This window comes from Polynucleobacter sp. 80A-SIGWE (genome assembly GCF_018882295.1).
Classification (GTDB): Bacteria; Pseudomonadota; Gammaproteobacteria; order Burkholderiales; family Burkholderiaceae; genus Polynucleobacter.
This window is the reverse complement of sequence record NZ_JACVOR010000002.1, coordinates 1-57671: the sequence shown is the minus strand read 5'-3', so window position 1 is coordinate 57671 and position 57671 is coordinate 1. Positions and strand designations below refer to the sequence as shown.

Annotated in this window: 41 protein-coding genes (1 of these 41 running past the window's edge); 23 read left to right on the top strand and 18 right to left on the bottom strand. The window is 46.5% G+C overall.

Going from position 1 to position 57671, the window contains the following annotated elements; all coding sequences use genetic code 11:
- The 3 genes from pcnB to panB all read left to right on the top strand — a co-directional run.
- Positions 1–83: the final stretch of a polynucleotide adenylyltransferase PcnB gene (gene pcnB, locus ICN25_RS05065; RefSeq protein WP_216179670.1), read on the top strand. Its footprint begins 1318 nt before the window's first position; 83 of the gene's 1401 nt are visible here — the last part of the coding sequence; its start codon lies beyond the left edge, outside the window; the stop codon is at positions 81–83.
- Between the two features lie 70 nt (positions 84–153).
- The gene (gene folK / locus ICN25_RS05060) at positions 154–681 is read left to right on the top strand and encodes a 2-amino-4-hydroxy-6-hydroxymethyldihydropteridine diphosphokinase (protein WP_216179667.1); all 528 of its coding nucleotides are present in this window, start codon (positions 154–156) and stop codon (positions 679–681) included.
- A gap of 17 nt (positions 682–698) precedes the next feature.
- Positions 699–1517 (top strand): 3-methyl-2-oxobutanoate hydroxymethyltransferase, encoded by an 819-nt coding sequence (panB, locus tag ICN25_RS05055; RefSeq protein WP_216179664.1) that lies wholly within the window; start codon positions 699–701, stop codon positions 1515–1517.
- Between the two features lie 14 nt (positions 1518–1531).
- Here panB and dnaJ read toward each other — a convergent pair whose 3' ends face one another.
- The 5 genes from dnaJ to hrcA all read right to left on the bottom strand — a co-directional run bounded on the left by dnaJ (position 1532) and on the right by hrcA (position 7674).
- Positions 1532–2662, bottom strand: a complete 1131-nt coding sequence (gene dnaJ / locus ICN25_RS05050; RefSeq protein WP_216179661.1) for a molecular chaperone DnaJ — start codon at positions 2660–2662, stop codon at positions 1532–1534.
- A gap of 99 nt (positions 2663–2761) precedes the next feature.
- A complete protein-coding gene (gene dnaK / locus ICN25_RS05045) occupies positions 2762–4696 on the bottom strand; it encodes a molecular chaperone DnaK (protein ID WP_015421906.1) in 1935 nt (644 codons plus the stop codon).
- A gap of 173 nt (positions 4697–4869) precedes the next feature.
- Positions 4870–5430 carry a nucleotide exchange factor GrpE gene (gene grpE / locus ICN25_RS05040; RefSeq protein ID WP_216179658.1) on the bottom strand — a complete coding sequence of 187 codons (561 nt, stop codon included), beginning with the start codon at positions 5428–5430 and terminating at the stop codon, positions 4870–4872.
- A gap of 82 nt (positions 5431–5512) precedes the next feature.
- Positions 5513–6607, bottom strand: coding sequence for a ferrochelatase (gene hemH, locus ICN25_RS05035; RefSeq protein WP_216179655.1), 1095 nt, complete (start codon positions 6605–6607; stop codon positions 5513–5515).
- Between the two features lie 44 nt (positions 6608–6651).
- Entirely contained in the window at positions 6652–7674 is a 1023-nt protein-coding gene (gene hrcA / locus ICN25_RS05030) for a heat-inducible transcriptional repressor HrcA (protein ID WP_216179653.1), read from the bottom strand.
- Positions 7675–7711: 37 nt separating this feature from the next.
- Between hrcA and ICN25_RS05025 the strand changes: the two genes are divergently transcribed.
- Entirely contained in the window at positions 7712–8617 is a 906-nt protein-coding gene (locus ICN25_RS05025; RefSeq protein ID WP_216179650.1) for an NAD kinase, read from the top strand.
- A gap of 26 nt (positions 8618–8643) precedes the next feature.
- A complete protein-coding gene (gene recN, locus ICN25_RS05020) occupies positions 8644–10314 on the top strand; it encodes a DNA repair protein RecN (protein WP_216179647.1) in 1671 nt (556 codons plus the stop codon).
- 4 nt (positions 10315–10318) lie between these two features.
- Here the strand turns inward: recN and glnE are convergent, their stop codons facing one another.
- A complete protein-coding gene (gene glnE / locus ICN25_RS05015; RefSeq protein WP_216179644.1) occupies positions 10319–13135 on the bottom strand; it encodes a bifunctional [glutamate--ammonia ligase]-adenylyl-L-tyrosine phosphorylase/[glutamate--ammonia-ligase] adenylyltransferase in 2817 nt (938 codons plus the stop codon).
- Positions 13136–13213: 78 nt separating this feature from the next.
- On the opposite strand from glnE, the gene ICN25_RS05010 reads away from it, so the two are divergent.
- From ICN25_RS05010 to ICN25_RS04995, 4 genes are read left to right on the top strand one after another with little or no spacing between them, the layout of a single operon-like run.
- On the top strand, positions 13214–17374 hold the full coding sequence (locus ICN25_RS05010; RefSeq protein ID WP_216179642.1) for a YhdP family protein: 4161 nt from the start codon (positions 13214–13216) through the stop codon (positions 17372–17374).
- Between the two features lie 10 nt (positions 17375–17384).
- Positions 17385–18212 (top strand): carbon-nitrogen hydrolase family protein, encoded by an 828-nt coding sequence (locus ICN25_RS05005; RefSeq protein WP_216179641.1) that lies wholly within the window; start codon positions 17385–17387, stop codon positions 18210–18212.
- A gap of 24 nt (positions 18213–18236) precedes the next feature.
- Entirely contained in the window at positions 18237–19727 is a 1491-nt protein-coding gene (gene tldD / locus ICN25_RS05000) for a metalloprotease TldD (protein WP_255536693.1), read from the top strand.
- 19 nt (positions 19728–19746) lie between these two features.
- Positions 19747–20871 carry a 3-deoxy-7-phosphoheptulonate synthase gene (locus ICN25_RS04995; RefSeq protein WP_216179640.1) on the top strand — a complete coding sequence of 375 codons (1125 nt, stop codon included), beginning with the start codon at positions 19747–19749 and terminating at the stop codon, positions 20869–20871.
- A gap of 51 nt (positions 20872–20922) precedes the next feature.
- Here ICN25_RS04995 and ICN25_RS04990 read toward each other — a convergent pair whose 3' ends face one another.
- Positions 20923–21492 (bottom strand): cob(I)yrinic acid a,c-diamide adenosyltransferase, encoded by a 570-nt coding sequence (locus ICN25_RS04990; RefSeq protein WP_216179639.1) that lies wholly within the window; start codon positions 21490–21492, stop codon positions 20923–20925.
- Positions 21493–21534: 42 nt separating this feature from the next.
- Here ICN25_RS04990 and ICN25_RS04985 point away from each other — a divergent pair, with 42 nt between their 5' ends.
- From ICN25_RS04985 to proC, 5 genes are read left to right on the top strand one after another with little or no spacing between them, the layout of a single operon-like run.
- Entirely contained in the window at positions 21535–23025 is a 1491-nt protein-coding gene (locus ICN25_RS04985) for an FAD-linked oxidase C-terminal domain-containing protein (RefSeq protein WP_216182057.1), read from the top strand.
- Complete coding sequence (gene glcE / locus ICN25_RS04980) at positions 23025–24173, top strand: glycolate oxidase subunit GlcE (protein ID WP_216179638.1); 1149 nt, start codon at positions 23025–23027, stop codon at positions 24171–24173. Before ICN25_RS04985 ends, glcE begins: the two co-directional genes overlap by 1 nt.
- Before the next feature lie 8 nt (positions 24174–24181).
- Positions 24182–25459 carry a glycolate oxidase subunit GlcF gene (gene glcF, locus ICN25_RS04975; RefSeq protein WP_216179637.1) on the top strand — a complete coding sequence of 426 codons (1278 nt, stop codon included), beginning with the start codon at positions 24182–24184 and terminating at the stop codon, positions 25457–25459.
- Entirely contained in the window at positions 25459–26184 is a 726-nt protein-coding gene (locus ICN25_RS04970) for a YggS family pyridoxal phosphate-dependent enzyme (RefSeq protein ID WP_216179635.1), read from the top strand. Before glcF ends, ICN25_RS04970 begins: the two co-directional genes overlap by 1 nt.
- The gene (gene proC, locus ICN25_RS04965) at positions 26181–27041 is read left to right on the top strand and encodes a pyrroline-5-carboxylate reductase (protein ID WP_216179633.1); all 861 of its coding nucleotides are present in this window, start codon (positions 26181–26183) and stop codon (positions 27039–27041) included. The genes ICN25_RS04970 and proC overlap by 4 nt, the downstream gene beginning before the upstream one ends.
- Here proC and ubiA read toward each other — a convergent pair.
- The gene (gene ubiA, locus ICN25_RS04960; protein ID WP_216179631.1) at positions 27038–27895 is read right to left on the bottom strand and encodes a 4-hydroxybenzoate octaprenyltransferase; all 858 of its coding nucleotides are present in this window, start codon (positions 27893–27895) and stop codon (positions 27038–27040) included. The two genes, proC and ubiA, sit on opposite strands and share 4 nt — an antisense overlap.
- A gap of 36 nt (positions 27896–27931) precedes the next feature.
- Positions 27932–30001, bottom strand: coding sequence for an ATP-dependent DNA helicase RecG (gene recG, locus ICN25_RS04955; RefSeq protein WP_216179629.1), 2070 nt, complete (start codon positions 29999–30001; stop codon positions 27932–27934).
- 30 nt (positions 30002–30031) lie between these two features.
- Between recG and queA the strand changes: the two genes are divergently transcribed.
- From queA to secF, 5 genes are all read left to right on the top strand, one after another.
- The gene (gene queA, locus ICN25_RS04950) at positions 30032–31072 is read left to right on the top strand and encodes a tRNA preQ1(34) S-adenosylmethionine ribosyltransferase-isomerase QueA (protein WP_216179627.1); all 1041 of its coding nucleotides are present in this window, start codon (positions 30032–30034) and stop codon (positions 31070–31072) included.
- Positions 31065–32222: a tRNA guanosine(34) transglycosylase Tgt gene (tgt, locus tag ICN25_RS04945; protein ID WP_216179626.1), complete on the top strand. Its 1158-nt coding sequence runs from the start codon at positions 31065–31067 to the stop codon at positions 32220–32222. The genes queA and tgt overlap by 8 nt, the downstream gene beginning before the upstream one ends.
- A gap of 122 nt (positions 32223–32344) precedes the next feature.
- The gene (gene yajC, locus ICN25_RS04940) at positions 32345–32671 is read left to right on the top strand and encodes a preprotein translocase subunit YajC (protein WP_215375725.1); all 327 of its coding nucleotides are present in this window, start codon (positions 32345–32347) and stop codon (positions 32669–32671) included.
- Positions 32672–32696: 25 nt separating this feature from the next.
- Positions 32697–34556 carry a protein translocase subunit SecD gene (secD, locus tag ICN25_RS04935; protein ID WP_216179625.1) on the top strand — a complete coding sequence of 620 codons (1860 nt, stop codon included), beginning with the start codon at positions 32697–32699 and terminating at the stop codon, positions 34554–34556.
- A gap of 3 nt (positions 34557–34559) precedes the next feature.
- Positions 34560–35534, top strand: a complete 975-nt coding sequence (gene secF / locus ICN25_RS04930; protein ID WP_216179624.1) for a protein translocase subunit SecF — start codon at positions 34560–34562, stop codon at positions 35532–35534.
- A gap of 11 nt (positions 35535–35545) precedes the next feature.
- Here secF and ICN25_RS04925 read toward each other — a convergent pair whose 3' ends face one another.
- Both ICN25_RS04925 and purB read right to left on the bottom strand, forming a co-directional pair.
- Positions 35546–36922 (bottom strand): 3-deoxy-D-manno-octulosonic acid transferase, encoded by a 1377-nt coding sequence (locus tag ICN25_RS04925; RefSeq protein WP_216179623.1) that lies wholly within the window; start codon positions 36920–36922, stop codon positions 35546–35548.
- A 2-nt stretch (positions 36923–36924) separates the two neighbouring features.
- Entirely contained in the window at positions 36925–38304 is a 1380-nt protein-coding gene (gene purB, locus ICN25_RS04920; RefSeq protein WP_216179622.1) for an adenylosuccinate lyase, read from the bottom strand.
- Positions 38305–38398: 94 nt separating this feature from the next.
- Here purB and ICN25_RS04915 point away from each other — a divergent pair, with 94 nt between their 5' ends.
- Complete coding sequence (locus ICN25_RS04915; RefSeq protein ID WP_216179621.1) at positions 38399–39013, top strand: glutathione S-transferase N-terminal domain-containing protein; 615 nt, start codon at positions 38399–38401, stop codon at positions 39011–39013.
- 4 nt (positions 39014–39017) lie between these two features.
- On the opposite strand, the gene mnmA is transcribed toward ICN25_RS04915, so the two are convergent.
- A complete protein-coding gene (gene mnmA / locus ICN25_RS04910; protein WP_216179619.1) occupies positions 39018–40133 on the bottom strand; it encodes a tRNA 2-thiouridine(34) synthase MnmA in 1116 nt (371 codons plus the stop codon).
- 176 nt (positions 40134–40309) lie between these two features.
- Here mnmA and ICN25_RS04905 point away from each other — a divergent pair, with 176 nt between their 5' ends.
- The 3 genes from ICN25_RS04905 to ICN25_RS04895 are packed head-to-tail and all read left to right on the top strand — an operon-like array spanning position 40310 to position 43203.
- Positions 40310–41440 (top strand): Re/Si-specific NAD(P)(+) transhydrogenase subunit alpha, encoded by a 1131-nt coding sequence (locus ICN25_RS04905; protein WP_216179618.1) that lies wholly within the window; start codon positions 40310–40312, stop codon positions 41438–41440.
- A gap of 24 nt (positions 41441–41464) precedes the next feature.
- A complete protein-coding gene (locus ICN25_RS04900; protein WP_114691891.1) occupies positions 41465–41803 on the top strand; it encodes a proton-translocating transhydrogenase family protein in 339 nt (112 codons plus the stop codon).
- A gap of 32 nt (positions 41804–41835) precedes the next feature.
- Positions 41836–43203 carry an NAD(P)(+) transhydrogenase (Re/Si-specific) subunit beta gene (locus ICN25_RS04895; protein ID WP_216179616.1) on the top strand — a complete coding sequence of 456 codons (1368 nt, stop codon included), beginning with the start codon at positions 41836–41838 and terminating at the stop codon, positions 43201–43203.
- Positions 43204–43439: 236 nt separating this feature from the next.
- Here ICN25_RS04895 and ICN25_RS04890 read toward each other — a convergent pair whose 3' ends face one another.
- The 6 genes from ICN25_RS04890 to ICN25_RS04865 all read right to left on the bottom strand — a co-directional run bounded on the left by ICN25_RS04890 (position 43440) and on the right by ICN25_RS04865 (position 57595).
- Positions 43440–44270 (bottom strand): hypothetical protein, encoded by an 831-nt coding sequence (locus tag ICN25_RS04890; protein ID WP_216179614.1) that lies wholly within the window; start codon positions 44268–44270, stop codon positions 43440–43442.
- An 18-nt stretch (positions 44271–44288) separates the two neighbouring features.
- Positions 44289–44987, bottom strand: a complete 699-nt coding sequence (locus ICN25_RS04885) for a glycosyltransferase (RefSeq protein WP_216179612.1) — start codon at positions 44985–44987, stop codon at positions 44289–44291.
- A gap of 12 nt (positions 44988–44999) precedes the next feature.
- Positions 45000–47093, bottom strand: coding sequence for a tetratricopeptide repeat protein (locus ICN25_RS04880; RefSeq protein ID WP_216179610.1), 2094 nt, complete (start codon positions 47091–47093; stop codon positions 45000–45002).
- A gap of 258 nt (positions 47094–47351) precedes the next feature.
- On the bottom strand, positions 47352–49004 hold the full coding sequence (groL, locus tag ICN25_RS04875) for a chaperonin GroEL (protein WP_015421938.1): 1653 nt from the start codon (positions 49002–49004) through the stop codon (positions 47352–47354).
- 26 nt (positions 49005–49030) lie between these two features.
- Positions 49031–49321 (bottom strand): co-chaperone GroES, encoded by a 291-nt coding sequence (locus tag ICN25_RS04870; protein WP_015421939.1) that lies wholly within the window; start codon positions 49319–49321, stop codon positions 49031–49033.
- Between the two features lie 333 nt (positions 49322–49654).
- Positions 49655–57595 carry a YDG domain-containing protein gene (locus tag ICN25_RS04865; protein ID WP_370624702.1) on the bottom strand — a complete coding sequence of 2647 codons (7941 nt, stop codon included), beginning with the start codon at positions 57593–57595 and terminating at the stop codon, positions 49655–49657.
- Between the last annotated feature and the right edge of the window lie 76 nt (positions 57596–57671).

Below are 57671 nucleotides of genomic sequence, written 5' to 3'. Positions count from 1 at the left end.
CTGGTAATAGCGCCTCCCCCACAAAAAGACGTCGCCGTAGAAAACCCAAAGCTGCTTCGCCCACTGAAGGTGCAGCAGACTAAGCAGACTTGAGAAAAATTCAGTAAAGTAGATTCGGTAGTTTCTTGTAGTTTTCTCTCGTTTGGAAAGAGCATGGCTCGAGCTTTTATTGGATTTGGCGGAAATATCGGTGACACACGTCAGCTTATTACTGACGCGATTGTGTGCCTTGCACAGCGCTGCGAACTCCAAATCCTAGCCAAAAGTTGCTTTTACCAAAGCGCGCCCTTCCAAGCCACTGGTGGCGACTACATCAACGCAGTAATTGAAATTGAAACGCAGTTAAGCCCTTACGGCTTATTGCACGTCTGCCAAGCGGTTGAACAAGAATTTGGCCGTGAGCGTCCTTACACCAATGCACCCCGCACGATTGATCTGGATATTCTGGCATTTGAGGGCGTATCCCAAACAGATAGCGAACTCACCATTCCCCACCCAAGAATCATTGAGAGATCTTTTGTCCTTCTGCCTTTACTGGAAATTGCCCCGGATTTCTTTCTACCCAACTGGGGTGAACTCAAGGCTTATTTACCCAATGTGGCTGATCAGCGCATAGAAAAACTACCTTGCCGCAACTGTAATTGCGGTGAAAAAGACGTTTATAGCCAATCAGCGCATTAATTCATTAAACTCACGCCATGGGTTACTTACAAGGCGAAAAGCCACTTACGATTTCTAAACTCCTCGCCATGCGCGCGGAGGGTGAAAAAATTACTATGCTGACGGCATACGATTCGACGATGTCAGCCTTATTAAATCGCTGCGGAGTAGATACTATTCTGATTGGGGATTCTCTAGGTAACGTGATTCAAGGTCACTCAAGTACTACCCCAGTAACCGTTGAGCAAATGGCGTATCACACCGAATGTGTGGCCCGCGCTAACTCTCACGCTTTCATCATTGCCGATCTTCCTTTTGCCAGTTATGGCGATCCCGTTCAAGCTCTAGACTCAGCAGCAGAACTCATGCGTGCTGGCGCTGATATGGTCAAGCTTGAAGGTGGTGGCGATTGGCAGGTTGATGTGATTCGTCACCTAGTAGAACGGAGTGTTCCAGTCTGTGCGCACCTAGGCTTGTTGCCACAATCAGTGCACATCCTAGGCGGCTACAAAGTACAAGGTAAATCAAAAGATTCGGCCACCATCATGCTCGAACAAGCGCTCGCCTGTCAGGAAGCCGGGGCGCAAATGGTGGTTCTAGAAGCAATCCCTTCTTCTTTAGGCGAACGCATCACTACTGAACTCCATATCCCCACAATAGGAATTGGTGCGGGCGCAGATTGCTCCGGTCAAGTATTGGTACTACAAGATATGCTGGGCATTAGCCCTGGGAAGCCACCAAAGTTTGTTAAAAACTTTTTAGAGGGTCATGCCTCTATTGAGGCAGCAGTCAAAGCCTATGTTCGAGAAGTGAAATCCGGAAAGTTCCCCGGACCCGAACACGGCTTTGCTGGATAAGTTTTAACTACTCGCTAGCTAAAAAAACTCTTCACACCATCAAACCAACCCTTTTGATGGGGGTTGTGTTTATCACCACCAGTCTTCAAGCTGTCATCAAACTTCTGGAGCATTTTCTTTTGCTCATCAGTCAGCTTCACTGGGGTCTCAACAGCAACGTGAACGAAGAGATCGCCAACCATAGTAGAGCGTAGACCTTTAATTCCCTTGTTGCGCAAACGGAATGTTTTACCAGTCTGCGTACCCTCAGGAATTGGAAACTCGACGCGCCCTGAAAGCGTTGGTACTTCAATATCGCCACCAATCGTTGCAGTTGCGAATGAGATTGGCATTTGCACATGCAAATCACTGCCATCGCGCTCAAATACTTTATGGGGCTTAACTCTCACTTCCACATAGAGATCGCCAGATGGGCCGCCATTAACGCCTGGCTCGCCGTTACCAACGGAGCGAACGCGCATGCCATCATCAATACCCGCAGGGATTTTGATTTCGAGTGTTTTTTGTTCTTTATGTTTACCGCTGCCATGGCAAGTCTTGCATGGCTTCGGAATGTACTCACCAGTGCCGCGACACTTGGGGCAAGTTTGCTGCATTGAGAAGAAGCCCTGTTGGACACGAACTTGACCATGACCATCACAAGTAGTACATCTCTCAGCTTTGCTGCCAGGCTCTGCGCCAGTACCGTGACATGGCTTGCAATCACTCCAGCTTGGTACTCGAATTTGCGTGGTGTAACCCTCAGCAGCTTGCTCGAGAGTGATCTCCATGTTGTAACGTAAATCAGCACCCTTATAAACCTGTGGTCCCGACTGACGTCCACCACCTTGGCCAAAAATATCACCGAAGATATCACCAAAGGCATCCGCAAAACCGCCACCACCAAAGCCACCACCGCCAAAGCCGCTGGATTGGTCCACGCCTGCATGACCGTATTGATCATAAGCAGCGCGCTTGTTTGGATCAGTGAGGGTTTCGTACGCCTCTTTAACTTCTTTGAATTGCGCTTCCGCTGTTTTGCTATCGGGATTGCGATCAGGGTGATGCTTCATCGCCATTTTCCGATAAGCCTTTTTTAGCTCCTCATCGCTGGCACCTTTCGCAACACCAAGCACTTCGTAATAATCGCGTTTACTTTTAGGCACAAAATTCCTCTCAACAACCTGAATGACACAAGTCGGCACGAGGCCGACTTGTTATTTAAGTACTTCTAAACTACGTTAAATGGCTTTCAATATAAGGGATTACTTCTTATCGTCCACTTCTTTGAAATCCGCATCCACTACGTCAGCATCCGGAGCAGCAGCTTGTGCGCCACCAGGAGCTGCGCCAGGAGCAGCGCCACCAGCTTTAGCTTGTTCAGCAGCCATGGCTTTTTCGCCTAACTTCTGACTAGCTTTACCCAAAGCTTCAGTCTTAGCTTCAATAGCAGCTTTATCGCTACCCTTGATTGCCTCATCCAATTCTTTCAGGGCAGCCTCGATTGCTTCTTTCTCAGAAGCCTCTAAAGCGGAACCATGCTCTTCCAGGGCTTTCTTGGTTGAGTGAGCCAAAGCATCAGCAGTGTTGCGCGCTGTTACTAGTTCCAATGCTTTTTTATCTTCATCGGCATTCGCTTCAGCATCTTTCACCATGCGTTGAATTTCTTCTTCAGTCAAACCAGAGTTTGCCTTAATGGTGATCTTGTTCTCTTTGCCAGTCGTTTTGTCTTTTGCAGTTACATGCAAAATACCGTTGGCATCAATATCAAAGGTCACTTCAATTTGTGGCATACCGCGTTGTGCTGGAGCAATACCTTCCAAATTAAACTCACCGAGCAATTTGTTAGCAGCAGCCATCTCACGCTCACCCTGGAAACACTTAATAGTTACCGCAGGCTGGTTGTCTTCCGCTGTGGAATAAACCTGTGAATGCTTAGTAGGGATAGTGGTGTTCTTCGGAATCATCTTGGTCATTACGCCGCCCAAGGTTTCGATACCCAATGACAATGGAGTTACGTCCAAGAGCAATACGTCCTTACGATCACCAGACAATACAGAGCCCTGAATCGCAGCACCAACAGCAACTGCTTCGTCTGGGTTCACGTCCTTACGTGGCTCTTTGCCGAAAATCTCTTTTACCTTGTCCTGAACTGCAGGCATACGGGTTTGACCACCAACCAAAATCACGTCATCGATGTCAGCCACATTTACGCCAGCGTCTTTAATTGCAGTTAAGCAAGGACCAGCCGTACGGTTGATCAACTCTTCTACCAAAGACTCCAACTTAGCGCGAGTGAGCTTCAAGTTCAAATGCTTAGGACCGCCTGCATCAGCAGTCACATATGGCAAATTGATTTCGGTTTGTTGCGCAGATGACAATTCGATCTTAGCTTTTTCAGCAGCGTCTTTTAAACGTTGCAATGCCAATACGTCTTTGCTCAAATCTACGCCTTGCTCTTTCTTGAACTCAGCAATGATCCAATCAATGATGCGTTGGTCAAAGTCTTCACCGCCCAAGAAGGTGTCGCCGTTAGTAGAGAGCACTTCGAACTGCTTCTCACCATCTACGTTAGCAATTTCAATGATGGATACGTCGAATGTACCGCCACCCAAGTCATATACAGCAATCTTGCGATCTACTTTGTCTTGCTTGTCGAGGCCAAATGCCAGCGCTGCTGCAGTTGGCTCATTGATGATGCGCTTGACATCTAAACCAGCAATACGGCCAGCATCTTTAGTTGCTTGACGTTGGCTGTCATTGAAGTAAGCAGGAACAGTAATCACTGCCTCAGTTACTTCTTCGCCGAGATAGTCTTCGGCTGTCTTTTTCATTTTGCGCAGAATTTCTGCTGACACTTGTTGTGGTGCCATTTTTTTATCACGTGCTTCAACCCAAGCATCACCGTTGTCCGCTTGAACAATTTTGTAAGGCATTAAACCGATGTCTTTTTGCACTTCAGCATCAGTAAATTTGCGACCCATCAAACGCTTCACTGCGTAGATAGTGTTTTTAGGGTTGGTGACTGATTGGCGTTTTGCAGGCGCACCAACCAATACTTCGCCGTCTTCAACGTAAGCAATGATGGATGGAGTTGTACGGCCGCCTTCGGCGTTCTCGACAACTTTAGGTGCATTGTTTTCAACAACTGAAACGCACGAGTTTGTGGTTCCTAAGTCAATTCCGATAATCTTTCCCATAATGGCTCCAAAAAATTAAGTTATGTGTAATTTCGTAAAACTGCGAATAAATCGATATTCAATAAATGGGGTCAAAAAGAAGGAATTCAAGGGCTAAAAATGCAAAAAAGGCAGATTTCTGCCTTTTTATCCTGCTTTTTGCTGAAAAACCCTAATTTAGGGGTTTAAATGACTTATTTGGGTGCACTCACCGTTACCAAGGCTGGGCGCAGAATGCGATCGGCGATGGAATAACCCCTCTGAAGCACTGAAACCACGGTATTGGCCTCTTGGTCGGACGGTACGGAAGCGATCGCCTGGTGATGATGAGGATCAAACTTGTCACCCACAGCAGGATTAATCTCAGTCATGCGACCCTTCTCAAAGGCGGAGAGCAACTGCTTAAGGGTGATCTCCAAACCTTCTTTAAAGGCCTTGGCATCAACCGCCTCGGCATTCAAGGCTGCGTACAAGCTATCCGTTACCGGCACGAGATGCTCGGCAAAGCTCTCAATCGCAAACTTATGCGCCTTAGAAACATCCTCGGCAGCACGACGACGAATATTCTCACCTTCAGCTTTGGCTCGGAGATAGTTATCCTGCATCTCGGTGAGCTTTTGATTTAACTCAGCAATCTCTTGCTCTGGAGTCTTTGCTTCAGCAGGTGCAGCAGCTGCATCAGCATTACCCTCGGCCCGAGGATCAGCGGCAATATTTTCCTGCTCAGGGGATGGGTTTTGGTTTTCTTGGGTCATGGGTACAAATTCACTTTTCTATCAGAATGGCTACTTCTCAACAATATGGGGCCGATTAAAGCAATTTCAAGTGCGGCCGAGTTTAAGCAATTTTTGCTTTAGCTAACTCAGCGAGGCGATTACGTTCTTGCAATACCGCATCTGACTCCACACCTAAGCCCCAGCCTGATAAATGCTGCTGGGCGATGTCGTACATCGCATCGATCCATTTTGGATTGCTATTGAGGCAAGGAATATAACGGTAATCTTTACCGCCATGCTCTAAGAAGATCTCGCGCGCTTCCATAGCAATTTCTTCTAGAGTCTCCAAGCAATCTGCCGGAAAGCCTGGGCAAAAAATATCTACTCGCTTGCAACCTTCTTTGCCCAGCTTTTCAATCGTTGGGGCTGTGTAGGGCTTGAGCCATTCGGCTTTACCAAAGCGTGATTGGAAGGTAACTAAATATTGCCCGGGCTCTAAGCCTAAAGACTCACCAAGTAGGCGGCCGGTTTTTAAGCACTCGCAATGATAGGGGTCACCCTTCATTAAATTACGTTTAGGCAGGCCATGAAATGACATCACCAGGTGATCGCCGGCAGCGAAATCTGGGCGCCCATCTTTATCCCATGCGCCGAGCACTTGATCACGTAACGCAGTGATGTAAGCTGGATTGTCGTGATAGTGTTTTACCAAGCGAAGTTCTGGTTGATTGCGCCATGTTCCAAGAACACGAAACACCTCATCAAAACTGGAAGCAGTCGTTGTTGCCGAATACTGTGGGTATAGCGGCAACAACAAAAGACGCTCCATGCCCTGTGCCTGCAGGGCTTCCAGGGCTTGCTGGGTTGAAGGCTCACCATAGCGCATGGCTAGATCCACCAACACTACTTCACCATGATTAGCGAATTTCTCACCCAACTCTTTTGCTTGCAGGCGTGAGTAATGCATTAATGGCGAACCTAGTTTTGGCAACCAAATAGAAGCATATTTCTTTGCAGAAGCGCCGCTACGAATCGGCAAAATAATGCCGTTCAAAATGCACCACCAAATAATGCGCGGGATTTCTACAACCCGTGGATCCGATAAAAATTCTTTGAGATAAGCTCTCACTGCTTTAGCAGTTGGTGCAGAAGGAGTTCCCAAGTTCAGCAATAACACTGCTGTCTTAGAAGGGCGTAAGTGAGGGTTTTGATTCAAGGGGGATCCGTCTTAATTAAAGAGCATTAGAAATGAGATTGCTATCAAGATCCCATTGGGGAACTCAATGCGCCTGATAGCAATTTAGAAGTAATGTCGACAATCGGGATTACCCGATCGTATGCCATGCGAGTAGGGCCAATCACACCGAGGGTTCCAACGATCTGACCATCCACGCTATAAGGCGCGCTGATGACAGCGAGATCTTCATAAGGCAGCAAATCACTTTCGCCGCCAATAAAGATCTGAATGCCATCCGCATGACTAGATACATCTAACAACTGCATGAGTACCGACTTTTGCTCAAGCATGTCGAACATCTTGCGCAACTTATCTAAATTAGTACTGAGGTCGCCGACATTGAGCAAACGACGCTCGCCCGATAGCAGCATGTCTCCTTGGCCCATGCCGTAATCGCTAACGCCACTGTGAAGCGCCAAAGCCATCAAGCCAGAAATATCACTGCGTAAGTTATCGAGATCTGAAGCTAGGTGTGCCCGCACCTCAGCAAAGCTCTTACCCGCAAACTGCATATTGATGTAATTGCCCGCCTCCACCAACTGGCTTGGCGTGTAGTCTTGTGTAGTGGGGAGGATGCGGTTTTGAACATCGCCCTCAGGAGTCACCATGATGAGGAGTATCTTGCCTTCACCAAGTCGCAAGAACTCGATATGTTTGAATACTTGTGCCCGCTTAGGCGTCATCACAACCCCAGCGAAATGGGTCAAATTAGACAGAATTTGCGCAGCGGAGTTCATGACCCTTTGCGGGGAATCTGGCAAAAGGCCTTTTTCCATCTCACGGGTAGCAATTTCTTCTAGGGGGCGGACGGTCACCATCGTATCCACAAAGAGACGATAGCCCCTTGGCGTTGGAATACGACCGGCAGAAGTATGGGGGCTGGTGACCAAGCCCATTTCCTCCAAATCCGCCATGACATTGCGAATCGTGGCCGCAGAAAGATCCAATCCCGAGAATCGAGATAGGGTGCGTGAGCCAATAGGCTGCCCCTCTTCGATATAGCGCTCGATGAGGGTTTTCAGTAAGGCACGGGAACGATCATCCATAGTGGAAGGGATTTTATGCGTATGGTTTAATCGTTATATGTTAAGCCCATCCCCAAATTCCAGCAAAAAGGCATTTAGCCGGGTTGCGCTCGTCGGTAAATATCAGGCTGACGGCATGCAAGAGCGTCTTAAGGACCTAGCCACCCTTCTGGCCGAACAAAGCTGTGAAGTCTATGTCGAGAGCGCTACTGCAAGCCATTTGGGGCTGACCGCCTATCCCATCAAAAAAGTCGAGGAGTTTTCAGGCGCCATCGATCTAGCAGTCGTTTTGGGTGGTGATGGCACGATGCTTGGTATTGGACGTCAATTGGCTGGCCGCAACGTACCCCTGGTTGGCATCAATATGGGTCGCTTAGGCTACATGACCGATATCCCCATTCAGAACGTTCAAACTGTATTGCCACAAATCATTGCTGGTGAATACGAAGCCGATACCAGAACACTGCTTGATGCGGTTGTAATGCGCAATGGCAAAGAGATTAATCAAGCTCTCGCTCTAAACGATGTTGTAGTCAATCGCTCTGGAATTTCCGGAATGGTCGAACTTGCAGTACGCGTCAACGGCTCATTTATGTATAACCAACGCTCAGATGGTTTGATTGTGTCGACACCTACCGGCTCAACTGCTTACGCCCTGTCAGCCGGCGGCCCCATCTTGCATCCGCGGGTAGCTGGAATTCTGTTAGCGCCAATTGCCCCACATTCTTTATCTAATCGCCCCATCGTATTGCCGCAAGATATTGTGGTGAGCATCGAGGTGGTTGATGGCAGAGAAGTGATTGTGAACTTTGATATGCAATCCCAAACCAACTTGCAATCGGGTGACACTATTGAAGTCAGTCAATCCAAAAAAACAATCACCCTACTTCACCCTCGCGGCCATAGTGACTACAAAACCTTGCGAGAAAAGTTACATTGGAATGAGTATCCATCGACATTCTGATGTCGAATTTTTCGGTACGCTAAGGCATGCTTCAAACACTATCGCTTCGCGACTTTGTCATTGTTGACCAGCTAGAGCTAGATCTTTCCTCAGGCTTCACGGTACTCACCGGTGAAACGGGTGCGGGCAAATCCATTCTCCTAGATGCACTCAGTCTCGTATTGGGCGAGCGTGCGGATAGCAGCCAAATTCGTGAAGGCTGTAACCGCGCAGAAATTAGCGCCCTCTTTCGAATTGATCCACAGCAAATTGACCACTTCAATCAATGGCTTGATGGACAAGGCTTTCCGCTTGAAGATGAAGGGCAAAGTCTGCTCCTCAAAAGAACTGTAGAAGTAAATGGTCGTAGCCGTGCCTTCATTAACGGTAGCGTAGCAACCTTGGCACAACTGCGAGAAGCAGGTGATCAATTGGTAGATATTCATGGGCAACACGCACATCAACTATTACTCAAAGGTGGTGCGCAACGTGAACTATTGGATCGCCATGCGAATCACATGGATCTGGTCGCCGAGGTCTCTCAATTATTTAAAACCCTAAATGAATCACGTCGCAGACTAGAGCAGGCAGAAAATGCTGGTCAAGATATTGAGCGCGAGCGCGAGCGTTTGGAGTGGCAATTAGAGGAGCTCAGCGAACTCTCTCCGCAAGAAGGTGAATGGACCACCATTCAAAGTGAGCATGCTCGCCTAGCCAACGGTGCAAAAATTATTAGTGGCTGCCAAGAAGCGATTGATGCTCTAAGCGAGGCGGATAACTCAGTAGAGTCAACCCTCTCTAAAGTCAGCGGCAACATGAGCGCATTAGCAGAGCATGACTCTGCACTTAGCGATATCAGTCAAGCCTTAGAGTCAGCACAAATTCAGATAGATGAAGCGGTACATAGTCTCAATCGTTATTTACAAAAACTCGATTTAGATCCTGCACGTCTAAGCGAAGTAGAGGAGCGCATGCAAGCTCTCCATGGCGCTGCCAGAAAATATCGCACCGAAGCAGATGACTTGCCAAAACTACTTTTGGACACTACCGAACGCTTAGATGCATTGACCGCCTCTCAAAATATCGAAGCTTTACGTGAGAAAGTGAAGCAAGAAGAGTTGGCCTATCTCAAACAAGCAAAGCAACTCTCGCAAAAACGCAATAAAGCTGCACTCGACTTGGGCAAACAAGTTACTGCCGCAATGCAAGACCTATCGATGGCAGGCGGACAGCTAGAAATTTCCTTGCAACCCCTATCTGAAGGTGGCGCCCAAGGTCTTGAGCAAATTGAGTTTCTGGTTGCAGGTCATGCTGGCAGCACCCCACGCTCATTAGCAAAAGTGGCCTCCGGCGGTGAATTGGCTCGTATCAGCCTGGCCATTAGCGTGATTACCAGTAAAGCTTCATTTACGCCAACCCTGATATTTGATGAAGTCGATGCTGGGATTGGCGGAGCTGTTGCAGAGACGGTTGGAAAATTATTGCGTCAACTTGGCGAATCACATCAAATTCTCTGTGTGACCCACTTGCCACAAGTAGCCGCACAAGGCAATCATCATTTGAAGGTAAGTAAATCTCAGGCGGACGATAAAACCCTTTCTCAAGTCACGCCACTTGGAAGGTCTGAGCGAGTAGAAGAAGTTGCCCGCATGTTGGGCGGAGCAACGATTACCGACACTACGCGTCGACACGCTCGAGAACTGTTAGAGCAAAACTAGGTTTTCAAGCGTCCGATGGGGCAAGAAATACTTCTTGCCACAAGGCCAGCACTACTTCTCTTGCTTGAACTAACTCAGGCTCAAGCCCCAAATCTACCCGCGTCTTTTCAGCGCCATCTAAGCGCAAGCGATGTTGACGCGCTCGTAGCAGACGATAGGCATTGCCCACCTCCTGCGCTGTTGAGACCTGAATCAAGCCCACCTCTCCCGCAATCCGCAACAAGGCAATATTGCCCAAATTACCAATAAGTTGCGGATAGGTATTTGAAAATGCCAAGACTAAAAATTGCACGATAAATTCAATATCCACCATGCCCCCGGCATCATGCTTTAAATCAAAATCAGAAGTGGGGTTTGGATGTCCAGCATGAACCTTACGACGCATTTCTAAAATTTCATGGCGCAACTGATCAATATCACGCTTCTGACTTAAGACCTCAAAACGCACATGATCAAAGAACTCTCCAACAGCCTTACTTCCCGCAGAGAACCTTGCACGCGTTAGAGCTTGATGCTCCCAAACCCACGCAGTGTTATCGCCCTCACGTAACTGATATTTCTTAAACGCATCGGCATTCGTTACCAAGAATCCCGCAGAACCATTTGGACGAAGGCGTGTATCGATTTCAAACAAGCTGCCAGCCGATGTGTAAGCAGTTAACCAATTGATCATTCTCTTGGCGAGTAAGGCGTAAATTTCTTGAGCAGCAAAATCTGACTCTTCAGATTGATATAAAAAAACCAAGTCCAAGTCCGAGGCATATCCCAACTCTTTACCGCCTAACTTTCCATAGGAGATCACCGCAAATGGCACAGTTGCATCAAGCGGTAATTCAAACTTCTTGGCAACGCTTGGCCACACACGCTCAAAAGTGGTCTGCAATATTAAGTCAGCCAAAGCAGACAAATGATCGCTGACCTTTTCCACAGAAAGCTCGTGATCAACACCAATTCCTAAATCCGCCAACAAGGTAATGAAGGTTTCAGTGTGATGGGTGATGCGCAAAATATCCATAGCCTGCTCAGAGCCATCACCTCCTGCCATTACATCATCTAGACGCATATCTAGTGTCGCTTTTACTTCTTGCCAATATTGCTCCGGATGCTCAATCAGTGCCTTCTCAGTTCGTGAGTTGAGCAAGTAATCCAGGAGATGGGGGTGCCTGGTTAAATACTCCGCACCCCATTGAGAGGCTCTGAGCAAAGCCAACACATTGGATAGCGCCTGCGGATACTCTGAAAGAATCGACAAATAAGCACTCCGTCGTGCAACCGCCTCCAGCAAATCAAAGAAGCGAAGTAAAGTCTGATCCGCACTAATTCCAACAGGCTGATCTGCTTGCAAACTATCCGCAGCTTTACGAATCAGGTTATTAAAAATGATTCTGCTTTTTTCTGGCAACTGTCTCTGCTTGGAACTATCAGACCAAGCTAACCAACGCACCGCAGACTCAGGGAACCTCACGCTATCGGGCGCCCATCCAGCCGGCAAGCTTGTATTGTCAAGACGTGCAGCATCATCAAGTACAAAGGCTTTTTCAAAGTACTGAGCTACTGCGGCCTGGTGCTTGTCGAGTGCAGATAAGAAAGAGGACCGCTCTTGAGTTTGATCAGGGCCAGCCATACTAGTCGCCAAGCGAGTGCGAGCGCCCTCATCTTCAGGTAAATAGTGCGTCTGCTGATCTTCCCAGGCCTGAATCCGATGCTCTAAGCGACGCAAGTACACATAAGCTGACTTCAGATCATCCACTTCATTGGCCGGCAAGATTCCTTGCTGCTTTATCAAGTCCAATACTTCTAGCGTAGGTCGAATGCGAAAACGAGGATCTGTGCCACCACGCATCAACTGAAACATTTGCGCCAAGAACTCAATTTCACGGATACCACCACGGCCTAACTTGATATCCCTGGATCGACCATGATGATTGGATGAACGCTTCTCAGCTTCATGCTGTATCTGGGCATGCAATTCACGGATAGATGCAATCACGCCGTAATCCAAATGACGGCGATAGACAAAGGGACGAATCAGTTGATCAAGTTCACGCTCACAATAAGCAAAGGCAGGCGAGTCAGGCAAAGGTGAAATCAACCTACCCTTAATCCAAGCGTAGCGTTCCCACTCTCTACCTTGCACCAATAAATATTCTTCAAGCATGTCAAGACTACAAACCAAAGGACCCGAATCTCCATTTGGCCTCAGGCGCATGTCCACCCGAAATACAAAGCCGTTTGCATCATGCTCTGCCATGAGCTTAATCAAACGTTTACCCATTCGAGTAAACCACTCGTGATAAGACAAGCTTTTGGGTCCTCCCTGAGTGTCACCTTCGTGTTCGTATAAAAAGATGAGATCGATATCAGAAGAGAGATTAAGTTCTAGCCCACCTAACTTACCCATACCCACCACCATCAAGGGCATTTCTGAGTTAGTGACCGAGCTCCATGGAATGCCAAAACGACGCTGCAGATCTTCGCGAATATAAGCAATTGAGAGCGCTAGAGCCTCCTCAGCAAAATGACTCAATGCGTGAGTCACTTCCCTGAGATCGGCCATACCGTTGAGGTCTCGGAAGGCAATCCAGAGCATGAGGCGCTGCCTCGCTAACCTCAGATCCGCCATAAATTGAGCCTCATCCTGCTCCGGAAGGGCTAAAGCATCCTGACAAGGGCTCAATAAACCCCGAATACCCGGAATATCGACCTTAGATGCGGCCTGAGACTGGAGCCAATCCACCCATTCGGGGCGAGAATTAAGCCAGCGTTGAGCATAGCTGGAGTGCTGCTTTAAAAATTCAATTTGGGCGGCAAAATCGGTCATTTCTCCATCTTAATCCGACTCTAGACTCAAACTACAGAAGCTTGGAGATCACCCAAGGGCTGACGGATAATAGAGCCCATGCTTCGAAATATTATCCGGACTCGCCTGCAGAGCGTGCTTCAAAAACGTCCTCCAGGTTCTGGCGGTCGTTGGCGCAAGCGCGCCCTCATCCTTGCTGGTCTCACTGTAGCTTTTTTTGTTTTCGGCCATATTGGAGTGCGTTTTGTTTTGTGGCCTCAGATCGAAAAATCAAAACCTACACTGGAGCGCTTAATGAGCGCTCGCTTAGGCGCCCAGGTCACGATGGATGCAGTGCAAGTTTCTTGGACTGGAATTCGTCCGAAATTTGCGATTCAAGGATTGCGCTTTAACGGCGGGACTACCTCTACCCCACCCTTACTTATTCAAAATATCAACGGACAACTGAGTTGGCTCTCTTTTTATCATCTAGCCCCTTACTTTCACGAAATCACATTTGATCAGGTTCAGTTGTACGCACAACGAGATGCCAAGGGCGTGGTCTCTATTGCCGGAATTCCAATTCTTAGTAATGCTGATAATTTTGCAACCGGGAACTGGTTGCTTGCTCAAAATGACATTCAAATAAATAATGCGAAAATTTTTTGGGAAGACCAGCAAAGTCGAAAGCTCAAGACTTCCATTGAAATTCAAAATGCTCATCTCAGTAATGGCATTCGCAGTCATGAAGGTCAACTAGTTGCACAAACACCTTGGAGTCCAAACCCGATCAAACTCCAGGCTGACTTTGTGCATCACCTAGCTGGACAAGCAGGTGATTGGAGGGACTGGGTCGGAAGTTTTTCATGGGATCTTGCCGAGCTTAATCTCAGCCAGATTTCCACAGACCTCAGTCTTCCGCTATATGACTTGGCTGGCAAACTCAACTCCAAAGGAAGTTTGAAGCTTGATGGCGGGAAGGCCAATGGCGGTCAAATGTCCTTAACGGCTGATCAGCTTAGAGTGCAATTAAACAAAGGTGAGGATCCCCTTGAGTTTGGCAGACTAGAGACTGATCTAGTACAAGACACAGATGGCGGCCTCAACTCCATCACAACAAAAACGTTGTCATGGCGCAATATCGATAGCCCTGCTACCGCTCCACTTGATAAATTAAGTCCAATTACTTTCCGTTGGCGCCCACCAAAAAATGGCGGGGAAATCAAAGAGTTCGGCTTCTCATCGCCCAAAATACAAGTCGAAGATATTGCACTCTTCGCACTCAATCTTCCGCTCCCGAAAAAGATTCATCAGTGGATCAAAATTTCTGAGGCAGATGGTGAGTTACAGAATTTGGACATGAATTGGTCTGAGAGCCAATCCGCCCTATCAGCCTTACCAATACCCGGCAATTGGTTTACCTCCAACAAACTTGATTTCACCGTCAGCGCAAAGCTCAATGACATTAGCTTCACTGGGGTAAATAAATCAATGCCTTCTGCCTCAAACTTATCTGGCAACTTAGTCAGTAATCAGAAGCAAGGTAACTTTACGCTTGACTCCGGCAATCTTGAGTTGGAGATGAATGATTTTTTATCAGCCTCTGAAATTCAACTTGATCGCGCAAAAGGTGAAATTAGTTGGTCTAAGCAAAAAGGTGGCTGGCTCATCAATGCAAAGAAGATGCAGCTCAGCAACCCTGAAATTACAACCAATTTTGATCTAAGCTACCTCATTGGCGGACCTAAGCAGCCCGATCAAATGACGCTGGACATGGAGTTTGTTAAAGCTAACATCGCGACAGCCCATCGCTATCTGCCGGTCAATATTGATAAAGATACTAGGCAGTTTCTTAGTAAAGCATTTGAGGCAGGAGACATTCAGAATGGCTCCCTCCACATTAAAGGGGACCCCAATCAGGTCCCTTTCCCCGCAGGAACAGTTGGTGAACTTACCCTTCATCTCCCCATTTCAAAAGTAATCTACAAACCAGCGCCCTTGCTGCCAAAAAGCCAGGGGGTTTGGCAAGCCTTTACTAATGTCAGCGGTAATATCGACATTAAGCAAGCAAGCCTGAATGTTGGAATTGATAAAGCCAACTACAAAAAAGTGACTCTTACGAATGTCCAATCACAAATTCCTAATCTCAGCGCTAAAAATCTAACTGCATTGATCAATGGCTCGGTTGAAGGTGATGGCTCCGAAATACTGGAATATCTATTCACATCCCCGGTAGGTTTGCAGCAAGCCAATCTTGCCAAGAACCTCACTTTAAAAGGCCCGGTCAGCCTAGGTCTTGATTTAAAGATTCCTTTATCTGGAAGCGATGATGTTAGTTTCGATGCAAAAATTACCCTCCCAGGAAACCAAGCGCAATGGGGAGAAGTTCCGCCGCTAGAAAATTTGAAGGGCAAGATAAGGATCACTGAAGCCAATCCGGAATTTGACAATGTCACCGCAAATTTTTTAGGTGGTGCATTTAAGATTTCAAGCGCGCCCTCTACAGCTGGAAACTCCAGCTTTAGCATTGGCGGCGATATCAATGCTAGCTTTATAAAAGATTACGTCTCTGGAAATTTAAAGTCTAGCGCCCATCCAGCACTGCTGTCTGCAATGAGCGGATCCGCAAAATATGATGGCTTGATCAACTTTAATAAAGCCGGAAGTCAAACTAATCTGAAATTTGATTTGCGTAATTGGGCGAGCTCTGCACCTGTACCTGCCAAGAAATTGGCTGGCACCCCCATGTTCGGTGAGTTCAATTTAAAAATTTATCCGGTAAGCAAAAATAATCCAGTGCGTGCAGACTGGTCTGGAAAATTAGGAGATCAGTATTTCATTCAAGGCAATCTAAATTCTGCCAACGAAGTAAAAAATTCATTAGGAGTTGGATCCTTAGCGCCATTGCCACAACAAGGGACTGCGCTCCACTTGGCAAGTAATGAACTGGACCTGGATCAATGGATAGAGTTTTTGGGGGCAGGAAAACATAAAGGTGATGCCAAAAAATCAGCCACTCCAGACGAAGATATTCAAATCTCTGCGCAAGTTAAAAAATTAATTGCACTGGATCGTGATTGGATTGACGTCAACTTACAGTCACAGAAAAAAAATGCGGTCTGGCAGGTACGTCTAAATTCACCTCAAATTGCTGGCCAAGCACAATGGCACCCTAGCAGTGGCGATCACCCCAGCGGATTGATTGCCGGAAGACTTGCGCGCCTGAAGCTGCCAGATCAACGCACACCCGCAGACTCGCCACCTAAAGAGAATGTCACACAAAAATCAGCAAATCTTAAGACTCCTATTAGTCCAAATGCTATCCCCAGCCTAGATTTAACGATCGATGACTTGAGTTGGACCAAGGCAAAACTAGGTGCAGTAAAGATTAAATCCAAAACCAGTCAGGACCTCCTGAAAGTCGAGTCTATTCAAATTAATAATCCACAGGGCAACTCAACACTCAAGGGTCAATGGAGTGCGCGCACTCAAAACGCTGCCGAGCAGAGCTCTATCACCGTTGATATGAATATCAAAGATGCAGGCCAAATCATTACCCACTGGAGTAGTGAGAAGCCTGTGGAAGGCGGGGAAGGAACACTCAACGCCTCACTCTCATGGTCCGGGCCACTCTTTTCACCAGCTTATGATTCATTGGCCGGCGATGTGAGCATTAACCTGACAAAAGGTCGACTACTTGAAGTCAATACTGATGGGGCAAAGTTACTAGACGTTCTAAGTCTGCAAAGTTTATTTAGATTTGCCACTTTCGACTTAAAGGGTAGTCTAGGCAATCTGGCAACCAAAGGCACGCCCTTTAACTCGATCAATAGCAACTTTGAGATCACACAGGGAATCGCTCAAACCAAGCAATTCACAATGATTCTGGATCAGGCACGTGTAGCTATGACTGGTCAAATTAATATTCCAGAACATACGCAAGATCTTCGCGTCACCATCTTCCCCACCATTGATGCCACCGCCGGCTCACTAGCAGCATTCGTGATCAACCCTATCATTGGCCTGGGAGCGGTAGTGGGTCAGTACCTTATTACCAATCAAATTAATCGCACTTTGCAAACGGATTACTTGATTCAGGGATCTTGGGATAATCCAGAGGTAATTCCGCTCGACCAAAAGGGGCAACCGCTTGATGCGAAAACGCTAGAGACGATTCGCACTAAAAATCTTTTGAAAGAGCAAACGAAACCTAGCTTACCCAATTCTGCGCCCGTAAGCCCACCAATAAACCAAAGTCTTTCTACCCAAATGCCAGGCTAAGCACATCAACATGCCAAGAAACTCTTCTGAACTCAGCATAGCCTCGATACAAATGGTATCAACCCCTAGCCTCAGTGAGAATCTCGAAGTTGCGGCCCGTTTAACTAAAGCAGCTGCAGACAGCGGAGCACAACTTGCCGTTCTCCCGGAATATTTTTGTTTGATGGGTTTGAAAGATACTGATAAGGTAAATGCGAGAGAGGCTGCAGGATCAGGCCCAATTCAAGAACGCCTGGCAGCAATAGCGCAAGACAATAAGATCTTTCTAGTTGCTGGCACCATACCTCTAGAGGCTAAAGAGTCGAACAAAGTTCTCAACACCTCCCTAGTATTTAATCCTCTAGGCAAGCAAATCGCTCGCTACGACAAAATTCATTTGTTTGGTTTTCAGACTGAAACGGAGCGTTACGAAGAATCTGAAACTATTACTGCAGGTAATCAACCAGGTCAATTTGCAATCAAACTGAATGAGGTTGACTGGCAATTTGGCTTAAGCATTTGTTATGACCTACGTTTTCCAGAGCTGTATCGCTCGTTTGGGCAAGTGGATTGCCACATCATTCCAGCTGCATTTACTTACACTACCGGCAAAGATCATTGGGAAATTCTGCTGCGCGCCCGCGCTATTGAAAACCAATGCTATGTCCTGGCTTCAGCCCAAGGCGGCATTCATCTTAATCATCGCCGCACCTGGGGTGAAAGTATGCTGATTGACCCTTGGGGAGAGATATTGAGCAAGCTTCCTGAGGGCGAGGGTTTTATTCAAGGCACACTCAGCAAAGATAAATTAAAAGAGGTACGCTCTAAGCTACCCGCACTAAAACACCGCAAGCTTTAATACAGAAAGTTCAGCTAAATCAAGATGAGAGCACCAGAAGCACTATTTCCGAGTGATTGGACTAAGCCCAAGAAACAGGCCGACCTTCTTAAGCTGGCCAAATCTATTTTGCTTGAGCCAACCGGTCTTTCTGAGCAAGATTTGCATCACACATTCGGGAATATGTTTACGCACCAGCTCGACGATGCCGATCTCTACTTCCAACATACCCGCAGTGAGAGCTGGAGCCTAGAAGAAGGTATTGTGAAATCCGGTAGCTTTAGTATTGATCAGGGTGTTGGGGTGCGTGCGATCTATGGTGATAAAACCGCCTTTGCTTACTCTGATGAAATTAATTTAGAAGCTCTCAACAAGGCAGCTAAATCTACCCGCGTGATTGGGCCTCAAGGCGGTACACGTGCTGTTGCGAGCAAAATATTTACACCCGTATCTAATGAACTCTACTCAGATTTAAATCCCTTAGACTCGTTGGCACCACAAGAAAAGATTGCCTTACTTGAAGGTATTGAGCGTCGCGCAAAAGCCCGTGATCCGCGCATCATTCAAGTTATGGCTAGCTTGGCTGGTGAGTTTGATGTGGTGCTCGTAGTTCGAGCTGATGGCTTATTGGCAGCCGATGTACGTCCGCTAGTGCGGGTATCAGTACATGTGATCGCCGAACAAAATGGTCGGCGCGAGTCTGGATCTTCAGGTGGTGGCGCTCGCCATGATTACCATTACTTCAATACGGAACTCATTAATCAATATGTTGATGAGGCTGTGGATGGCGCACTGATTAACTTAGACTCTCGCCCCGCTCCTGCCGGACCAATGACCGTAGTCATGGGTCCCGGTTGGCCTGGAGTGCTATTACATGAAGCAGTAGGTCACGGCCTTGAAGGCGACTTTAATCGCAAGGGCTCGTCTGCTTTTGCTGGCTGTATCGGACAGCGTGTTGCCGCTAAGGGTGTCACCGTAGTAGATGATGGAACCCTCTCTGGTCGTCGTGGTTCACTCAATATTGATGATGAAGGCACCCCTACCCAGTGCACCACTCTTATTGAAGATGGAATTTTGAAGGGCTACATTCAAGACAGTCTGAATGCAAGACTGATGAATATGCCTCTGACCGGCAATGGACGGCGTGAGAGTTTTGCCTCCCTACCAATGCCGCGCATGACCAATACCTACATGTTGGCTGGCAAAGATGATCCCCAGGAAATCGTAGCCAGCATCAAACGCGGCCTCTATGCGGTGAACTTTGGGGGTGGTCAGGTCGACATTACTAGCGGTAAATTCGTGTTTTCAGCCTCGGAAGCCTATTGGGTAGAAAACGGCAAAATTCAATACCCAGTAAAAGGTGCCACCATTATTGGAAGTGGTCCCGAGTCCCTAAAACAGGTCTCCATGATCGGAAATGACCTGAAATTAGACGGCGGCATTGGGGTTTGCGGCAAAGAAGGTCAGAGCGTCCCCGTGGGCGTTGGGCAGCCAACTTTACGTATCGACAGCCTGACTGTCGGAGGAACCGCTTAATACGGCTTAAAATAGCCGTATGAGCCAACAAAATACTAATCCCGCAAACTGGTACGCTGCCGTTGATAAAACGTCAGACACGGATGATCAACGCATTCACAACATTACTGTTCTGCCACCGCCAGAGCATTTGATTCGGTTCTTCCCAATCTCGGGAACACCTACTGAAGCACTCATTAGCAAGACACGCAAAAAGATTCGCGACATCATTCATGGAAAAGATGATCGCCTTCTTGTCATCATTGGACCTTGCTCGATTCATGATCCACGTGCGGCACTAGAGTATTGCCAACGACTGCTTGCTGAACGCGATCGTTTTGCTGGTGAACTCGAAATTGTGATGCGCGTCTATTTTGAAAAGCCACGGACTACTGTTGGTTGGAAGGGTTTGATTAACGACCCGTACTTAGATGAAAGCTATCGCATTGAAGAAGGTTTGCGAATTGCTCGTCAAGTGTTGATGGAAATTAATCGCCTTGGCATGCCTGCAGGCAGCGAATTCTTGGATGTTATTTCTCCGCAATATATTGCTGACCTCATTTCTTGGGGCGCCATCGGAGCACGTACAACTGAAAGCCAAGTTCACCGTGAACTTGCTTCAGGTCTGTCTGCACCAATCGGATTTAAGAATGGCACTGACGGCAATATCAAGATTGCTACCGATGCAATTCAAGCGGCTAGCCGTCCTCATCATTTCTTATCAGTACATAAGAACGGTCAAGTTTCTATTGTAGAAACAAAAGGCAATAAAGACTGTCACGTTATTTTGCGCGGCGGCAAAGAGCCAAACTACGAAGCTCAATACGTGCAAGCAGCCTGCTCTGAGCTAGAAGCAGCAAAGCTTCCAGCCAGTTTGATGGTTGACTTGTCGCATGCAAACTCCAGCAAAAAACATGAGCGTCAAATTGTGGTGGCAGACAATATTGCCGAGCAAATTGAATCTGGCTCAAATCAAATTTTCGGTGTGATGATTGAGAGTCACCTTAATGATGGTGCTCAGAAGTTCTCACCTGGAAAAGATGATCCAAGCAAGTTGGAGTACGGCAAAAGCATTACTGATGCCTGCATTAACTGGGAAGACTCAGTTAATGTGTTGCAACGCTTAGCTTTGGCCGTAAAGAATCGCAGAAAATCTAAGAAATAAAAAGTTGTGAAATAAAGCGAGGTTGCTTTATTGAATTAAAAAGAGACTAATTTATTTAGTCTCTTTTTTTTCGTGCTTCCAAAGAACGTCTTGACCACCTGCGGCACGATTGAGTACGCGTGCTAATACAAACAAGAGATCGGATAAGCGATTGACATATTGACGAGGTGAGTCGTACAAAGGCTCTTCCCAACCCAAACGCACAATCGAGCGTTCGGCACGCCGGCAAACTGTTCGACATACGTGAGCCTGAGCAGCAGCACGCGTTCCACCCGGGAGAATAAATTCAGTTAAAGGGGGCAAAGTGGCATTGTATTTTTCAAGCCAAATATCCAACTGAGCCACATGCTCTGGTTTGAGCAAGGTGTAATTAGGGATACAAAGCTCGCCACCCAAATCAAATAAATCATGCTGCACTTGCAAAAATAAAGCTTTTAACTCTTCAGCCAAACTCTCAGGGATCGATTCCGTCATCAAAACACCGATTTCAGAGTTCAATTCATCTACATCACCCATAGCGCAGATGCGCAGATGATCCTTTTCCACTCGGCTACCATCGCCAAGCCCGGTCATGCCTGCATCACCAGTTCTGGTGGCTATTTTTGAAAGTCGATTTCCCATAAAACTAATTATAGGTAAATGGCTAAAATGATTCCTATGAATATGGTGACCCCACCCCCCGAGCTTGCGGCTATTACCGCCCTTCAATCCAAACTGGTATCGGCCCTGCGCCCTATCCTCCCAGAGCATGCTTTGCTATGGGAGCCTGAGGACACGATTCCCTATGAATGTGACGGCTTAGCAGCCTATCGACGCATGCCACTGGCAGTTGCCCTTCCGGAGACTGAGGAACAGGTTGCCAAGATTCTGAAGATTTGCTTTGAAATGCAAGTGCCCATCGTCCCACGCGGATCTGGCACGGGCCTATCTGGTGGTGCCATGCCCATTTCCCAGGGTTTAGTACTCTCACTAGCTAAGCTCAAAAAGATCGTCAGCATTGATCCCTTCACCAGAACTGCGGTGGTGCAACCAGGCGTACGGAATTTGGCCATCTCCGAAGCAGTTGCCCATCTTGGCCTCTATTACGCGCCAGATCCATCATCACAGATTGCCTGCTCTATTGGCGGCAATGTGAATGAAAACTCTGGTGGTGTGCACTGTCTTAAATATGGACTCACGCTTCACAACGTATTAAAAGTCCGCGGCATTTTGATGAACGGCGAGATTGTGGAATTTGGCAGTCTTGCTCCAGACTCCCCGGGGCTTGATTTATTAGCAATCGTGATGGGTAGCGAGGGCATGCTTGCAGTTGTCACTGAAGTTACGGTGAAATTAATTGCTAAGCCGAAATTAGCACGCGTCATCATGGCAAGCTTTGACGATATTGAAAAAGGTGCAGATGCAGTTGCTGCCATCATTGCTGCCGGCATTATTCCGGCGGGCCTAGAGATGATGGATAAAGCTACTACTCGTGCAGTAGAAGAATTTGTTCATGCAGGATATGACCTTGAAGCCGAGACCATTCTCCTATGCGAGTCAGATGGCACGCCTGAAGAGGTTGCTGAAGAAATTGAGCGCATGACTAAAGTGCTCGAACAAGCAGGTGCTAGCGGTATTCAGATTTCTCAGAATGAAGCCGAGCGCCTGAAGTTTTGGAGCGGTCGTAAGAATGCATTCCCTGCAGCCGGACGCTTAGCGCCTGATTACTACTGCATGGACGGCACGATCCCACGCAGAAATATCGGCACCCTATTAAGACGCATTCAGGGCATGGAGAAGAAATATGGCCTTGCTTGCTTGAACGTATTTCATGCGGGCGATGGCAATATGCATCCACTCATTTTATTTAACGGTGCCGATCAAGAAGAATGGCACCGTGCGGAAGAGTTTGGTACTGAAATTTTAGAAGCCTGCGTTGAGCTCGATGGCACGATTACTGGTGAACATGGTGTTGGCATTGAGAAGATCAATTCGATGTGTGTTCAATTCGGCGAAGGTGAACGTGAATCTTTCTGGGGGGTTAAAGCAGCATTTGACCCAGAAAAACTCCTTAATCCCGATAAAGCCATTCCGACTTTAAATCGCTGCGCTGAATACGGTCGCATGCGCATTAGTGGCGGCAACTTACCGCATCCCGAGTTGGAGCGCTTCTAATGTCTACAGCCAACAATATGCACATTGATTTATTTCGCGAACAGATTCTGGCGGCAGCCAAAAATAAATCGCCTTTATCAATTGAAGGTGGTGGGACGAAGTCTTGGTATGGCAATGCCAATTCCTATGCCAAGTTAGATACCCGTCCGTACTCTGGCATCTTGGAGTACCAGCCTGAAGAGTTGGTGATTACGGCTTGTGCAGGCACACCTTTAAAAGAAATTGAAGCAGCTCTGGCTGAGAAGAATCAAGTTCTGGCTTTTGAACCACCGCATTTTGGCGATACCGCTACTTTTGGTGGCGCCATTGCCGCAGGCTTAGCAGGGCCTGGACGAATTAGCGTTGGTAACTTACGTGACTTTGTTCTGGGTGCGCGCATCCTGGATGGCAAAGGCCAAGATTTATCTTTTGGTGGCAAGGTTATGAAGAACGTAGCTGGATATGACGTTTCACGCTTGCTGCCTGGATCCATGGGAACCTTGTCACTACTACTCGAAGCCTCCGTGAAGGTGCTGCCACGACCAGCCGCCACAACATCCCTACGCTGCAATATTACTCAGGCACGCGCACTGCAACTCTTAAATGAATGGGCAGGACAACCACTGCCGCTATCAGCTAGTTGCTGGATTGGAAGTTCCAAGGGTGGTGATGGTGAACTCACCATTCGTTTAGCTGGCGCAGTTGCCGCAGTCAAAGCAGCGATACCTTTGATGGGTGCAGCAGTCAATGCAACAGAATTGGATCCTAAAGTTGCTACAGAATTTTGGGCAGCTTTGCGCGAACAGCAGCTCCCTGTTTTCTCAAAACTTAGTAGTAATGAGACCCTGTATCGCCTCGCGCTTCCCGCTGCCTGCGGACCGCTGACCCTTGAAAATACGAGTGGTGACATCGCTTTGGAATGGAATGGTCAACAACGTTGGTTGGCAGCGCCTGGTGATGATGCTACCTTTGCATCCATTAAAGCTTTAGCTAATTCCAACGGTGGACATGCGACACGCTTTAAGCAAGGAAGCAGCGTTGACCCAAGCAAGCAACGCTTTACCCTTCTGAGTGAGCAAGCGCACTCAACTGCTTTAGAGGCAGTGCAAGCACGCCTAAGAGCCGCCTTTGATCCAGCAGGCGTATTTGCTACTTCACGCCTTCCTTAAGTCTTTATATGCAAACTCAACTCGCCCCCCAATTCGCCAATACTCCTGAAGGTATAGAGGCCGCCAGAATTCTTGGAAAATGCGTTCACTGTGGCTTCTGTACTGCCACTTGCCCCACCTATCAAATTCTGGGCGATGAACTCGATGGACCACGTGGTCGCATCTACTTAATCAAGCAGATTGCAGAAGGCCAAGCCCCGACTGAAAAAACGCGCATGCATTTAGATCGCTGCCTAACTTGCCGCAATTGTGAAAGCACTTGCCCAAGCGGTGTGCAATACGGCAACTTAGTTGATATCGGTCGCAAATGGGCAGAAGAAAATACACCTGAGCGTCCCATTGGTCAGCGCCTGACCCGCTGGGCACTTAAAGAAGGTTTGACTAGTCCCAAGTTATTTAATTCAGCAATGACCATTGGGCGCTTAGTTCGCCCACTCATGCCCGCTGGTATCCAACGTAAGATTCCAGAAGCTAAAAATAAAGCGTTGGCTAGCAATACCGATCCCTACGCCAGGCCACAAGCAAGTCACTCTCGCAAGATGCTATTGCTCGAGGGATGTGTCCAACCAGGCATGCTGCCAAATATCAACTCTGCGACAGCTCGTGTCTTAGACGCACTCAAGATTGAATTAATTAGTGCGCCCAATGCTACTTGCTGTGGCGCATTACGCTACCACCTCAATGATCAAGCCGGCGGTCTGGATAACGCCAAACAAAATATCGATGCTTGGTGGCCAAAAGTCGAGCAAGGCGTAGAAGCCATCGTTATGACTGCATCTGGTTGTGGCGTGATGGTCAAAGATTATGGGCATCTCTTTGCTAATGATCCGCAATATGCAAGTAAAGCAAAGAAGATCTCTGATCTCACTAAAGATATTTCAGAAATCTTGCCAGCACTTGAAGGTGAGCTTATTTCTCTAGTAGGAGCAGATCCTAAACCTGGCGTGGTGTATCACCCGCCTTGCACACTGCAACATGGACAACAAATTCGGGGCAAAGTTGAAAGTCTTTTGACCGGTATTGGTATTGGTGTTCGCCTCTGTGCTGATAGCCATCTTTGCTGTGGCTCCGCGGGAACCTATTCGGTTACCCAACCAGAGCTATCGGAGCAACTACGCAAGAACAAACTTGCGCACCTCAATGCCGCTTGTGAGGAATCAGGTGCTGAGGTAATTGTTTCTGGAAACATTGGTTGCATCACCCATCTTCAGCAGCAAGATACTCCAGTCCTACATTGGATCGAGATCGTTGACCAGCTCGTCAGCCAAGCAGGCCGAACTAAATAATGAGTCAAGTTACCACCAACCTAATGTTGGTAAAGCAGCGTCTTGAATTAGCAGCACTGGCAGCCAAGCGCGAACCCGAAGATATTCAGCTGCTTGCGGTAAGCAAAACCTTTCCCGCCCTGGCAGTTGAAGAGGCGATGCATGCCGGGCAAACTGCTTTTGGTGAGAACTACGTGCAGGAAGGTGTTGAGAAAATTCAGCAACTCGCTAAATTGCGTCCTTGGCTCGAGTGGCACTTCATTGGCCCACTGCAAAGCAATAAGACTCGCGATGTCGCAGAACATTTTGATTGGGTTCACAGTATCGATAGGCTCAAAATTGCTGAACGTCTATCTAGCCAGCGCGGAGAGTTTCCAGACTTGGGTGACTTGCAAGTGTGCGTTCAAATCAATGTGAGCGCAGAAGAATCCAAAAGCGGTTTAGCCCTTGAGGAAGTAGAGGCGCTTTGCGATGCAGTTGCCAAACTCCCCAATCTCGTGCTTCGCGGCCTCATGGCTATCCCTGCGCCCAGCGAAGATATAAACCAGCAACGCCAAGCCTTTGCTGCAGTCAGGGAGTGCTTTGCCGGGATTAAAGTAAAACATAGCCATGATCTTGGTTATGATTTCTTTGACACTCTTTCGATGGGGATGTCTGATGATATGGAAGCTGCAATTGCTGAAGGCAGCACCATGGTACGTATAGGAAGCGCCATTTTTGGGAAGCGCGATAAGATAAAAGCATGAGCACACAACAAACAAACCAAAATGCCCACATCACCTTTATTGGTGGTGGCAATATGGGTCGCGCATTAATTAGTGGATTACTCGCCAATGGCTTTGAAGCCAACCAACTCTCTGTGGTTGAAGCCAATGCAAGCACTGGCCTGCAATTACATCAAGATTTTGGCGTGCAGATCATTGGTTCACTAGATCAGATCGCTTTTGACTTCTCCAAAAACAATGTCGTAGTCATGGCCATCAAGCCTCAGGATTTCAATGTAGTTGCCAAATCTTTGAGCGCAAAGCTCAAGCATGCAACAGCACCAGGTCCATTGATCCTCAGTATTGCCGCAGGCATCCGCCTCAAAGATATGAGTCGCTGGCTTGACCACGAGCGTTGCGTTCGCGCTATGCCGAACACCCCTGCCCTCATTGGCAAAGGCATTACCGGTTTATTTGCAGATGCCGCAGTCAACGCATCCGATCGCACCCTAGCTGAAACCATTTGCAATGCAGTTGGACAAGCAGTCTGGGTTAACGAAGAAAAACTAATGGATGCCGTTACCGCTGTATCTGGAAGCGGCCCTGCCTATGTTTTTGCTTTCTTGGAAGCTATGCAATCGAGCGGCGAGAAGCTTGGGCTTGATGCGGCTACTGCTCGCAAACTTGCTTATGCAACTTTGGAAGGCGCTACACAACTCGCCCATAACTCCGATGAGCATGCAGGTGTATTGCGCGAGCGAGTCACTTCCAAGGGTGGCACTACAGCTGCCGCACTAGATATGCTTAAGCAACTCGATTGGCATGGCGCACTGGAAAAAGCGATTGATGCTGCCAGTCAACGTGGCAAAGCCATGGGCGATGAGCTAGGAAAGAGCTAAAAGCGAGTCAGACCCAATAGGATTCCTAGAAATAGGAATCCGCCAAGCCAGTTGTTGTGGCGAAATGCTTTAAAGCATTCTTCGCGCTTGCGAGTAGAAACTAGTTTCAAATGGTAAATAGCGCAAGCAAGCGCCAAGGCCCAACCCACCCAAAAGTAATTACTGAGGTTTGCCAACTGCGCAACCCAAATCTGACTCAGAAATAGCACGCCGTAACTCAGGGCAATTGCGATCACATCAAAGCGGCCAAATGTAATGGCTGAGGTTCTCAAACCTAAGCGCAAATCATCATCACGATCAACCATGGCATAGGCGGTGTCATAGGCGATAGCCCAAAAGATATTGCCGACAAACAAAACCCATGCCTCCAGCGGAATAAAGTCTAATACCGCCGCATAGGCCATCGGAATCCCAAAGCCAAAGGCAATGCCCAGAACTGCCTGCGGAATAGCAAAAAAACGTTTGGTAAAGGGATAGAGAATCGCAACCGCCAAGGCAAAGAAAGAAAGTTCCTTGGTTAGCGCATTCAGGGGTTGAATCAGTAGAAAGGCTACTAGAGCAAGACTGCCAGCCACCATCAACGCTTCTTTTCCAGAAATCTTGCCACTGGTAATGGGACGATCTTTAGTTCTCAAGACATGGCGATCAAAATCTTGATCTGCATAATCATTGATAGCGCAGCCCGCACTACGCATTAAGAAAGTTCCCAAGATAAAAATAATTAGGAGATGCCATTGGGGGAAGCCGCCGCTCGCTAGCCAAAGCGCCCACAACGTTGGCCACAATAGAAGCAAGGTTCCGATCGGCTTATCCAAACGGATCAAATAAGCGTAAGCAACAATACGATCGCGCATCAGAGAAAATCTCTTTTCATATTCATAGCTAAATTATCAAGCCTTTAAGAATTCTGTGCGGGAGCCTAACCAGCGCTCGAGATGTCGCTCCACTAAATCACCATGCTCTGCCAGCAAGCGCTCTGCGGCAGTCTGCGCCAACTCAATTAACCAGGCATCGCGTCGAAGATCTACAAACCGGAGCATCGCATCGCCTGACTGCTTTGCCCCCAGTAACTCACCGGGACCCCGAAGCGATAAGTCGCGCTCCGCAATCACAAATCCGTCTGAAGTTTCTCGTAAAGTCTGTAAGCGTTCTTTAGCCGCCAAAGATAAGGGCTCTGCATACATCAAGATACAGACTGAATCTGCTGAACCGCGCCCCACGCGTCCCCGCAACTGATGAATCTGTGCATAACCAAAACGTTCCGCATGCTCGATCACCATCAGCGCTGCATTGGGCACATCAACCCCGACCTCAATCACGGTAGTTGCAACTAAGAGCTGGATTTCATTGGCTTTGAAAGCCGCCATCACCGCAGCCTTCTCTTCACTCTTCAAGCGGCCATGCACTAAACCCACTTTGAAATTCGGTAACGCTTGTGTGAGCTGCTCAAAACTTTCAACAGCGGTTTGCAATTGCAATACTTCCGACTCTTCAATCAAAGGACAAACCCAATAGGCTTGCAATCCCTTGGCAAGCCAGTCGTGTAGACCACTAATCACCTCATCCCTGCGCGCTGCCTTTACCACTTTGGTGGCAATTGGTTTGCGCCCTGGAGGCAATTCATCGATGACAGAAACATCTAGGTCGGCGTAGTAGGTCATCGCCAAGGTCCGCGGAATTGGAGTGGCCGACATCATTAATTGGTGGCAATAAAACAATTCCGAACCAACCCGTTGCTGAATTTCTAAACGCTGTCTCACGCCAAAACGATGCTGCTCATCAATCACAGCTAAACCCAATTTAGCAAAACTCACCTTATCCTGAATAAGGGCATGAGTACCAATAATGAGTTGAGCTTCACCACTCTCAATCATTTCTTGTGCCAGTCTTTTTTCCTTAGCTTTCAAACTGCCAGAGAGCCACGCAATCTTTACTCCCAAAGGCTCAAACCATTCCTGCATTTTGAGATAGTGCTGCTCAGCAAGAATTTCTGTGGGCGCCATGATGGCGGCTTGATAGCCATGATCCATCGCACGCGCAGCAGCCAATGCTGCAATCACTGTTTTTCCGCTACCCACATCACCCTGTAATAAACGGTTCATTGGAAAGGTGTTGGATAAATCAAGCCCAATCTCAGACCAGACGCGGGCTTGAGCACCAGTCAGCTTGAACGGCAGGACTTTGAGTAAGCTGTCTTCAATACTGGTAGCTTTTTGGATTGCTTTCTCAAAACTAGGGGCACGTCTTTCCCTTCGAATGGCATGGGCTCGCTTTAAAGAAATCTGCTGGGCGAGCAATTCTTCAAACTGCACCCGGCGCCATGCGGGATGAGTCCGCTCCAGAAGTGATTGGGTATTAGCATCAGCGGGTGGCTGGTGCAGATAGGTAATTGCGTCTTGCAGCGGCGGCCAATCATTTGTTGGCAAAATTTCCGCCATGAGCTTGGTCGGCAAAAATTCTGCCAAACTTTCTTTCAAACTAGCGTCACGTAAAGCCTGTAATACCGCCTTGCGAATAATGGTTTGTGAGATACCAGCACTAGCTGGGTAGACCGGGGTTAAGCTTGCCGGCAATGGAGAGTCTGGCGTAACCGCACGGACTGTGGGGTGAACCATCTCAGGACCCTGGTAACCCTCGCGAACCTCGCCTCGTACCCGCACATGAGCGCCCACCGCCATTTGCTTTTGCTGACTCGGGTAGAAATTGAGGAATCGGAGCTGCAATGAAGCAGTGTCATCCTCAATCGTGACTAAGAGCTGCCTTCTTGGGCGGAACATGACCTGATTGCGAATCACGACACCCTGAGTCTGAATCGAATGAAATCTTCCAAGCCCCAAAGCTTCCTCGATAGTGAAGAGCTCAGTCTCGTCCTCGTAACGGGATGGCAGGTGCAAAGCAAGTGCCATAGGGCTGTTTAAACCCATCTTTTCGAGTGCAGTTGGTGGTCGCTTAGTCGTCATCGTTAAAATCCAATACCTGATGGTAATGCTATGCAACTTTCCGACTTCAATTACGACCTCCCGCCCGAACTAATTGCCCAGCATCCCCTGGCTAATAGAACGGATAGTCGCCTCCTAGAACTGAGAGCGAATGGGGGTAATGCCGCCCAATTGATCGATCGGCAGTTCCCCGACATTCTTAACCTTATCAAGCCTGGGGATTTACTTGTCTTTAATGACACCAAAGTCATTCCCGCCCGACTGCATGGCAAAAAAGAGACTGGGGGCAATGTTGAACTCCTGATCGAACGCATTAGCGGCGATAAACAGGCCTGGGTACAAATTAGAGCCTCGAAGGTTCCTAAGACCGGCAGCATTGTTCACATACACAATAAGGCTGGGGAAACCTTCCCAGTAGAAATGATTGGCTATGACGGCCGATTCTATGAAGTGCGCTTCCCTGAGAATGTATTTGATTTGCTTGAGCGCTTTGGTGAATTACCACTACCACCGTATATCGAGCATCAGCCAGATCAAGAAGACGCTAATCGCTATCAAACCGTCGTTGCCAAAAATCCTGGTGCTGTCGCGGCTCCTACGGCAGGATTGCACTTTGACGAAGCTATTCTCAAGAAGCTCAATGAACTCGGAGTTCAGCAGGCCACCGTTACCCTTCATGTGGGCGCAGGCACTTTTACGCCGGTTCGCGAAGAAGACCTCAGCAAACACAAAATGCATTACGAGTGGTTTTCGGTTCCAGCAGAAACTATTGAGGCAATTGAGACTACTCACAAAGCAGGTGGCAGAGTCATTGCGGTCGGGACAACCAGCCTGCGCGCCCTAGAGAGTCAGGCTCAAAGCCAACAAACTAGCGGCGAAACGAATTTATTTATTACGCCTGGCTACACATTTAAAACTGTGGATTGCTTGCTTACAAACTTTCATCTGCCAAAATCAACCCTATTAATGTTGGTGAGCGCCTTTGCTGGCGTAGACAATATCCGCAATGCCTATCAACATGCCATTCAAAATGAATATCGCTTTTTTAGCTACGGCGATGCGATGTTCTTAACTAGACAAGCTCATGACTAAACCCGTTCACTTCAATATCTTGGCGCGTGACTCTGCGAGCCCCGCACGCCTCGGCCAGCTTGACCTTCCTCACGGCAGTGTTCAAACACCGATCTTTATGCCAGTGGGAACTTATGGCACCGTGAAAGCAATGACACCACGGGATTTACATGAAGCTAAGGCTCAAATTATTTTGGGTAATACCTTTCATCTGTGGCTACGACCTGGTTTAGATGTCATTAAAAAGCATGGCGGCTTACATCGCTTTATGGGCTGGGATAAGCCCATCCTTACTGACTCCGGTGGCTTTCAGGTCTTTAGCTTGGGAGCGTTGAGAAAAATTTCCGAAGAAGGTGTGACCTTTGCCTCCCCAATCAATGGCGATAAATTATTTATGTCGCCAGAAGTGTCGATGGAAATACAGGCAGTACTCAATAGTGATATCGCCATGCAGTTTGATGAGTGCACGCCCTACGAAGTTAAAGGACAGGCAACTTCAGAAAAAACTGCGCGTGCTTCACTAGAAATGTCGCTACGCTGGGGTGATCGCTCCTTAAAACGCTTTCGGGAGCTCGAGACAGGCAACGGCCTTTTTGGCATCGTACAAGGTGGCATGTTTGAGAATTTGCGGGAACTCTCCTTGGATGCCGTCAGCCAACAGGGTTTTGATGGCATTGCTATTGGTGGCCTCTCCGTTGGAGAACCCAAGCCCGAATTTGAGCGCATTCTGAATTTCACGGCCCCCAAGCTGCCAGAGCACATGCCCCATTACTTGATGGGGGTTGGGACACCTGAAGATCTGATGCTAGGCGTCAGCCTGGGTATTGATATGTTTGACTGCGTGATGCCGACTCGCAATGCCCGCAATGGCTGGCTATTTACCCGCTTTGGCGACCTGAAGCTGCGTAATTCAGGGTACAAGGACGATGATCGCCCTGTTGATCCTACCTGCGCCTGCTACACCTGTAAAAACTTCACCAGATCCTACTTAAATCACCTCCAAAAGGCGAATGAGATCCTCGGATCGCAGCTCAATACCATCCACAATCTCTCCTACTACCTCCAGCTGATGGAAGAGGTCAGAGAATCCCTAGCTAAAGACCGTTTTAGCGCCTATCGCGAGGAATTTCATCGGAATCGCCAACGGGGCGTAGAGCCCGGGCAGGATTAATACCCCTAGGGCAGTAAATCAGCCCTCAAAGCCCCATACAGTTTAGAATTGCGGGTTTACGGCTTAGCTTTAAAAGCCTAAAACTGAAGCAGTTTCCAATTGGTAATTAATGGAGGTTTTGTATGTGGATTAGTAACGCTTTTGCCCAGGCTCCAGCCGCGGGTGCAGATTCTGGTGGCTTGATGAGCTTCCTTCCCCTTATTTTGATGTTTGCAGTTCTGTACTTCATCATGATTCGCCCACAAATGAAGCGTCAAAAAGAAACTAAAGCAATGCTTGAGTCTTTATCTGTTGGCGACGAAGTTGTGACTGTTGGCGGCATCATCGGCAAAGTAACTGCATTGAAAGATCAAGTTGTTACTGTTGAAATTTCTGCTGGCACTGAAGTGCAGATGCAAAAAGGCGCCATCACAACAGTATTGCCAAAAGGCTCACTGAAGTCCGCTTAATACGTTTGTTTAAAAGTATCTCAATATGAATCGCTACCCTCTCTGGAAATACATAGTCATCCTATTTGCTTTATTAATCGGAGGACTATATTCATTACCCAATTTCTACGGAGAGGCTCCAGCGGTTCAAGTCTCGTCCGCCAAGCCAACCATCAAGGTTGATTTGGCGACACAGTCTCGAGTCGAAAAGATTCTGGCTGATGACAACATCAGCAATACCGGCATCTTCTTTGAATCCGCAGGCAATGTAGGTTCAATCAAAATTCGTTTTAACAATACCGATATCCAATTGCGTGCGCGCGACTTATTGCAACAGAAATTGAATATCGATCAGAACGAACCCAATTTCACGGTTGCATTAAATCTGCTCTCTAATACTCCGAGCTGGTTGAATGCGCTAAATGCTTTACCAATGCCACTTGGTCTTGACTTGCGTGGCGGCGTTTACTTCTTGCTGCAAGTAGACATGAAGGGCGCAGTTCAAAAGAAGGTAACTTCTTTAGCAACTGATATTCGCAGCCAATTGCGCGACAAATCGATTCGCCAGCAAGGTATTGAGCGTGGTTCAGATTCCATTACTTTGACTTTCGGCAGCATTGAAGACGCAGAAAAGGCGCGCTCTGTTTTGATGACTAGCCAGCCTGAGCTCATTTGGCAAATTAAGCCAACCGGCCTGTCTCCTAAGTTGGTCGGCGAATTTAAACCTACTGCCTTGAAAGAAATTCAAGACAACGCCGTAAAACAAAATATTGTGACGCTCAATAAGCGCGTGAATGAATTGGCTGTTAAAGAGCCGGTCATTCAGCAGCAAGGCGCAGAACGTATTGTTGTTCAGTTACCAGGCGTGCAAGATACTGCTCGAGCAAAAGACATTATCGGTCGTACTGCAACTCTTGAATCTAGACTAGCTGACCCAATCGTTTCCACGATTGCAATTGGTGAGACTCCACCTCCAGGCATGGATGTTTTCCGCTTTGGGGAAACTCGCCAAGGTGTATTCAAAAAATCCGTCATCTTCAGTGGTGATCGCATTACCGATGCGAGCGCTGGCTTTGATCAAAACCAACGCCCTGCCGTCAATATCTCCTTAGATGCTGCTGGTGGTCGCGTGATGCAAGAAGTAACTCGTGAAAACATTGGCAAGCCAATGGGCATGATCTTGTTTGAAAAAGGCAAGGGTGAGGTTCTCACGATTGCTACGATTCAAGGCGAGTTCGGCTCTAAATTCCAGATCACCGGTCAGCCAACTACCGAGAGTGCAAATGACTTAGCCCTCTTGTTACGCGCAGGTTCATTAGCAGCACCAATGGAAATCATTGAAGAGCGCACGATTGGACCAAGTCTTGGTGCAGAAAATATTGAAAAGGGTTTCAAATCCCTGATCATTGGTTTTGCAGCAATCTCTGTCTTCATGATTGCCTACTACCTCTTGTTTGGCACCTTCTCAGTGGTAGCCCTAGCAGTGAACTTGCTACTCTTGATTTCCGTGTTGTCGATGTTACAAGCCACCTTAACTCTGCCAGGTATCGCTGCGATGGCCTTGGCACTCGGCATGGCGATTGACTCCAACGTCTTGATTAACGAACGTATTCGTGAGGAGCTGCGCAATGGCGCTGCCCCGCAAACAGCCATTGCAGTTGGCTTTGATAAAGCTTGGGCAACCATCTTGGATTCAAACGTCACCACCTTAATTGCTGGTCTTGCATTACTCGCATTCGGCTCCGGCCCAATCAAAGGCTTCGCGGTGGTGCATTGCCTTGGTATTTTGACTTCAATGTTTTCAGCAGTCTTTTTCTCACGTGGCCTGGTTAACCTCTGGTACGGCAGAGGTAAAAAAGTTCAGAAACTCGCTATCGGCCAAGTTTGGCGTCCACAGGAGAAATAAGCCATGGAATTTTTCCGGATCAAAAAAGATATTCCCTTTATGCGCCATGCATTGGCGCTCAATGCGGTTTCTCTAATCACCTTCTTAGCTGCTGTTTTCTTCCTCTGGCATAACGGACTGCATCTATCGATTGAATTCACAGGTGGTACGGTGATGGAGGTTTCTTATCCCCAGACAGCCCCCTTAGACTCCATTAGGTCAAATGTAGAAAAATTGGGTTACGCCGATACCCAAATTCAGAATTTTGGTAGCTCACGTGATGTGATGATTCGCCTGCCACTGCAAAAAGATGCTGAAGGAAAAATGATTTCCTCTGCAGATCAAAGTGCAGCAGTGATGAAGGCCCTTGAACCAGCAACTTCTGGCGTGAAGTTGCAACGTGTCGAGTTCGTAGGCCCACAGGTTGGGCGTGAGCTGGCAATCGATGGATTGATGGCGCTGCTATTTGTAATCATTGGCATCGTGGTTTACCTCTCTTTCCGTTTTGAGTGGAAATTTGCTGTCGCCGGCATCATCGCGAACTTGCATGACATTGTGATCATTCTTGGCTTCTTCGCCTTCTTCCAGTGGGAGTTCTCACTCTCTGTGTTGGCGGCGGTGCTGGCAGTATTGGGTTACTCAGTAAACGAGTCCGTGGTGATCTTTGACCGTATTCGCGAAAACTTCCGCAAGTACCGCAAGATGAATACCCGTGAGATTATTGACAATGCGATTACCAGCACAATCAGCCGTACCGTGATTACTCACGGTAGTACTGAGATGATGGTTTTGGCTATGTTGATTTTTGGTGGCCCTACCCTCTTCTACTTTGCCTTAGCGCTCACCATTGGTATCTTGTTCGGTATTTACTCTTCAGTGTTCGTGGCAGCGGCTCTAGCGATGTGGCTTGGAGTAACCCGCGAGGATTTAGTTAAAGGCGAACGCAAGCCTGAAGACACAAGCCGCAATGATGACCCAAACTTTGGGGCACAGGTTTAAGCTTTAATTAATTAGTTAAGTGTGAAATTCTGATGCTCAAGGGCGGCTAATATTCTCTTAGTCGCACCTTGATGCTCAATCGAGTAGGCCGTTGCAGCACTCGACATCTTTGCCAGCTCAGCAGTATTCAATAGCAATTCTTTTAAAGCTTCCTTAAGGGCAATTGGCTCACTCAATAGCAGTTTGCCCTTGATACGCTTTGCAGCACCCATCTCTATTGCATCTAATGCGGCCTGCTGGAAGTTATAAGTATGTTCACCGAGCAATACGGGGCAGCCAGCAGCACAAGCTTCAATCAGATTCTGGCCGCCAAAGGGGAGCAGGCTTCCACCCATCACCACTAAATTAGCAGCGCTGTAATACATGGGCATCTCACCCATCGAGTCACCGAGAATGACATCTATCTCTGCATCACTCTTTGGCGTTTCCATCCATTCTGTGCGGCGTCGAAACTTCAAACCAGCATCATGAATTTGATTGGCTACTTCCGAGAAACGCTCAGGGTGACGAGGCACCAAGCAAAGCACTGGGGCAATATCAAATGAATTACTAAGAAGCAAATCCTTCCAAGCCTTCAGAATGATTTCCTCTTCACCATCGCGAGTGCTGGCAGCGCAGACCATCAGACGCTGATTTGCATGCATCTCTTGCTTCCAAGATTTACCTTGTTGAACTAGGCTTGGATCAAGCGGTACATCAAACTTGAGGTTGCCAACAATCTCCACTTTTTTGACACCAAGACTGCGATAGCGGTCAGCATCGAATTGTGTTTGAGCCAAGATACCTGCAAACGCCTGAAATAAAGATCTACCGGCTTTACCAAATCGATTCACTCGACGAGCACTGCGTTCAGATAAACGCGCGTTTACTAACAATAAGGGTAGGCCAATTTCCGCGCAATAGAACACCACAGTTGGCCAAGCTTCAGTCTCCATGAACAAACCGAATTTGGGCTTGAATGCGCGAATGAAATTGGCTACAGACCAACAAAGGTCATAAGGCAAATAGACTTGGCGTAGCTGACCTGCGGCAATCTCTTTTGCAAATAAAGCGGCGCCAGTGCGACGGCCATTGAGAGTCATGTGGGTTAGCAGAACGGCTTCACCATGCTCTAGATAAGCCTCTATCAGAGGCTGAGCGGCTCTAGTCTCACCAACGGATACCGCATGAATCCATACTGAGCCTTGAGTAATATTTTTCCCATAAGCAAAGCCTAGGCGTTCAGCGAAATGACTTAAATATTCAGATGAGTGGCGCGTGCGCCAAGCCAGGCGAATAAATGCGAATGGCAAGAGTAGATGCCAAAGCAATTGATAAACAGCAAACCAGAACTTGGGGCGTGCACCGTATTGCGAATCCTGCGGTGCGCGCCCAAGGCTTGGAGTCAAACTCACTTTTTTAGACGTTCGGTCAATTCGACCGCCTTACCTAAATAAGAAGATGGAGTCATCTCAAGCAAAAGAGTTTTTGCATCATCCGGGATTTTTAAACCACGAATAAAGGTTTGTAAATCAGCCTGGTTAATACCTTTGCCACGAGTCAACTCTTTAAGTTGCTCATACGGGTTCTCAATGCCATAACGGCGCATAACGGTTTGCACTGGCTCTGCCAATACCTCCCAGCACTCATCTAAGTCAGCAGCAATCGCCGCATGGTTTACCTCCAACTTACCTAAACCACGCAAGGCACTGTCATAAGCTAAAACGCTGTGGCCAAAAGCTGGGCCAAGATTACGCAATACAGTTGAATCAGTCAGATCACGCTGCCAACGAGAAATAGGCAACTTCTCAGCTAGGTGACGTAACAAGGCGTTAGCTACGCCCAAGTTACCTTCAGAGTTTTCAAAGTCGATTGGGTTCACCTTATGCGGCATGGTTGAAGATCCAATCTCACCCGCTTTAGTGCGCTGCTTAAAGTAACCAATAGAAATATAAGCCCAGAAATCACGGTCCATATCCAACAAGATAGTGTTGGCACGAGCAATCGCATCGAACAACTCAGCCATACCATCATGCGGCTCAATCTGAATCGTATAGGGATTGAATGTAAGGCCCAAGCGCTTCTCAACTACATTTTTTGAAAAGTTTTCCCAATCAAAATTTGGGTATGCAGATAAATGCGCGTTGTAATTACCAACTGCACCATTCATTTTTCCTAGGAGCGGAACTGCGGCAATCGTCGCAATCGCACGCTCTAAACGCTTAGCAATATTTGCCAACTCTTTACCCAATGTACTTGGAGAAGCGGGCTGACCATGAGTGCGTGATAACAAAGGTACCTTAGCATTCTCAATCGCCAAATCCGTCAATACAGAAAGTACTTTTCTGAGTTGCGGTAACAACACTTCATCACGCGCCCCACGCAACATCAAACCATGCGAGGTATTGTTGATATCTTCAGAGGTACAAGCGAAGTGAATAAATTCACTGGCCTTCAATAGGTCTGGACGGCCAGCTACTTTTTCTTTTAAGAAATATTCGACTGCTTTGACGTCATGGTTAGTAACTGCTTCGATGTCCTTAATGCGTTGAGCATCCGCATCCGAGAAGTTTTCTGGCAGGGACAATAAAAACGCTTCATCGGCTGCACTGATTTTTGGAACATCTGGCAAACCTGCGGAAGCCAAGGCCAAGAGCCAATGGATCTCCACAAACACGCGTTGACGCATAAATGCAGCCTCGGATAACCAAGGGCGCAAGGCATCTAGTTTTCCTGCATAACGGCCATCTAAAGGGGAAAGTGCGTTGAGGGTAGAAATCGGCTGACTCACGAATATTGCCTTTACATTGAATGTGTCAATAAACCCTGATTTTAATCGTTCTTGAGGGCAACCCAATTTGGCTGGGATGGCTATACTTAGCCACATGAAACTCATTGGATCCCTCACTAGCCCCTACGTACGCAAGGTACGCATTGTTTTCTTGGAAAAAAAGGTTGATGTAGACCTAGAACTCGAGAATGTTTGGGCCGCAGACACCAAAATTGCCCATAACAATCCTTTGGGCAAGATTCCTTGCTTGATTTTGGATGATGGCGAGGCTATTTATGACTCTCGGGTGATTGCTGAGTATGCCGACACCCTCAGCCCCGTCAGCAAGCTTATTCCAACAGGTAGTCGCGAACGCGCTACGGTTAAAACCTGGGAAGCCCTGGCAGATGGGGTCGAAGATGCAGGTATTTTGGCTCGCTTAGAGGTGACTTTGCGCCCTCCAGAGCAGCAAAGTCCGGACTGGCTTATGCGCCAAATGGGCAAAATTGACGCAGCTTTAGCCCAAATGTCCCGTGAATTAGGCGAAAACGCCTGGTGCCATGGCAACCAGATGACTTTGGCTGATATTGCCGTGGGTTGTGCGTTAGGTTATATGCTGTTCCGCTTCCCCGATGTCACTTGGCAAGCTCAATACCCCAACCTGGATGCCTTGTATCAAAAGTTAATGCAAAGGCCTTCTTTTGCTGAAACAGCACCCCCAGCGGCCTAAATCCTTAGGCGGAAATAATGCCGCCGCCTAAGCAAATGTCACCGTCGTACAAAACGGCAGACTGGCCAGGGGTGACCGCCCACTGAGCCTGCGGAAAAGCCAGTTCAAAACTGAGGGGCCCTTCCAATCCTGCGGCAAGCGTACATGCAGAGTCTGCTTGGCGATAACGGGTTTTTGCTGAATATTGTCCTGGCGTAGGAGCTGCGCCCGCAACCCAACTAGCATCAATCGCAGATAGCTGATTAGCTAATAGCCATGGGTGCTCATGGCCTTGAGCAACATAAAGAGTGTTGTTAACAACATCTTTGCGTGCCACATACCAGGCATCCCCATTACCATCTTGACTACCGCCCAGGCCAATGCCTTTGCGCTGTCCCAGGGTAAAGAAGGCAAGCCCCATATGCTCTCCAACGGTTTTACCTTCAGGAGTTTTGATGGGACCTGGAGTACGTGGCAAGTAGCGGTTTAAGAATTCTCGGAAAGGGCGCTCACCAATAAAGCAAATTCCTGTGGAATCTTTTTTACGCGCATTGTGTAAACCAATTTGCTCAGCGATCTTACGAACTTCCGTTTTAGGAATCTCACCCAAAGGAAAAAGAACATTTGCCAATTGGCTTTGGCTTAAGCGGTGCAAGAAATAACTTTGATCTTTGCTAGCGTCCAATGCCTTTAACAATTGCACTTGACCGCCTTCATGTCGAACCCGCGCATAGTGGCCAGTGGCGATGGCATCCGCGCCCAAACTCATGGCGTGATCTAAAAAGGCTTTGAACTTAATTTCCGCATTGCACAAGACGTCTGGGTTAGGTGTCCTACCAGCAGCATATTCCCGCAAGAACTCGGCAAAAACACGCTCGCGGTACTCAGCAGCAAAATTGACTGCCTCGACATCAATACCAATCATGTCAGCCACGGAAACGACATCTAGCCAATCCTGGCGTGCGGAGCAATATTCATCGCTATCGTCATCTTCCCAATTTTTCATGAAAAGGCCAATTACTTCATAGCCTTGCTGCTTAAGCAGCAAGGCTGCTACCGACGAATCTACCCCTCCAGACATGCCAACGACGACTTTGGATGGTTTTGAGGCTGGTATTGCGGAAGAATTGAGCGGGATCATCAAAAAATGCGAGAATTCAATATAAGCTTAAAACCCCATTGTAGAAGCCTTAACTCAAGTTAGCCTCAACAGCTGAAATGAGATGAGATAAAACATAAGGGTATCCATATATATGTGTATTCGCGTATATATACCTAAAATAGATTTTTTGAAACATTAGCATTTGGAGACATGCCATGCGCATAGGCGTACCGCTGGAAATCAGACCCGGGGAAACTCGCGTTGCCGCCACACCAGAAACAGTTAAAAAGCTGATTGGCCAAGGCCACACAGTCGTTATTCAAAAGGATGCAGGTGTTAAAGCCAGCCAACCAGATTCTGCATATGAAGCAGTAGGCGCAACTATTGGAAGCGCAGCTGACGCCTTTGGGGCGGAGATCGTTCTCAAGGTGCGTGCACCTGAAGCTGCAGAGCTCAAGCAAATTAAATCTGGCAGCGTACTCATTGGCATGCTCGATCCATTTGATAACGACAATATTGCGGCCATGGCTGCACAAGGCGTGACTGCATTCTCATTAGAGGCTGCCCCACGCACTACTCGCGCACAAAGTATGGACGTCTTGTCTTCACAAGCGAATATCGCCGGATACAAAGCAGTGATGGTTGGTGCAAATGAGTATCAACGCTTCATGCCAATGCTCATGACTGCTGCAGGAACTGTTAAAGCAGCGCGTGTACTGATCTTGGGTGCCGGTGTTGCCGGTCTGCAAGCTATCGCGACTGCGAAGCGTTTAGGCGCCGTCATCGAAGCATCTGATGTACGCCCTGCTGCCAAAGAACAAATTGAATCTCTCGGCGCCAAGTTTGTTGACGTGCCTTATGAAACAGATGAAGAACGTGAAATCGCTCAAGGTGTTGGTGGCTATGCCCGTCCAATGCCAGAAGCTTGGATGAAGCGTCAAGCAGCCTTGGTTGCAGAGCGCGCTCAACAAGCTGACATCGTGATTACCACCGCTTTAATTCCAGGTCGCAAACCGCCAGTCTTATTGCACAGCGATACCGTTGCCAATATGAAACCAGGCTCTATCGTGATCGACTTAGCGGCTGGTCGTGGCGATAACGGTTCGGGTAACTGTCCTTTGACAGAAGCAGACAAGATTGTTGATAAGAATGGTGTGAAGATTATTGGTTACACCAATCTTGCAAGCATGGTGGCCGCAGATGCCTCCGCCCTGTACGCACGCAACTTGCTCGACTTCATGAAACTCATCGTTGATGCAGAAGCGAAGTTAGTTATCCCCGCTGATGATGACATCGTAACCGCCTGCCTCATGTGTCGTGATGGCCAAGCCGTCCGTAAAAACTAATAAAGAATTTTCAAAGGAAATATCATGGATCTCGCTGCGTTTCAAAGCATCCTCACAGTCCAAAACATCACCGTGTTTGTATTAGCTATTTTTGTTGGCTACCACGTAGTTTGGAACGTCACACCTGCACTTCACACTCCACTCATGGCTGTTACTAATGCTATTTCTGGAATCATTATTGTTGGTGCCCTACTTCAAACTGAAGTAATTGGTGGCGATGAGATCACTCTCACCAGCATCATTGGTGCTGTGGCAGTCTTCTTGGCATCAATCAATATTTTTGGTGGCTTTATGGTCACCCGTCGCATGCTTGAAATGTTCAAGAAAAAAGCTCCAAAGGCTGATGCGACTGGAACTAAATAAAACTAGAACAAGATCTTATAGAGACCACAATAATGTCAAACATAACCGCGATTTCCTATCTCATTTCATCGGTGCTTTTCATCCTCGCCTTGCGTGGATTGTCATCACCAACAACATCACGCCAAGGCAATACCTTCGGCATGATCGGCATGTTGCTTGCCGTAATCACTACCTTCATGATTCCCGACTTTAAGCCAGTCTTCTCTTTGATTATTGGTGCAATTGTTGGCGGCGCCATCATAGGAACACTCGCAGCTAAGCGTGTACAGATGACGAAGATGCCTGAGCTCGTAGCACTCATGCACTCCTTTGTTGGTTTGTCAGCTGTATTGATTGCGATTGCAGCGGTATATAACCCAGCCCATGACCATACTGGCGCACAAAAGATTGAGCTCTTTATTGGCGCGTTTATTGGTGCCATTACCTTTACCGCCTCTGTCATTGCATTCGGAAAACTATCCGGCAAAGTTAGTGGTAAGCCAGTGACTTTTGCTGGTCAGCATTTGCTCAATCTCATCCTCGCGATCGGCATGGTTTCTGGTGGCGTCATGTATTTCATGACAGGTAGCCACGAAGCATTCTTGGCAATGTGTGCGATTGCTTTGGTATTGGGCGTGACTTTGATCATCCCAATCGGTGGCGCAGATATGCCAGTCGTTGTATCCATGCTCAATAGCTACTCTGGCTGGGCGGCTGCAGGCATTGGTTTTACATTGAACAACCCAGTATTGATTATTGCTGGCGCTTGCGTAGGCTCTTCTGGCGCAATTCTGTCTTACATCATGTGTAAGGCGATGAACCGCTCCATCTTGGCAGTATTGCTTGGTGGCTTTGGTGCTGAAGCCTCTGCTGGTGGTGCTGATGATGGCGGTCCAAAGAACTACAAAACTGGCTCCCCAGAAGATGCCGCTTTCCTCATGGAGAATGCGGACACTGTTGTGATTGTTCCTGGCTACGGCTTGGCAGTTGCCCGTGCTCAACACGCCCTGAAAGAATTAACAGAGAAGCTCACCCATCATGGCGTTACCGTGAAGTATGCGATTCACCCAGTTGCAGGCCGTATGCCTGGTCACATGAACGTACTCTTGGCTGAAGCTGAAGTTCCATACGATCAAGTATTTGAAATGGAAGACATCAATAGCGATTTCGGTCAGGCTGATGTGGTGCTAGTACTTGGCGCAAACGACGTGGTGAACCCTGCTGCTCGCACGCCCGGTAGCCCAATCTTTGGTATGCCAATCCTGGAAGCCTTCAAAGCTAAAACAATTATTGTGAACAAGCGCTCCATGGCTGCAGGTTATGCTGGTCTTGATAACGAACTCTTCTACATGGATAAAACCATGATGGTCTTCGGTGATGCGAAGAAAGTAGTTGAAGACATGGTGAAATCAGTGTCCTAAAGATCAATCTAACCAGCTACAAATAAATAACCGCCTTCGGGCGGTTTTTTATTACACTAAGTAGGAGGGTAATTAAAGATAGTGGGTAGAACCTCTTCATTGATTTACTGTAATAAATAAAAAATGTCTAAACTTGTGAAGCAGGAGTTATATCCTCAACGATCAGGTGACTGCGGAATTTAAAGTACCGCATCAGGTATCTATGAATGCTTTTAAAGAACTCGCAGACGCTGCATTTAAAGGATTGCTTTTGTGAATTCAGATTGCGGAAAGCGAGATATGGTCTGAAAAGCTAAACGCCTCAACTCTTGCAGCTTTATTGGATTTTGAATAAGTTCAGAGCATTCATCAGCCAGCCGATCATATGGCACACCATTCACCCCATCAAGATACATCTCATCAATAGATGTAGTCGGATTAACCTCAGAAACAACTGCAACAGAATTATTCATCAAATAAAAAACACGCACCACTTCAAATATTTCAGAATCATGGAAGTGGTGATTTAAAACTAGCTTGGACCTTGCAATCAGAGCATCCCTTTCATCACCATAAACACCCCAAAGAGTTCTAACAACCAATCCGCGAGACTTAAGTTGCTCAATAATTACAGCCCTTCTCGGATTAATCCACCCATAAAATAGAACATCTATATCCCTAGATCCAGAATTGGGAATTTTTATTAATTCTTTTTGAAAGCCCAGCTTAAGTAAGCCAACATTTCGAATGCCCAACTCATTTAACTTGAGAATATTTCTTTCGCTATAGTCCCAGACACGAAAATGCTTTACCCATTCGAAAATGGTGGAATTCCACTTAATATCAGTATTGTAAATTTGCTCCGTATTTAAAATAATAGTTTCCTTGGGAATTTTTGGAATATATTCCAACTCCAGGAGATGGCACCCTATTAAAATATTTACAGCATTTTTTTCCATCTGACGGTATTGCAGGGTCGCCTCAAACCCCAAATCGATCAAGGAGAATTTAATTGCCTCAGCTAGCTCTGTATACGCCTGCGTATGAACATAATCTTTCGGCTGAATAATGCAAATGTTATATCTCATGATATTTATTAATTAAAGCTATTCTTTCCACTTATCTATATACGTAGCATAGGACTCGAACCAGGACTTATCCAAACCACCATAACTAGCATGGACGATAGATAAAGGAATAGTCCCCATTTTTACATTTAGCATCTCAGCGCTTCTGCAAAAATCTAAATCATAAAAGTGAAAATTAAATCTGCTATCAAACCGCAATTTAGATTTTTCAATAGTTTTACTTGAGATAGCAAGAAAAACGCCGTCCATCAGCTTGCACTCAAGTCCAGGCGCGCCAAATACATCAAGTCTTAGCGGGGGGTATGAATTGCCTTGACCTATAGCTCCGCTTAAATATTTCTTATCATCCAGATTGCCCTCAGTATTTGTCATTATCCAGCCAGGCTGGCGCGGCAACCTTCTAGTATTTCCAACAACCCCCAGCAATTCAAAACGCTTTAGCCCCTCTCGGACTCTGTCCACCCAAAAATAATCGCATAATAAAACATCATCATGGATGAAGACTAGGATTGCAGGCTTAAGAAGAGCCTCTTCAATAGCCTTATTATAAAGTTCGCCCAACCCCTTTGAATTGCTGGCATAGAGTCGAACCTCAACTTTTGAGGTCTCAATAAATGCCCTAATTGATCTTCCGGTATGCGTCTTAGATAAAAAATCGTTTTGATCTAATTTGGTGGCACAAACAACACGCACTGGTAATTCATCGTTAGTGATCATCTGCTTGATTTATTAATTAATATAAATGTTTTTTGATTGCATTTTATTTATAGCCAAATCCACAATCTTTTCATATGCACTTTCAATATGATGAGTTGTTAGAGTGGAATTAAAAAGGGTTGTAGTTAGCCTATTGCTTTCGAGCTTGCATTTAATATCCTTAAGTTTATCTCGATTAACAGCCAACTCCACTGCTAGATTCTCATAGTCATTGAGAGAGCTTGTAACTAACTCTGGCAATTCAATTGCGATTAATAAGCTGCTAGCAACTCTTGCTGAAAATGAATCGCCTTGATAGGTTAGGATGGGAAGACCTACCCATAATGCATCACTAGCAGTGGTATGAGAATTGCAGGGATATGTGTCCAAAAATAAATCGCCTAATTTCATTCTAGATAAATGTTCGGCAGTTGGGATTTTGTCAGCAAAAAAGAGTCTATTGGGATTGATTCCCCGGAGTTCAATTTCATTTCTTAGATTATTTTTAGCAACATCGTCATCTACTAACAACCATAAAATACTATCGTCAACTCTATTGAGAATTCTTGCCCATACATCAAACATGGCCGGCAAAATCTTGTAGTGCTGGTTAAATCCGCAATATATAAATGCATCCTCAGGCAATCCCAATTCTTTTCGAGAATATTCTCTTGTTGAAATTAGACGCTGTGGATCATTAATTTGATAGCTATTTGGTAAATAAATAATTTTTTCTGAATAGAATTTCTGCAGAGCTTCAGGTATCAAAATAGGGTCGGCAATGATGTAATCAACATTAGAGGTCCCCAGTGTTCCGGGATAGCCTAAATAGTTGACCTGTAATGGAGCAGCTTTCTGCATAAAAATTCCGGGGCGGCCATCATATGTATAGCCCTTTAAATCGACCGCAATATCTAAGTCCATCTCTCGAGCCATCTTAGCCACTTCCTCATCCGATTCATTGCCAATGTAGTAATACCCATCAAATTGAGTGGCCACTCTTTCGAACATACTGTCTTTTATTTCTTTCCCGTATGAAAAAGCAAATATCTCAAATCGGGTCTTATCATGCTTCTCAAAAAAATCCGCCATCAGATGCAAAGTAGCATGATTATAAAAATCTGCTGAAAAATATCCGATGCGGATTTTTCCCCTACTTTTAAGTGATATTTTTTCTTTTTTAAGAGGACTAGTTAACTGGAAATTTTCAGCCCAAATTTGAGCGGCTCTCAGTTGCAAATCTGGGCTATCAATGGCAGATAGGACCGTAAATGGATAAGCAATCTTGAAACCCTGAGTTATTTTTAAAGAAATTTCTGAAATCAACTCAGGCAATACCGTCCATGAACAGGTTACCAGTGACAGATTTAATATTTTGCCCAAAAGAAATTCTTCGCTGGGATACATTTTATGGGCTTTTTGGTAACAACTAAGAGCATCTGCATGCCTCATCAAGGAAAGATAAATTAACCCTAACTCTAAGTAGCCATTAATACCTTCTGGGTTTAAATGCAAACACTGGATATAAGATTTGATTGCAGATTCAGAATCCTTAAGAGAAGCTTCAACTCTTCCACGACCCAACCAACCCAGATGGGATGCTTCATCAAGTTGAATGGCGCTTTTAAAGTACTCCAATGCTCGCTCATAAATCTCTAGCTGGCGATAACATTCGCCCAAATTCAAAAGCGCATCTATTGATGCTGGATTTAAAGTCAGCGCCTTTTCAAACATTTTTATCGCTTCATTTTCACGCCCTAGAAGCACCAAACTATTGCCGTAATTAACCCAAGCCTCAGGATTATTGCCGGCCAGCTCTACTGATTTTTGATGATATTTAATTGCCTCTAGGTTTCGCCCATAAGAGGATAAAGCTTTTGCTAAGTTGTAATACAAAGAAGGCTCTTGTGGGCTAATAACCAAAGCTTTCTTAAAACAATCTGCCGCCTCTGGATGTCTCTCTTGTATAGCCCTTATCAATCCCATAATATGCAGCGCAGGTAAGTTATTTTTCTGCGCTTGCAATACTTTCATAAGAAGCTTCTCAGAAGCGTCATAATTCTTGGCCTCAAAATCGCTAACTGCATGGCGAATCATAGATTCTAAAAAATTTTGCATTTGCTGCATTCAGAAAAAATATTATTGAAATGGCGATTAATAGTTCGATGGATAATTCTACCTTCGACCCGTATTTTTTCTCGAAAAATACAAGATTTTTTGTGATGCGACGCTATCGAATAAGTCTAATATGAATAATTTATCCATAATCACAATATTTAAACGGGTATAAAGGCTACTCATCCTCTTTAATTAAAAAAAACGCCTAGTCTTTTGAACTAGGCGTTTTAGTTTCTACAGCTTGGGAGCTGAGGAAATTTACAGCCATTACATCATGCCGCCCATTCCACCCATGCCACCCATACCGCCCATATCAGGCATGCCGCCACCAGCAGAATCATCCTTTGGCGCTTCGCAAATTGCGCAATCGGTAGTCAACAACAAGGCTGCAACAGAAGCTGCATTAACCAATGCAGTTTTTGTTACCTTGGTTGGGTCGATCACACCTTGAGCTACGAGGTCGCCGTACTCACCAGTTGCTGCGTTGTAACCGTTGTTGCCCTTGCTGGCCAATACTGCATTAACAACTACGCTGGCTTCATCACCTGCGTTAGAAACGATGATACGGATTGGCTCTTCCATTGCGCGCAATACGATGTTGATACCTGCGTCTTGGTCAGCGTTATCACCTTTCAAGCCCTTGATACCTTGCATCGCGCGTAACAATGCTACGCCACCGCCAGGAACAATACCTTCTTCAACCGCTGCACGAGTTGCGTGCAATGCATCATCAACGCGGTCTTTCTTTTCTTTCATTTCAACTTCCGTAGCAGCACCAACACGAATCACTGCAACACCGCCTGCCAATTTGGCAACGCGCTCTTGCAATTTCTCTTTGTCGTAGTCGCTAGTAGCTTCTTCGATCTGAACACGGATGTTCTTCACGCGCGCTTCGATTGCTTTAGCATCGCCAGCACCGTCAATGATGATGGTGTTTTCTTTGCCAACTTCGATACGCTTCGCTTGACCTAAGTGCTCAAGAGTTGTTTTTTCAAGCGTGAGACCGATTTCTTCAGCGATTACTGTACCGCCAGTCAAAATCGCGATGTCTTCCAACATAGCTTTACGACGATCGCCAAAGCCTGGGGCCTTAACGGCACAAGTCTTGATGATGCCGCGAATGTTGTTCACAACCAAAGTTGCCAAGGCTTCGCCTTCAACATCTTCTGCAATGATCAACAATGGGCGACCAGATTTCGCTACTTGCTCGAGTACTGGGAGCAAATCACGAATGTTGCTAACTTTCTTGTCAAACAAGAGAACGTATGGTGTTTCCAATACGGCAACTTGCTTTTCAGGCTGGTTGATGAAGTATGGGGAGAGGTAACCGCGGTCAAACTGCATACCCTCAACCACTTCAAGCTCGTCTTCTAATGACTTGCCATCTTCAACAGTGATAACGCCTTCTTTACCTACTTTTTCCATTGCTTCAGCGATACGCTGACCAATGCTGTGATCGCTATTAGCTGAGATTGAACCAACTTGAGCGATTTCTTTAGTAGTTGTGCAAGGCTTACTGATTTTCTTGAGCTCTTCGATTGCAGCTGCTACAGCTTTGTCGATACCGCGCTTCAAGTCCATTGGGTTGTGACCAGAAACTACGTATTTCATGCCTTCGCGAACGATAGACTGAGCCAATACAGTAGCTGTAGTTGTACCGTCACCAGCGATGTCATTGGTTTTGGAAGCAACTTCCTTCACCATCTGAGCACCCATGTTCTGGAGCTTGTCTTTGAGTTCGATTTCTTTTGCTACGGACACACCATCTTTAGTGATGGTTGGGCCGCCGAATGAACGCTCGATAACTACATTGCGACCTTTTGGTCCCAAAGTTGTTTTTACTGCGTTCGCAAGAATGTTTACGCCTTCTACCATCTTGGTACGGGCGTTATCTCCAAATACGACGTCTTTTGCTGCCATGATTGAGTTCCTTTCTTAGGTACCGATTACTTCTGTACAACAGCCATGATGTCTTCTTCGCGCATTACGAGAAGCTCGTCGCTGCCGACCTTAACTGTTTGACCTGCATATTTGCCAAATAACACGCGATCGCCAACTTTGACGTCTGGTGCATTCAACTTACCGCTGTCATCACGTTTGCCTGGGCCAACTGCCAATACTTCGCCTTGGTCTGGCTTTTCAGCAGCAGCATCCGGAATGATGATTCCAGAAGCAGTTTTTGATTCTTGATCTAAACGTTTAATGATTACGCGATCATGTAAAGGACGCAGATTCATTCCTTCTCCTATGTTAGTAAGTGTTAACTAATTAAAAAACCAATATAAATCAATATGTTGCAATCTCTTAACACGAAGGCAACAAGCTTTTCAGCTGAATAAGCCTGTTTTAGCACTCGCGTGTAGGGAGTGCTGATTATATAGGTCTGATTCGAGGGAATTCAAGGGCAAATGTTGGAGTTTTCTAAGGATTGAACTCTGGATACCCGTGATTGAACTCGAAAGCCTATGAAAATCAAGGTCTTAAGAAGAATGGCCCCTAAAAAGGCTCAAAATTGAGACTAAAACACCTTTAGAGATGCCCAGACATATTTATGCCATATGTAGCTAGCCTTACTTCACGGCGACACACAAGCCGCTTTGAATAAGAATTTGGTCCTTAACCTCATCCATACCCACAATACATCCCGTCACTGATATTCCAGAGCCTGAGCCAGTAGCTGGGGTTGGATTTGGTGCTGGTGTAATTGTTAAAGCCGTCGCATTGCTTGGCGCCTGCACAAAGATGTAATTGCCATTATTTGCAACAAGACCCGAACCATTAATTGAATAAGTCCCAGCCCCACTGGTGGAAGATGCATTAGTGCTAAATAACAAGGTCCCTGTAGTAGCAATCGATTGATTCTGATTATTTACAAAACCAATAACTGAGCCGTTATTTACGTTCGGGAGGGTCCCTGCCACAGCAGAAACTGGCGTTGCTGTGTAAGTTAACGTTGCTGGATTAACAGTTAATGCAGTGGCATTTCCAGCGGCCTGTCCAAAGTTGTAATTTCCATCATTTGCAGCCAATCCAGAGCCATAAATTGGATAACTACCTACATTACTTAAATTCGTAGCAGTCGTACTAAACAGCAATCCACCAGAAGTGGCATTGGCTTGGTTTTCACCAGCTACAAAGCCTGTGACCGACCCAGCATTCACACTAGGTATGCTGCCGTAGGTGCTGCTAGCTGGGGCAGCAGTATAAGTTAAGGTGGCCGGTGTAATCACGCCATTTGAACCACTAAAGTTAGTACCCCCAGCCAGATAGTAGTTATTACTATCTACGCCACTCAGAGCTAAGTTAGAAACGCTGTAATTAATATTTGAGCCTACGTTTTTCTGAGCAAAAGCACCTGAACCGCCAGCAGTCACTTGGTCACCAGAAATTACTGGTGAGAGTGAAATTGACAGGCCATTCATGGTTGTCGTGCCATCGTAAACCTTGGATACGCTTGACGCACTAGCTGTGACTGCTTGTTGGCCTACAGACAAACTGCCGGTATAGACACCTGCTCCAATAAGATTAATTGTGCCGCTCTGAATCAAGTTCCCACCAGAAATCTGATAAGAGCCAAAACTGAGGTTATTACTAGAACTCATCACTGCATTAGCCGGGGAAAGTGTAAACGTTACATTTCCACCGCGATTATCGTTATATGTGTAGGTGTTACCAACACTACTTACATAATTTAGATTTACAACGCCCGTGCCGTTTAAATAGTACTGAACAGAACTCGGGGTTAGGCTCACATTATTTCCGTAAGTAATTGCATGACTTCCGGCTTGCACCACTAATGTATCTGCTGGAGCAATTGTGTATGTGCCAGTCACATAAGAAATACTGTAATTGTTTGCACTAAAACCTGACGGCGTCAGAGTGTAAGTACCAGCGCCTGAACTGATATTTGCGCTATTTGCAACAGAGCCTGCTATGACACCAGAATTACCTGCTGTCTGCCCCTGAACAAAGCCAGAATAACTCACGGTATAGCTGCTAGGTAGGCCCTGGCCAATGAATGTTGCTACATTATCGGCCGTTACCGTCAATGGTGCCTTGGTAATATTTGCGGATAGACCCGTAGGCTGCGACAACGTATAGTTGCCAGCAGCAGAGCCGCTCAAAGTATTGCCTAGTACGGTTACAGGGATACTATTGCCTACATCTGCACTCGCAAAGCTTCCATATGCAGCAGCGGCATTCAGCTCAACGGGATCTGAACCCACAACACCAACCAAGGCAGCATTATTAGAGTTAAGCAAGGCATCGGTTGTACTGTCATATGTTTTATTACTTGCAGTCTGACCAGAAATGAGAAGGGGCTTAGGACTAATTACTAAATTTGCATTGGTAATTGTTGGAGTGTTGTAGTTTCCTAGTGCAGTACCGCTCACTTGCAAATTGGAGGTGTAGGTCCCTGCATTAGTACCTGTTGCCAAACCAGTCACGGTGATGGCATCAGCACCCAGCAAGGTAGTTGTATAAGTGCCCGTATAAGCATTGCCGTTATAGACATTCCCAGAGATACTTGGTGTAGCTGTCACACTTAAATTCGCTTTAACAACTACATTAGTTGACGGAGTGTATGTGAATAAATAATTGCTCGCTGTACCAGTTGAAAGCACAGCTGCACTCGGCGTAGAAATAAAGGTGCCGGCTTGAGCTATGCCACTAACTAGATTTCCACCAACAGTAGTGCGCTGAGTAACCGATCCAACAGCATCAGAACCTGCCAGTGCCGTAGTTGTAAAGCTAGCAGAGCCAACAAGATCGGCATAAGTCGATACGCCGTCATATGTAGTGCTGCTAGTGTTATTAGTGATGGTTACGGATTTTTTGTTGACCGTTAAATTAGCAGGCCTATAAGTGATTGCATAATTAGTAGAGTTAAAGCCGCCGGTACCTGTTGCATCACTTGCTACGATCCCACTGGTGTATGTGCCAGCATTCGTTGTATCGCCTACGGTATCACTTCCCTGATATTTAAGCGTTACAGAGCTAATCGTTTCGCCTATATTTAATCCGCCACTGGTAATGCTATAGGCGGTTGTCCCTAAACTTAAAGCAGTTCCATAAGTTGTACTGCGGGCATTAGCAGTAAGCGTAATTGGCTTAGGATTTACTGTGAAATTGACGCTATTTGAAGCAGGGTTATAAATATAATTCGTGGAAGTCAAACCCGTACTGTAGGTTAAGTCATAGCTTGCCGCACCAGAACTTGAAGTAGGCGCGTTTGTAATTACTGCAGTTCCAGATAATCCAACTAAAGCAGCTGGGCTACTAATTGAGCTTCCGCTACCAGCAGCATTGGTATTAAAAGTGTAGTTAATGGATGGTGTGCTGCCATAGGTACTACTCTGACCAGAACCGATGATCACATAAGCATTGGCTTTATCTATAGTTGCACTAACAGTACCTCCAGTTAGGGTGTAGTTTCCATCGAGCAAAGTTAGATTACTGCTAGTAAAACTGCTGTAGGTTGCAGCATTTGCACTATTAGTTAGCGCGGTTCTTCCAGGAGTAATGGTTGGATATGAATCACCGTTATACAAGGTACCACTAAGCGTATAGGTATTAGTGGAGGAAAAGCTAGAAAATCCATCGTAAGTTTTGCTAATCGTTAAATTCAGAATTGCAGGATTCACAACGAAATTCACTGTCCCTGTAGCACGACTAAATGTATAGTTAGTCGAACTCAAACCACTGGTGTAATAAAGGCCATAGGTTCCTGAATTTGAAGTCGCGGTAACACTATTAAAACCATTAAAGGTAATGACTGCCGTACCAGTGGTCGCAGTCGTAATAGCACTACCCGTACCCGCAGCATTGGCATTAAAGGTGTAAGTAATCGTTGGTGTGCTGCCATAGGTACTACTCTGACCAGAACCGATAATCACATAGGCATTGGCTTTGTTGATTGTTAGGCCGGCATTGGTGTAACTAATGTTGTAGTTACTTGCAGTAGTGCCACTGCCTGCTGTTGCCTGGAGGTTATCAGCATAAGGTGTGGCACTAGCATTCGTACCGGAGCCATAACCAGAGAGCGTGAAGCTTTGGCTACCGATACCAGTAGCAATCGTATTGCCGGTGATAGTCGCCGCACTACCATTCACAGTCGCAGTAGCACCACTATTCGTTTGTGCTGAACCGTTATAGGCCACACTGTTATTAGCACCAGTGACTACTAAAGACACTGGATTAACAATATAGTTCACGGCGCTTGCTGCTGGATTAAAGCTGTAGTTTGTTGAGTTCAGACCGCTTGCATAAGTCAGGCTATAGGTTGCGGCATCTGAGGTGGCACTTGGCGCATTGGTAATGACTGCCGTACCAGTGGTCGCAGTCGTAATAGCACTACCCGTACCCGCAGCATTGGCATTAAAGGTGTAAGTAATCGTTGGTGTGCTGCCATAGGTACTACTCTGACCAGAACCGATGATCACATAGGCATTGGCTTTGTTGATTGTTAGGCCGGCATTGGTGTAACTAATGTTGTAGTTACTTGCAGTAGTGCCACTGCCTGCTGTTGCCTGGAGGTTATCAGCATAAGGTGTGGCACTAGCATTCGTACCGGAGCCATAACCAGAGAGCGTGAAGCTTTGGCTACCGATACCAGTAGCAATCGTATTGCCGGTGATAGTCGCCGCACTACCATTCACAGTCGCAGTAGCACCACTATTCGTTTGTGCTGAACCGTTATAGGCCACACTGTTATTAGCACCAGTGACTACTAAAGACACTGGATTAACAATATAGTTCACGGCGCTTGCTGCTGGATTAAAGCTGTAGTTTGTTGAGTTCAGACCGCTTGCATAAGTCAGGCTATAGGTTGCGGCATCTGAGGTGGCACTTGGCGCATTGGTAATGACTGCCGTACCAGTGGTCGCAGTCGTAATAGCACTACCCGTACCCGCAGCATTGGCATTAAAGGTGTAAGTAATCGTTGGTGTGCTGCCATAGGTACTACTCTGACCAGAACCGATGATCACATAGGCATTGGCTTTGTTGATTGTTGCTGAATTTGTAGCTGCATTGTAGCCACTAACTAAACTATAGTTTGAAGCAGTACCGCTAGAGAGGGTAAATGAAACAAAATAATTACTTCCGTTATCTGAGACTTGTGCACTATTTGCCGTAGCAGTAGCTAATACATCACCCACATTTAAACCCGAAACAACTAAATCCGGTCCGGCGGCAAATGTTTTATTGCCATCGTAAGTTTTGCTACCTACAATCCCCAACACAATAGTTGCCGGATCAACAGTCAAAATGCCTGTATTTGCATAGCTGAATCCATACCCAGTATTTGCAGAGGCCCCAGATGCAGTAATTGCATATGTGCCAACAGAGGCGCCAGAACTAGAGCCGGTAGAAGAGATAGTTGGCAATGTAGCAAAAATATCCGAGCTGGTAACAGCTAGATATACATTGCCATAAGTTGCTGGGTTAGTTTGATACGCTCCACCTAAGCTGTAATTTGTACTTAAATCAACCGTATTCCCGTATGTCTTTTGAGCGTCTGTAGTTGTAATTGTTGGGCTATCACCAAATACATATCTATTCCCAGCCCCAATGACTGCTGGGGGCGCTGATAGGTATGTTGAACCCCAATACGCCTTATTACCACTTACCAATCCACCAAATGTGTCTGAAGCAGGAGTTGCACTATAAACAACCCAACGATCTGTCGCTCCCGCATCAGTCGTTACCAGTGCACTAGATCCAGCGTTATTAATAAAATTACCAAGTGCAGCAATAACCAAGTTACCTGAAGCTTGGCTATCCGAAATTGATGCACCTGAGTTAATCGTAATATTGCCACCAGACACTAATGCCACAGAATCGGTGAATGTTGCCGTGCCTGAAACGTCAATGTTACCCGCAGTGGAGCTTCCTATAGTGATATTGGTAAATCCATCTGCAAATTTACGAGTACCTCCAACGCCATTAAAGAGATAAACAGGTAAATTTAAAGTCGAACCAGTTGAACCCAGGGATATTGTTCCGCCAGTTGTATATGGCTCAATAATGACGTTACCGCCGCCAGTACCAAGTAAGTAGGTACTAGTAAATAAAGGGTCTGCTGTTGAGGTAGTCGCAGAATCATATTTAATATCTAAGGTCGATCCATTAAGAATGGTCGTTGAACCCGAGTAACCATTAACTACAGCAGATCCGGAGAATATAACCGTACCAGCACCTGCCCCAACACTCGTATTAGTTGGGAAAGCCCCCGATGCATAACCAATTTTTATGGCGGAAGTTCCACCAGTAATTGAGCCACTAAATGTTAAGCTTGATCCAGCATATGCCCCAAAAGTTACAGCCCCAACAGTCGCCGTTGAAATTGTGACAGCACCAGTTAAGTTAGCAGAACCTTGGCTACTATAAATTAAAGCTAAGGTAGTCGATGTAGGAATACTGATTGCATTTGAAACAGTGAAGCCTGCTAAATCTAAGTTACCTCTTGAGGCCGAGGTACCATCACCAACAGAAATGGATCCAGTTCCTGCAAGCGCATCATTTACGCCAATTTTTAAAACTGGGCTTTGATGAAGGATGGTACCGCCGCCAAATGTATTGTTAGCAACCTGAATAATCACGGTTCCATTACCATCATAAAGGGCTGTAGTTTGTGTACCGATATTTAACACACTCGTGAGAGTACCCAGGATCGGCAAAGTATCGACGATCAACGTTGCACCTGATTTTGGACTTAAATATCCATTAGCACCGCCAAGAGTAATACCACCAGTTATTCTGGAGGTACTGCCTGTATTTGTATTGGTAATAAAGCCAGTACCTGCAAGCGTGATTGGCTTAGCAATATCATATCCATTTAAGTCAAATACAACGGTAGCGGAACTAATTGAAACGCTAGGACTATTTCCGAGTGCATTAGCGTTTGCGAGCTTAAGTCGCCCCGAGACAATAGTTGTAGCGCCACTATAAGTATTGGCATTTGAAAGGATTACACCATCACCCAAACTATTCGTCCCAGTGATATCAATAGATTGATTAGCTCCTGAAATTACCCCACTAAAATTTACATAGCAGCCATTTGAGTTAGCACCTCCCGATAAAACCAACTTCTTATTGAGAATAATATTGCCACTAAAGGTCGCAGTCGTTGCCCCGCTAATTCCTATAGTCGCAGAACCAGTACTACCGGCTTGAACAGTGATATCACGAGCAATATTGATACCGCCCGTTGCATATAAATTAGTGAAAGCTGTGCCGGAAGATCCTCCTAAAAGTATTTGGCCTATTGAACTACCAAATGCATTTGAAGTGCTAACTGTAAAAGTTCCAAATGAAACAGTACTTACACCAGTGTAAGTGTTAGAACTATCAATATTTATTGGTGATGAATAGGAGGTGCCTCCAATTATTCCGTTATAGGAAACGCCATAAGCACCGCTGATAACTGATAACGACTTTAGAGTTAAACCACTACCACCAGTCATTGCTATTTGAGAATCAGCCGTAAGTGTTATTGGCGCATTCATTACATATAACACACCACCAGTTGTTCCGCCGGTAAGTGTTCCCCCATTCAGAGTAATTGCTTTTGTAAATGGCGATGAGGTTATAGCTGTATCAGGAAGCCTCAAAAAAGCACCGCTATCAACCCGCACTAAACTCGCATTAGTTAATGAGGATAGGCCTGGCACTAGAGTACCCGAAGAAATAATCGCCGTACCTGTGAAGGTATTAGCACCACTTAAAACCCAAGCGCCAGTGCCAGTGCCATTTTTTACGATTGATAAAGTACCGCCACTTGGATCTACCAATACTGGAGTTAAAGATGCTGAGTACATCGTGGATCCAGTTAAGGTCAATATCGGAGATGTACCTAAAACTACCAAGCTACCGGAATTGCCAAAATTTAAACCTGAACTGGAATTATCTATGGTTGCACCATTGGCACCAATCGTAAATAAACGATTTATAGTAATTTGACTTCCGGTATATTTCAGCGTACCGCCATTAATTACTAAATTCGCAGCATCGCTTGTTGATTGTCCTATGCCGCTCGCTGTGCCGCCATTAGCCAATGAAGATGCGGAGAGAGTACCGGCATTGATAGTCGTGGCACCAGTGTAGGTATTGGCATTACTCAATACCAAGATGCCACTACCTTCTTTAGTAAATCCGCTACCAGTACCTGAAATCACTCCTGACAGAGTTAACTGTGTGCCCGCTACTGAGAAAGTATTGTTGGTCGCACCTAAAGTGATTGTGCCGCTTAAGGAACTTGTGCCAGTTGAGGTGGCTAAGGTACCACCGTTAATAGTGATTGCTTCTGTGAGAACAGCTACGTTCTGAAGATCAAGAGTTGCACCACTAGCAATCGTGGTACCGGCAGCAGTAGTACCAAGACCTGTGGCATTGGTGATAGCTAGCGTACCGGCATTGATAGTTGTATCTCCAGTGTAGGTATTAGTATTACTCAATATCAAGATGCCGCTACCTTCTTTAGTAATTCCTCTGCTTGCCCCTGAAATCACTCCAGAAAGAGTTAACTGTGTGCCCGTTACTGAGAAGGTATTGCTGGTTGCACCTAAAGTGATTGTGCCGCTTAAG

Bases quoted from the DNA above. Each gene is read 5' to 3' on its own strand.
- ICN25_RS04905 (WP_216179618.1), top strand. From the start codon at position 40,310: ATGCGCATAGGCGTACCGCTGGAAATCAGACCCGGGGAAACTCGCGTT.
- ICN25_RS04870 (WP_015421939.1), bottom strand. From the start codon at position 49,321: ATGAATCTGCGTCCTTTACATGATCGCGTAATCATTAAACGTTTAGAT.
- panB (WP_216179664.1), top strand. From the start codon at position 699: ATGGGTTACTTACAAGGCGAAAAGCCACTTACGATTTCTAAACTCCTC.
- ICN25_RS04890 (WP_216179614.1), bottom strand. From the start codon at position 44,270: ATGAGATATAACATTTGCATTATTCAGCCGAAAGATTATGTTCATACG.
- mnmA (WP_216179619.1), bottom strand. From the start codon at position 40,133: ATGATCCCGCTCAATTCTTCCGCAATACCAGCCTCAAAACCATCCAAA.
- hrcA (WP_216179653.1), bottom strand. From the start codon at position 7,674: ATGGATGATCGTTCCCGTGCCTTACTGAAAACCCTCATCGAGCGCTAT.
- secF (WP_216179624.1), top strand. From the start codon at position 34,560: ATGGAATTTTTCCGGATCAAAAAAGATATTCCCTTTATGCGCCATGCA.
- groL (WP_015421938.1), bottom strand. From the start codon at position 49,004: ATGGCAGCAAAAGACGTCGTATTTGGAGATAACGCCCGTACCAAGATG.
- ICN25_RS04900 (WP_114691891.1), top strand. From the start codon at position 41,465: ATGGATCTCGCTGCGTTTCAAAGCATCCTCACAGTCCAAAACATCACC.
- ICN25_RS04915 (WP_216179621.1), top strand. From the start codon at position 38,399: ATGAAACTCATTGGATCCCTCACTAGCCCCTACGTACGCAAGGTACGC.
- ICN25_RS04990 (WP_216179639.1), bottom strand. From the start codon at position 21,492: ATGGGAAATCGACTTTCAAAAATAGCCACCAGAACTGGTGATGCAGGC.
- secD (WP_216179625.1), top strand. From the start codon at position 32,697: ATGAATCGCTACCCTCTCTGGAAATACATAGTCATCCTATTTGCTTTA.
- folK (WP_216179667.1), top strand. From the start codon at position 154: ATGGCTCGAGCTTTTATTGGATTTGGCGGAAATATCGGTGACACACGT.
- ICN25_RS05010 (WP_216179642.1), top strand. From the start codon at position 13,214: ATGCTTCGAAATATTATCCGGACTCGCCTGCAGAGCGTGCTTCAAAAA.
- yajC (WP_215375725.1), top strand. From the start codon at position 32,345: ATGTGGATTAGTAACGCTTTTGCCCAGGCTCCAGCCGCGGGTGCAGAT.
- ICN25_RS04885 (WP_216179612.1), bottom strand. From the start codon at position 44,987: ATGATCACTAACGATGAATTACCAGTGCGTGTTGTTTGTGCCACCAAA.
- glnE (WP_216179644.1), bottom strand. From the start codon at position 13,135: ATGACCGATTTTGCCGCCCAAATTGAATTTTTAAAGCAGCACTCCAGC.
- proC (WP_216179633.1), top strand. From the start codon at position 26,181: ATGAGCACACAACAAACAAACCAAAATGCCCACATCACCTTTATTGGT.
- recN (WP_216179647.1), top strand. From the start codon at position 8,644: ATGCTTCAAACACTATCGCTTCGCGACTTTGTCATTGTTGACCAGCTA.
- dnaK (WP_015421906.1), bottom strand. From the start codon at position 4,696: ATGGGAAAGATTATCGGAATTGACTTAGGAACCACAAACTCGTGCGTT.
- tldD (WP_255536693.1), top strand. From the start codon at position 18,237: ATGAGAGCACCAGAAGCACTATTTCCGAGTGATTGGACTAAGCCCAAG.
- ubiA (WP_216179631.1), bottom strand. From the start codon at position 27,895: ATGCGCGATCGTATTGTTGCTTACGCTTATTTGATCCGTTTGGATAAG.
- ICN25_RS05025 (WP_216179650.1), top strand. From the start codon at position 7,712: ATGTTAAGCCCATCCCCAAATTCCAGCAAAAAGGCATTTAGCCGGGTT.
- ICN25_RS04985 (WP_216182057.1), top strand. From the start codon at position 21,535: ATGGTGACCCCACCCCCCGAGCTTGCGGCTATTACCGCCCTTCAATCC.
- ICN25_RS04895 (WP_216179616.1), top strand. From the start codon at position 41,836: ATGTCAAACATAACCGCGATTTCCTATCTCATTTCATCGGTGCTTTTC.
- tgt (WP_216179626.1), top strand. From the start codon at position 31,065: ATGACTAAACCCGTTCACTTCAATATCTTGGCGCGTGACTCTGCGAGC.
- glcE (WP_216179638.1), top strand. From the start codon at position 23,025: ATGTCTACAGCCAACAATATGCACATTGATTTATTTCGCGAACAGATT.
- ICN25_RS05005 (WP_216179641.1), top strand. From the start codon at position 17,385: ATGCCAAGAAACTCTTCTGAACTCAGCATAGCCTCGATACAAATGGTA.
- glcF (WP_216179637.1), top strand. From the start codon at position 24,182: ATGCAAACTCAACTCGCCCCCCAATTCGCCAATACTCCTGAAGGTATA.
- ICN25_RS04995 (WP_216179640.1), top strand. From the start codon at position 19,747: ATGAGCCAACAAAATACTAATCCCGCAAACTGGTACGCTGCCGTTGAT.
- grpE (WP_216179658.1), bottom strand. From the start codon at position 5,430: ATGACCCAAGAAAACCAAAACCCATCCCCTGAGCAGGAAAATATTGCC.
- recG (WP_216179629.1), bottom strand. From the start codon at position 30,001: ATGACGACTAAGCGACCACCAACTGCACTCGAAAAGATGGGTTTAAAC.
- ICN25_RS04970 (WP_216179635.1), top strand. From the start codon at position 25,459: ATGAGTCAAGTTACCACCAACCTAATGTTGGTAAAGCAGCGTCTTGAA.
- ICN25_RS04880 (WP_216179610.1), bottom strand. From the start codon at position 47,093: ATGCAGCAAATGCAAAATTTTTTAGAATCTATGATTCGCCATGCAGTT.
- queA (WP_216179627.1), top strand. From the start codon at position 30,032: ATGCAACTTTCCGACTTCAATTACGACCTCCCGCCCGAACTAATTGCC.